The sequence below is a fragment of the Pseudomonas sp. NPDC087342 genome, from assembly GCF_044744265.1.
Taxonomy (GTDB): domain Bacteria; phylum Pseudomonadota; class Gammaproteobacteria; order Pseudomonadales; family Pseudomonadaceae; genus Aquipseudomonas; species Aquipseudomonas nunensis.
Genome location: NZ_JBIUXZ010000022.1, coordinates 43,988 through 91,251, shown reverse-complemented (window position 1 = coordinate 91,251; position 47,264 = coordinate 43,988). Strand labels below are relative to the sequence as shown.

54 protein-coding genes and 2 tRNA genes (1 of these 56 cut by a window edge) are annotated in these 47,264 nt (G+C 53.4%); 25 read left to right on the top strand and 31 right to left on the bottom strand.

Annotated elements, in window-relative coordinates:
- Window positions 1–1,793 (bottom strand): threonine--tRNA ligase (gene thrS, locus ACIOYV_RS27300; protein WP_401328704.1); only part of this gene is annotated, 1,793 nt, incomplete at its 3' end.
- Between the two features lie 373 nt (window positions 1,794–2,166).
- On the opposite strand from thrS, the gene ACIOYV_RS27295 reads away from it, so the two are divergent.
- Together ACIOYV_RS27295 and ACIOYV_RS27290 are read left to right on the top strand one after the other, a co-directional pair.
- Window positions 2,167–2,469, top strand: coding sequence for a hypothetical protein (locus ACIOYV_RS27295; RefSeq protein WP_054053054.1), 303 nt, complete (start codon window positions 2,167–2,169; stop codon window positions 2,467–2,469).
- 292 nt (window positions 2,470–2,761) lie between these two features.
- Window positions 2,762–2,974, top strand: coding sequence for a cold-shock protein (locus ACIOYV_RS27290; protein ID WP_401328702.1), 213 nt, complete (start codon window positions 2,762–2,764; stop codon window positions 2,972–2,974).
- A gap of 72 nt (window positions 2,975–3,046) precedes the next feature.
- On the opposite strand, the gene ACIOYV_RS27285 is transcribed toward ACIOYV_RS27290, so the two are convergent.
- Together ACIOYV_RS27285 and ACIOYV_RS27280 are read right to left on the bottom strand one after the other, a co-directional pair.
- The gene (locus ACIOYV_RS27285) at window positions 3,047–3,367 is read right to left on the bottom strand and encodes an I78 family peptidase inhibitor (RefSeq protein ID WP_054615463.1); all 321 of its coding nucleotides are present in this window, start codon (window positions 3,365–3,367) and stop codon (window positions 3,047–3,049) included.
- A 167-nt stretch (window positions 3,368–3,534) separates the two neighbouring features.
- Window positions 3,535–3,840 carry a hypothetical protein gene (locus tag ACIOYV_RS27280; RefSeq protein ID WP_401328698.1) on the bottom strand — a complete coding sequence of 102 codons (306 nt, stop codon included), beginning with the start codon at window positions 3,838–3,840 and terminating at the stop codon, window positions 3,535–3,537.
- Between the two features lie 132 nt (window positions 3,841–3,972).
- Here ACIOYV_RS27280 and ACIOYV_RS27275 point away from each other — a divergent pair, with 132 nt between their 5' ends.
- A complete protein-coding gene (locus tag ACIOYV_RS27275; protein WP_054053047.1) occupies window positions 3,973–4,185 on the top strand; it encodes a hypothetical protein in 213 nt (70 codons plus the stop codon).
- Window positions 4,186–4,218: 33 nt separating this feature from the next.
- Here the strand turns inward: ACIOYV_RS27275 and ACIOYV_RS27270 are convergent, their stop codons facing one another.
- The 8 genes from ACIOYV_RS27270 to ACIOYV_RS27235 all read right to left on the bottom strand — a co-directional run bounded on the left by ACIOYV_RS27270 (window position 4,219) and on the right by ACIOYV_RS27235 (window position 11,866).
- Window positions 4,219–5,247: a nucleoside hydrolase gene (locus tag ACIOYV_RS27270; protein WP_401328695.1), complete on the bottom strand. Its 1,029-nt coding sequence runs from the start codon at window positions 5,245–5,247 to the stop codon at window positions 4,219–4,221.
- Between the two features lie 44 nt (window positions 5,248–5,291).
- Complete coding sequence (gene rbsD, locus ACIOYV_RS27265; RefSeq protein ID WP_163909357.1) at window positions 5,292–5,696, bottom strand: D-ribose pyranase; 405 nt, start codon at window positions 5,694–5,696, stop codon at window positions 5,292–5,294.
- A complete protein-coding gene (rbsK, locus tag ACIOYV_RS27260) occupies window positions 5,693–6,610 on the bottom strand; it encodes a ribokinase (protein ID WP_401328693.1) in 918 nt (305 codons plus the stop codon). The genes rbsD and rbsK overlap by 4 nt, the downstream gene beginning before the upstream one ends.
- A gap of 36 nt (window positions 6,611–6,646) precedes the next feature.
- Window positions 6,647–7,666, bottom strand: a complete 1,020-nt coding sequence (locus tag ACIOYV_RS27255; RefSeq protein ID WP_401328690.1) for a LacI family DNA-binding transcriptional regulator — start codon at window positions 7,664–7,666, stop codon at window positions 6,647–6,649.
- A 3-nt stretch (window positions 7,667–7,669) separates the two neighbouring features.
- Window positions 7,670–8,647, bottom strand: a complete 978-nt coding sequence (locus ACIOYV_RS27250; RefSeq protein ID WP_401328687.1) for an ABC transporter permease — start codon at window positions 8,645–8,647, stop codon at window positions 7,670–7,672.
- Window positions 8,644–10,197: a sugar ABC transporter ATP-binding protein gene (locus ACIOYV_RS27245; RefSeq protein WP_163909354.1), complete on the bottom strand. Its 1,554-nt coding sequence runs from the start codon at window positions 10,195–10,197 to the stop codon at window positions 8,644–8,646. The genes ACIOYV_RS27250 and ACIOYV_RS27245 overlap by 4 nt, the downstream gene beginning before the upstream one ends.
- A 56-nt stretch (window positions 10,198–10,253) precedes the next feature.
- Window positions 10,254–11,207, bottom strand: a complete 954-nt coding sequence (locus ACIOYV_RS27240) for a sugar ABC transporter substrate-binding protein (RefSeq protein ID WP_265044522.1) — start codon at window positions 11,205–11,207, stop codon at window positions 10,254–10,256.
- Between the two features lie 197 nt (window positions 11,208–11,404).
- Entirely contained in the window at window positions 11,405–11,866 is a 462-nt protein-coding gene (locus ACIOYV_RS27235) for a hypothetical protein (protein WP_401328684.1), read from the bottom strand.
- A 342-nt stretch (window positions 11,867–12,208) separates the two neighbouring features.
- Here ACIOYV_RS27235 and ACIOYV_RS27230 point away from each other — a divergent pair, with 342 nt between their 5' ends.
- The 3 genes from ACIOYV_RS27230 (at window position 12,209) to ACIOYV_RS27220 (ending at window position 14,436) form a co-directional block, all read left to right on the top strand.
- A complete protein-coding gene (locus tag ACIOYV_RS27230) occupies window positions 12,209–13,297 on the top strand; it encodes an asparaginase (protein ID WP_054053030.1) in 1,089 nt (362 codons plus the stop codon).
- A 154-nt stretch (window positions 13,298–13,451) separates the two neighbouring features.
- Window positions 13,452–13,742, top strand: coding sequence for a DUF1654 domain-containing protein (locus ACIOYV_RS27225; protein WP_054615469.1), 291 nt, complete (start codon window positions 13,452–13,454; stop codon window positions 13,740–13,742).
- Window positions 13,743–13,746: 4 nt separating this feature from the next.
- Window positions 13,747–14,436, top strand: a complete 690-nt coding sequence (locus ACIOYV_RS27220; protein ID WP_401328680.1) for an endonuclease — start codon at window positions 13,747–13,749, stop codon at window positions 14,434–14,436.
- Between the two features lie 56 nt (window positions 14,437–14,492).
- Here the strand turns inward: ACIOYV_RS27220 and ACIOYV_RS27215 are convergent, their stop codons facing one another.
- Together ACIOYV_RS27215 and ACIOYV_RS27210 are read right to left on the bottom strand one after the other, a co-directional pair.
- The gene (locus ACIOYV_RS27215) at window positions 14,493–15,389 is read right to left on the bottom strand and encodes a siderophore-interacting protein (protein WP_401328677.1); all 897 of its coding nucleotides are present in this window, start codon (window positions 15,387–15,389) and stop codon (window positions 14,493–14,495) included.
- A gap of 102 nt (window positions 15,390–15,491) precedes the next feature.
- On the bottom strand, window positions 15,492–15,869 hold the full coding sequence (locus ACIOYV_RS27210) for a hypothetical protein (protein ID WP_054053023.1): 378 nt from the start codon (window positions 15,867–15,869) through the stop codon (window positions 15,492–15,494).
- Between the two features lie 249 nt (window positions 15,870–16,118).
- On the opposite strand from ACIOYV_RS27210, the gene csrA reads away from it, so the two are divergent.
- Window positions 16,119–16,310, top strand: coding sequence for a carbon storage regulator CsrA (gene csrA / locus ACIOYV_RS27205; protein WP_017337657.1), 192 nt, complete (start codon window positions 16,119–16,121; stop codon window positions 16,308–16,310).
- A gap of 186 nt (window positions 16,311–16,496) precedes the next feature.
- Here the strand turns inward: csrA and ACIOYV_RS27200 are convergent, their stop codons facing one another.
- Window positions 16,497–16,952, bottom strand: coding sequence for a DUF2214 family protein (locus tag ACIOYV_RS27200; RefSeq protein WP_401328673.1), 456 nt, complete (start codon window positions 16,950–16,952; stop codon window positions 16,497–16,499).
- Between the two features lie 157 nt (window positions 16,953–17,109).
- On the opposite strand from ACIOYV_RS27200, the gene ACIOYV_RS27195 reads away from it, so the two are divergent.
- From ACIOYV_RS27195 to ACIOYV_RS27160, 8 genes are all read left to right on the top strand, one after another.
- Window positions 17,110–17,820, top strand: coding sequence for an alpha/beta fold hydrolase (locus tag ACIOYV_RS27195; RefSeq protein WP_401328670.1), 711 nt, complete (start codon window positions 17,110–17,112; stop codon window positions 17,818–17,820).
- 121 nt (window positions 17,821–17,941) lie between these two features.
- On the top strand, window positions 17,942–18,712 hold the full coding sequence (locus tag ACIOYV_RS27190) for an alpha/beta hydrolase (RefSeq protein WP_401328667.1): 771 nt from the start codon (window positions 17,942–17,944) through the stop codon (window positions 18,710–18,712).
- 133 nt (window positions 18,713–18,845) lie between these two features.
- Window positions 18,846–19,103 carry a DUF2790 domain-containing protein gene (locus ACIOYV_RS27185; protein WP_265044510.1) on the top strand — a complete coding sequence of 86 codons (258 nt, stop codon included), beginning with the start codon at window positions 18,846–18,848 and terminating at the stop codon, window positions 19,101–19,103.
- Window positions 19,104–19,205: 102 nt separating this feature from the next.
- Window positions 19,206–19,877, top strand: a complete 672-nt coding sequence (locus tag ACIOYV_RS27180; protein ID WP_054053013.1) for a heavy metal response regulator transcription factor — start codon at window positions 19,206–19,208, stop codon at window positions 19,875–19,877.
- Window positions 19,874–21,277 carry a heavy metal sensor histidine kinase gene (locus ACIOYV_RS27175; RefSeq protein ID WP_401328662.1) on the top strand — a complete coding sequence of 468 codons (1,404 nt, stop codon included), beginning with the start codon at window positions 19,874–19,876 and terminating at the stop codon, window positions 21,275–21,277. The genes ACIOYV_RS27180 and ACIOYV_RS27175 overlap by 4 nt, the downstream gene beginning before the upstream one ends.
- A 162-nt stretch (window positions 21,278–21,439) precedes the next feature.
- Complete coding sequence (locus ACIOYV_RS27170) at window positions 21,440–23,149, top strand: acyltransferase family protein (RefSeq protein WP_401328659.1); 1,710 nt, start codon at window positions 21,440–21,442, stop codon at window positions 23,147–23,149.
- 246 nt (window positions 23,150–23,395) lie between these two features.
- On the top strand, window positions 23,396–24,517 hold the full coding sequence (locus ACIOYV_RS27165; protein ID WP_401328656.1) for an acyltransferase family protein: 1,122 nt from the start codon (window positions 23,396–23,398) through the stop codon (window positions 24,515–24,517).
- 202 nt (window positions 24,518–24,719) lie between these two features.
- Window positions 24,720–24,938, top strand: a complete 219-nt coding sequence (locus ACIOYV_RS27160; protein ID WP_054053006.1) for a hypothetical protein — start codon at window positions 24,720–24,722, stop codon at window positions 24,936–24,938.
- A gap of 92 nt (window positions 24,939–25,030) precedes the next feature.
- Here ACIOYV_RS27160 and ACIOYV_RS27155 read toward each other — a convergent pair whose 3' ends face one another.
- Window positions 25,031–25,402 carry a DUF6124 family protein gene (locus ACIOYV_RS27155; protein ID WP_401328653.1) on the bottom strand — a complete coding sequence of 124 codons (372 nt, stop codon included), beginning with the start codon at window positions 25,400–25,402 and terminating at the stop codon, window positions 25,031–25,033.
- Window positions 25,403–26,149: 747 nt separating this feature from the next.
- On the opposite strand from ACIOYV_RS27155, the gene ACIOYV_RS27150 reads away from it, so the two are divergent.
- From ACIOYV_RS27150 to ACIOYV_RS27135, 4 genes are all read left to right on the top strand, one after another.
- Window positions 26,150–26,647, top strand: a complete 498-nt coding sequence (locus ACIOYV_RS27150; RefSeq protein ID WP_401328650.1) for a PAAR domain-containing protein — start codon at window positions 26,150–26,152, stop codon at window positions 26,645–26,647.
- Between the two features lie 43 nt (window positions 26,648–26,690).
- A complete protein-coding gene (locus ACIOYV_RS27145) occupies window positions 26,691–27,302 on the top strand; it encodes a hypothetical protein (protein WP_401328647.1) in 612 nt (203 codons plus the stop codon).
- Window positions 27,299–27,643 carry a hypothetical protein gene (locus ACIOYV_RS27140; RefSeq protein WP_401328644.1) on the top strand — a complete coding sequence of 115 codons (345 nt, stop codon included), beginning with the start codon at window positions 27,299–27,301 and terminating at the stop codon, window positions 27,641–27,643. The genes ACIOYV_RS27145 and ACIOYV_RS27140 overlap by 4 nt, the downstream gene beginning before the upstream one ends.
- Before the next feature lie 232 nt (window positions 27,644–27,875).
- Window positions 27,876–28,235: a hypothetical protein gene (locus ACIOYV_RS27135; RefSeq protein WP_401328642.1), complete on the top strand. Its 360-nt coding sequence runs from the start codon at window positions 27,876–27,878 to the stop codon at window positions 28,233–28,235.
- Window positions 28,236–28,286: 51 nt separating this feature from the next.
- Here ACIOYV_RS27135 and ACIOYV_RS27130 read toward each other — a convergent pair whose 3' ends face one another.
- From ACIOYV_RS27130 to ACIOYV_RS27115, 4 genes are all read right to left on the bottom strand, one after another.
- Entirely contained in the window at window positions 28,287–28,472 is a 186-nt protein-coding gene (locus ACIOYV_RS27130) for a YceK/YidQ family lipoprotein (RefSeq protein WP_401328639.1), read from the bottom strand.
- Window positions 28,473–28,535: 63 nt separating this feature from the next.
- Window positions 28,536–28,772 (bottom strand): YceK/YidQ family lipoprotein, encoded by a 237-nt coding sequence (locus tag ACIOYV_RS27125; RefSeq protein ID WP_401328636.1) that lies wholly within the window; start codon window positions 28,770–28,772, stop codon window positions 28,536–28,538.
- 94 nt (window positions 28,773–28,866) lie between these two features.
- The gene (gene lepB / locus ACIOYV_RS27120; RefSeq protein ID WP_401328633.1) at window positions 28,867–29,652 is read right to left on the bottom strand and encodes a signal peptidase I; all 786 of its coding nucleotides are present in this window, start codon (window positions 29,650–29,652) and stop codon (window positions 28,867–28,869) included.
- Window positions 29,653–29,711: 59 nt separating this feature from the next.
- Complete coding sequence (locus tag ACIOYV_RS27115; RefSeq protein WP_054052996.1) at window positions 29,712–29,957, bottom strand: hypothetical protein; 246 nt, start codon at window positions 29,955–29,957, stop codon at window positions 29,712–29,714.
- A gap of 182 nt (window positions 29,958–30,139) precedes the next feature.
- Here ACIOYV_RS27115 and aac(6') point away from each other — a divergent pair, with 182 nt between their 5' ends.
- Window positions 30,140–30,592 carry an aminoglycoside 6'-N-acetyltransferase gene (gene aac(6'), locus ACIOYV_RS27110; protein WP_401328631.1) on the top strand — a complete coding sequence of 151 codons (453 nt, stop codon included), beginning with the start codon at window positions 30,140–30,142 and terminating at the stop codon, window positions 30,590–30,592.
- Between the two features lie 306 nt (window positions 30,593–30,898).
- Here the strand turns inward: aac(6') and ACIOYV_RS27105 are convergent, their stop codons facing one another.
- Both ACIOYV_RS27105 and ACIOYV_RS27100 read right to left on the bottom strand, forming a co-directional pair.
- On the bottom strand, window positions 30,899–31,300 hold the full coding sequence (locus tag ACIOYV_RS27105) for a hypothetical protein (RefSeq protein ID WP_401328627.1): 402 nt from the start codon (window positions 31,298–31,300) through the stop codon (window positions 30,899–30,901).
- A gap of 231 nt (window positions 31,301–31,531) precedes the next feature.
- On the bottom strand, window positions 31,532–32,122 hold the full coding sequence (locus tag ACIOYV_RS27100; RefSeq protein ID WP_401328624.1) for a type VI secretion system-associated protein TagO: 591 nt from the start codon (window positions 32,120–32,122) through the stop codon (window positions 31,532–31,534).
- A gap of 427 nt (window positions 32,123–32,549) precedes the next feature.
- On the opposite strand from ACIOYV_RS27100, the gene ACIOYV_RS27095 reads away from it, so the two are divergent.
- Together ACIOYV_RS27095 and ACIOYV_RS27090 are read left to right on the top strand one after the other, a co-directional pair.
- A complete protein-coding gene (locus tag ACIOYV_RS27095) occupies window positions 32,550–33,506 on the top strand; it encodes a tyrosine-type recombinase/integrase (RefSeq protein ID WP_401328621.1) in 957 nt (318 codons plus the stop codon).
- A gap of 411 nt (window positions 33,507–33,917) precedes the next feature.
- Window positions 33,918–34,886: a hypothetical protein gene (locus ACIOYV_RS27090; protein WP_401328618.1), complete on the top strand. Its 969-nt coding sequence runs from the start codon at window positions 33,918–33,920 to the stop codon at window positions 34,884–34,886.
- 482 nt (window positions 34,887–35,368) lie between these two features.
- Here ACIOYV_RS27090 and ACIOYV_RS27085 read toward each other — a convergent pair whose 3' ends face one another.
- Window positions 35,369–35,677, bottom strand: a complete 309-nt coding sequence (locus tag ACIOYV_RS27085; RefSeq protein WP_401328615.1) for a hypothetical protein — start codon at window positions 35,675–35,677, stop codon at window positions 35,369–35,371.
- A gap of 113 nt (window positions 35,678–35,790) precedes the next feature.
- On the opposite strand from ACIOYV_RS27085, the gene ACIOYV_RS27080 reads away from it, so the two are divergent.
- Window positions 35,791–36,012 carry a helix-turn-helix domain-containing protein gene (locus ACIOYV_RS27080; protein WP_082149858.1) on the top strand — a complete coding sequence of 74 codons (222 nt, stop codon included), beginning with the start codon at window positions 35,791–35,793 and terminating at the stop codon, window positions 36,010–36,012.
- 152 nt (window positions 36,013–36,164) lie between these two features.
- Here the strand turns inward: ACIOYV_RS27080 and ACIOYV_RS27075 are convergent, their stop codons facing one another.
- Entirely contained in the window at window positions 36,165–36,683 is a 519-nt protein-coding gene (locus ACIOYV_RS27075; protein WP_181818559.1) for an RIP homotypic interaction motif-containing protein, read from the bottom strand.
- Window positions 36,684–36,909: 226 nt separating this feature from the next.
- Between ACIOYV_RS27075 and ACIOYV_RS27070 the strand changes: the two genes are divergently transcribed.
- Window positions 36,910–37,302 carry a Rap1a/Tai family immunity protein gene (locus ACIOYV_RS27070; protein WP_147282654.1) on the top strand — a complete coding sequence of 131 codons (393 nt, stop codon included), beginning with the start codon at window positions 36,910–36,912 and terminating at the stop codon, window positions 37,300–37,302.
- Between the two features lie 204 nt (window positions 37,303–37,506).
- The gene (locus tag ACIOYV_RS27065) at window positions 37,507–38,133 is read left to right on the top strand and encodes a recombinase family protein (RefSeq protein WP_401328612.1); all 627 of its coding nucleotides are present in this window, start codon (window positions 37,507–37,509) and stop codon (window positions 38,131–38,133) included.
- 368 nt (window positions 38,134–38,501) lie between these two features.
- Here the strand turns inward: ACIOYV_RS27065 and ACIOYV_RS27060 are convergent, their stop codons facing one another.
- The 8 genes from ACIOYV_RS27060 to ACIOYV_RS27025 form a co-directional block, all read right to left on the bottom strand.
- Complete coding sequence (locus ACIOYV_RS27060; protein WP_401328610.1) at window positions 38,502–39,464, bottom strand: HNH endonuclease; 963 nt, start codon at window positions 39,462–39,464, stop codon at window positions 38,502–38,504.
- Between the two features lie 141 nt (window positions 39,465–39,605).
- Window positions 39,606–40,685 carry a hypothetical protein gene (locus ACIOYV_RS27055; protein WP_401328608.1) on the bottom strand — a complete coding sequence of 360 codons (1,080 nt, stop codon included), beginning with the start codon at window positions 40,683–40,685 and terminating at the stop codon, window positions 39,606–39,608.
- A gap of 1,243 nt (window positions 40,686–41,928) precedes the next feature.
- On the bottom strand, window positions 41,929–43,332 hold the full coding sequence (locus tag ACIOYV_RS27050; protein ID WP_401328606.1) for a hypothetical protein: 1,404 nt from the start codon (window positions 43,330–43,332) through the stop codon (window positions 41,929–41,931).
- A gap of 931 nt (window positions 43,333–44,263) precedes the next feature.
- On the bottom strand, window positions 44,264–44,533 hold the full coding sequence (locus tag ACIOYV_RS27045) for a hypothetical protein (RefSeq protein WP_401328604.1): 270 nt from the start codon (window positions 44,531–44,533) through the stop codon (window positions 44,264–44,266).
- A gap of 949 nt (window positions 44,534–45,482) precedes the next feature.
- Window positions 45,483–45,572 (bottom strand) — tRNA-Ser (locus ACIOYV_RS27040).
- Between the two features lie 57 nt (window positions 45,573–45,629).
- Window positions 45,630–46,622: a hypothetical protein gene (locus ACIOYV_RS27035; RefSeq protein ID WP_401328602.1), complete on the bottom strand. Its 993-nt coding sequence runs from the start codon at window positions 46,620–46,622 to the stop codon at window positions 45,630–45,632.
- Complete coding sequence (locus ACIOYV_RS27030; RefSeq protein WP_262949206.1) at window positions 46,619–46,978, bottom strand: nucleotide pyrophosphohydrolase; 360 nt, start codon at window positions 46,976–46,978, stop codon at window positions 46,619–46,621. Before ACIOYV_RS27030 ends, ACIOYV_RS27035 begins: the two co-directional genes overlap by 4 nt.
- A gap of 263 nt (window positions 46,979–47,241) precedes the next feature.
- Window positions 47,242–47,264, bottom strand: a tRNA-Val gene (locus ACIOYV_RS27025) (it continues 154 nt past the right edge of the window).

Below are 47,264 nucleotides of genomic sequence, written 5' to 3'. Positions count from 1 at the left end.
CGATCTCCGATAACCAAGAGATAAGGAACCTTGAGCAAAGTATGCTCGCGGATTTTAAAGCCGATCTTTTCATTTCTCAAGTCAGACTTGGCACGAAATCCGCTTTCGTTGAGAGTTTTTTCAACCTCAGCGGCGAAATCAGCCTGCTTGTCAGTGATATTCATGATCACTGCCTGGGTCGGAGCCAGCCACGCAGGGAACGCACCCTCGTAGTGCTCGATCAGGATTCCGACAAACCGTTCGAAGGAACCGAGGATCGCCCGGTGCAACATAACCGGGTGCTTGCGACTGTTGTCTTCGGAGACGTATTCGGCTCCCAGACGGACAGGCAGATTAAAATCGAGCTGCAGGGTACCACACTGCCAGACGCGACCGAGGCAATCTTTCAGCGAGAATTCGATCTTAGGACCGTAGAACGCACCTTCACCCGGCTGCAAATCGTACGGCAAGCCAGCACTATCAAGGGCTGCAGCCAAGGCTGCTTCGGCGCGATCCCACAATTCGTCGGAACCAACGCGTTTTTCCGGACGAGTGGACAGCTTCATCTCGACGTCTTTAAAGCCGAAGTCGGCATAAACGTCCATGGTCAGCTTGATGAACGCAGCAGATTCGGCCTGCATCTGCTCTTCAGTGCAGAAGATGTGGGCGTCGTCCTGAGTGAACGCACGTACACGCATGATGCCGTGCAAAGCACCCGATGGCTCGTTACGGTGGCAAGCACCGAATTCGGCCAGGCGCATCGGCAACTCGCGGTAGCTCTTCAGGCCTTGATTGAACACCTGCACGTGGCAAGGGCAGTTCATCGGCTTGATGGCGTAGTCGCGGTTTTCCGACTGAGTAGTAAACATGTTGTCGGCATAGTTGGCCCAGTGCCCGGATTTCTCCCACAGGCTGCGGTCAACGACTTGCGGAGTCTTGATCTCCAGATAGCCATTGTCGCGCTGAACCTTGCGCATGTATTGCTCGAGCACTTGGTACAGGGTCCAGCCGTTCGGGTGCCAGAACACCATGCCTGGCGACTCTTCCTGAGTATGGAACAGGCCCAGGCGCTTGCCGATCTTGCGGTGATCGCGCTTTTCAGCTTCTTCGATGCGCTGGATGTAAGCCGCCAGCTGCTTCTTGTCAGCCCAGGCAGTACCGTAAACGCGCTGCAATTGCTCGTTCTTGGCATCGCCACGCCAGTAGGCGCCGGACAACTTGGTCAACTTGAAGGATTTCAGGAAGCGTGTGTTCGGCACGTGCGGACCGCGGCACATGTCGACGTATTCTTCGTGATAGTACAGGCCCATGGCCTGCTCGTTCGGCATGTCCTCGACCAGGCGCAATTTGTAGTCTTCGCCACGGGCCTTGAACACTTCGATCACTTCGGCGCGCGGAGTGACTTTCTTGATCACGTCGTAATCTTTCTCGATCAGCTGCTGCATGCGCTGTTCGATGGCGGCCAGGTCGTCCGGAGTGAAAGGACGTTCGAAGGCGATGTCGTAATAGAAGCCTTCGTCGATGACCGGACCGATGACCATCTTGGCCGTCGGGTACAACTGCTTGACCGCGTGGCCAACCAGGTGGGCGCAAGAGTGGCGAATGATCTCCAGCCCCTCTTCATCCTTTGGCGTAATGATTTGCAGCGTGGAATCGCTGTCGATGATGTCGCTGGCGTCAACCAGCTTGCCATTGACCTTGCCGGCCACGGTGGCTTTGGCCAGGCCAGCACCAATGGATGCGGCGACCTCGGCTACGGAAACCGGGTGATCGAACGAACGTTGACTGCCGTCGGGAAGAGTAATAGTTGGCATGGCGCCTCCTCTCCTAGTGGTGACCCCTACCAAAGGTCACGTGGGTTGGGATGAGCCAGTACAAGATCCGATCCAGGCCATTCAATAACGAACGCCTGCCTTACAGCGGCAGGAGCCTTGCGGCCAACCGGAAAACCGAACCAGAGTGACTGGGATTCAAATCAGGGTTATTCGTGCCTCTGCCGCTACCGGGACCAATGATCACCGAAGCCCGCAAAAGCCCGAGCGAGGCATGCTAGCACAGATGAACGGTCGTCGCGGTAGAGAGGTTTTCTGCTGGGGCAAATCAGGCGATTTTATGCCAGAGTGATGAACTTGAACCCCGCTTTACCCCTCAGATAACAAGACATTGACCCACAAGGAGCATCCCAGCATGCGTCTGAATCGTTTGTTCGCTGTAGTAGCCCCCATCGTCCTGCTGCTGCCAATGGCGGCCCATGCCGAATGGCCAAAGGGTGAACGCGAGAAATACATGGCTCAGTGCACCCAGGCAGCCACCCCGCAAATCGGCGCTGCGGCAGCCAATGCTCACTGCGCTTGCGGTGCCGACGCGATCAAATCGTACCCGGCCAAGGACCTTCAAGCCCTGATGGACAACAAAGCTGATGAAGCTTTGCAACGTAAGGCGCTGACCCAGATTTCTTCCTGCAAAGCCGATAACAAGGCAAAAAAATAAGCCCTGACGAGCGCTTTCAAGGCTCATCCAGCCAGTGAAAAGCCCTCGAAAAGCGCTTTTTTGTACAATTTATGCAGGTTTTACAGCTTTTTTTATCGTCTTTACTTTCGGCTGAAAGCCTTTTAAATCGGGGCTTTCAGCCCGATCAAGCAGCAAAGAAAGCACGACTGTTTGGCAAACAACCCCTCCGGGGGGCTCCCAAACCGTACATTTCGACTATGATAGTCCCGTGTGCCCAGTTGGCCTGAGCAGCACAGTACTACTGAAAATATATGTTTCTTGGAGATACACCATGTCTAATCGCCAAACCGGCACCGTTAAATGGTTCAACGATGAAAAAGGCTTCGGCTTCATCACTCCTCACGGTGGCGGTGACGACCTGTTCGTACACTTCAAAGCTATCGAAAGCGACGGTTTCAAAAGCCTGAAAGAAGGCCAAACCGTTTCCTTCGTGGCTGAGAAAGGCCAAAAGGGTATGCAAGCTGCACAAGTTCGCCCAGAGTAAGTTTCTGGCGCACTAAAAAAACCCCGTCCATGTGACGGGGTTTTTTATGCGCGAAACAAAAGCTGCCAGCGATCAGCCGCAGTTGACGCGCGTGATCACCAGGTTGTCATCGGTGTTCAGGTTCAGGCGATCGGAGCGGTACTCCAGAGTCACCATGTCGCTGGGCTTGAGGATCCGGGCATTCTGCGCGCCTGCGCGAGTGCGGGCCTGTTCCAGCAGTTCTGGCGAGGCCTTTTTGCCGATGGTGAATTGCGCCGCTTCTGAATCACAGCGGCTGTGGCCGGTGTCGGTCACCACAGGGTCCTTTGCTGCCGACTCGGTGGAGGGAGTACTGCAACCGGCCAGCATGGCAACGGCCAACAAAGTACCCAATGACGCGAGCTTCCAAGGCATGAAGCCTCCTTCTTTCAATAGTTAAGCTGAGTTCGTGCGACCGCCAATCCGGCCTTTGGTTTCACAGGCAGCGCTATCGCCCTGCCCCTCTGTCTGGACAATCAGCGAGTTTGCCTGAGCGTCGCCGTGCCGTTCAGCACTCAATCGTGACTGAATATGAACAGCACTCAATAGATGTCGATGTAGTCGAACGGCGGCGTCGGCCAGTTCTCTTTAAGCGCATTGAAGATCTGCATGACCCAGACCTCATCACTGGCGGCGACCAATCCCACGTAGCCCGAGCCCTTGGCCCACGTCTCAAGACGAAACAGCAGCCCACTGATGTCGGTGCCGCCCACGACGCCCGACGAAATGTAAGCGATGCCGGCCTTGGTGACCCGCAACTGGGTGTGCTCATCGTCACTGGCGGAGGCCAGCAGTTGGCGCACAGCTTCAAGGGTCAAACCGTCAGGGGTATTCAAATCGATCTGCACAGCGCGGTCCTTGAAAATCCATCAAAGACCAAGTGTCGCATAGCCCTCCCCTCATGCCTAAGTCGGAGTGCCAAACATCGCGCAAAATGGTTAACTCGGTACTCAGACTTTTCCGACTTCACGAGCGCCATCATGACCACCCTAAGCATCGACGCCGACATCAAAGCCAAGTGGGCACAGGGCCACAGTTCTTACAGCCCTGGCAGCCCGGAAGAGCTGGCAATCATTGGAATCGATCTGTTGGTCAAGGAGTTGGGAACGCAAGCCGCGCAATCATTTATCGCCCAGGTATTCGAGAAATACCCGGCTGACTATCTCGGCGTGGTGGATTCAGGCAGGGAATAAAAACCCGCAGGCTGGCACCTGCGGGCATACGGCTTACTTCAGGCGAGCCAGACGCTGGGTCAGCAGGTCGAAGAAACCCTGAGCATCGCCATTCTCGACCCAGAACGCATTCTTCGGGGCTTTCAGGCCGTCATACCAATCGACGACAGTCTGGCCAAAGGTGATGCCTTCGCGGCTGTCGATCGCCACGTTGACCGAACGACCGGTGAACAGCTCCGGCTTCAGCAGGTAAGCGATAACAGTGGCGTCATGCACCGGACCGCCGGGAATGCCGTAGTGCTCCATATCGCCCTTGACGTATTCATTGAGAATATCGCCCACGATCTTGCCGGCATTGTTGTTGAGCGCGGCGATCTGCTTCAGGCGCGCGTCGCTGGTGAGGATCTTGTGGGTCACGTCCAGCGGCAGGTAAGTCAGCTTCACGCCGCTCTTGAGTACCACTTCCGCCGCCTGTGGGTCGGCGAACAGGTTGAACTCGGCCACCGGCGTGATGTTGCCGCCATTGAAGTGCGCACCGCCCATGATCACCACTTCCTTGATGCCCTGAACGATTTCAGGTTCCTGGATCAGCGCCAGGGCCAGGTTGGTCTGCGGACCGAGCATGGCGATGGTGATGCTGTGGGGCTTGGCGGCTTTCAAGGTATCGATCAGGTAATTGACCGCATTGCCCTCGGCCAGGCCTTTCTTCGGCTCGTGCACGGTGACACCCGACAGGCCTTCCTTGCCATGGATGTTCTCGGCATAGATCGGCGTGCGCATCAGCGGTTTCGGCGCGCCTGCGTAGACCGGCACGTCTTCGCGCCCTGCCCACTCACGAGCCAGCCGCGCATTACGCGAAGTCTTGTCCAGACGCACGTTGCCCGCCACGGTGGTCAGCGCGCGAATGTTCAGTTCTTCCGGCGAAGCCAGCGCAAACAGCAAGGCAACCACGTCATCGGCACCCGGGTCGGTGTCGATGATCAAGTCGATCTTTTCCGCCGCCTGGGCGCTTGTTGCAGTGATAAAAGACAAAAGCAGCAGACTCCGGAGCAGATGATGCAGTTTCTGAGCATAGCGGTGCATAGCGCACTCCTTGTGCGTGGGAAAGCAAAAAGGGATACAGCGAGTTAGAACGTCACCCCGGACACCAGCACGATGTTGCAGTACGGCGAACATTCGCCTGTACGAACAATCGCCCGCGCCTGTCGGCTGAGGACTTTGAATTGCTCATGGCTGAGCAGGTCACGGCGGCCCAGCGAGCCTTCGGCATTCAGCTCATCGAGTGTCGTCAGGGCCGTGGGTTGCTTGTCCAGGATCTCCTGGGCGAGCACATGGCTTTCGACCTGCATTTCACTGAGCAGCACTTTCAAGGTACTGACGAAATCCGGAATACCGTGGGTCAGGGCCAGGTCGATCAACTCGACGCCCGGCGGCACTGGCAGGCCGGCATCGCCAATCACCACCATGTCGCCATGGCCCAGGGATGCGATCAGCCGCGACAGCGCGACGTTGAGCAGAGGTGTCTTTTTCATGGTGTCTTAAAGGCCTGTACGTCGGACAAGGTAGGAATCGAAGGCTGGGCACCCGCACGGGTGACCGACAGCGCCGCGGCGACCTGACCGAAACGGATCGCTTCGGCTTCGGTTTTGCCGGACGCCAATGCCGCGGCGAAACCACCGACAAAGGTGTCACCCGCCGCCGTCGTATCCACCGCTTTCACGGTCGGCGCAGGGAAATGCTCGAAGCCGGTGCCGTTGGCAAACAGCGAGCCTTGGGCGCCAAGGGTAATGATGACTTTCGCGGCGCCCATGGCGATCAATCGGGTCGCGGCAGTTTCGGCGGTTTCCAGGGAGTCGACCGGCAAACCGCTCAGGGCCGACGCTTCGCTTTCGTTGGGGATCAGGTAGTCGATGGCTGAGTACCAATCCGCCGGCAGCGGACGGCTGGCCGGGGCGGGATTGAGGATCACGGTCTTGCCCAATTCACGACCGCGCTTGAGCGCATGACCGACCGTGGCATCCGGCACTTCCAGCTGACAGATAATCACGTCCGCCGCCTGCAACACCGCGTCGAAACGGTCGATCACTTCAGGCGTCAGCGCACCGTTGGCACCGGCAACAATCACGATCGCGTTCTGGCTGTTGTCATCGACCACGATCAATGCCACGCCACTGGCACCGTCGACAATGCTCACTGCCTGACAATCGATCTGTTCGGCCAACAGCGCCCCGCGCAATTCCTGGCCATAGGCATCGGTGCCGACGCAGCCGACCATCGACACCTCAGCCCCCAGACGCGCGGCAGCCACGGCCTGGTTCGCACCCTTGCCGCCGGAGACCGTGGCAAACGACTGGCCGATCAGCGTTTCACCGCCGCGAGGCAGTCGTGGCGCCCGGGTCACCAGGTCCATGTTCAGGCTGCCTATTACCACTACTTTTGCTGGCATACGTCACTACTCATTAATTCGGTTTCTGCTGTGCTTTCAGCGGAATTCGGAGAACACACCGGCCAGCGGCGCGGTTGACTCTCGCAAGACAATGCTGGGGGTCACGATCCGTTGATCGGTGGCCAGGCCCGGCGTGGCAATCCGGCGCAACAGCACTTCGGCGGCCATCTCTCCCAGTTGCAGGATCGACTGGCCGACAGTGGTCAGCGCCGGGTAGACATAACGACTCATCTGAATGTCGTCGAAGCCGATCACCGACAACTCGGTGGGCACGCGAATATTGCGCTCGGCAGCCGCTCGCAGCACACCGATGCCGATCATGTCGTTACCGGCGAAAATCGCACTGGGCGGGTTCTTTTCCAGCAGGATCGCGGCGGCACTGTAACCGCCGGTGCTGGTGAAGTCGCTTTCCAGCATGCGCTCGCGCGGCACTTCGACGCCCGCCTCTCGCAACGCCCGGCAGTAACCGGCCAGACGCATTTGCGCCACGCTGGTGTCTGCCGGCCCGCCGATGGTGGCGATGTCCCGATGCCCCAGCTCCAGCAGATGCCGGGTCGCCAGGTAGGCGCCGTATTCGTGATCGATGCGCACCAGGTCGGCATTCACACCATCCAGCCCACGGTCGACAATCACCATTGGCGTGCGCACGCCCGCCAAGCCTTCAGCGAGCACGGCATCACCACCGGCCGAGGCCACGATCAAGCCGTCGATGCGTTTTTCCAGCAGCACCCTTAAATAGCTGCGCTGCTTGTCCGGGTTGTCGTCGGAGTTACAGAGGATCACGCAATAGCCGTTACGCTCGCAGTAATCCTCGATACCCCTGGCCAGTTCGGCGAAGTAAGGGTTGAGGCTGTTAGGCACCAGCAAACCGATGGTCGCGGTGGTTTTCGCTTTCAACGAACGCGCGACGGCGCTGGGTACGTAGTCGAGGCTTTTGATCGCCGCTTCGACTTTCACCCGCACTTCTTCACTGACCGGCCGCGTCTTGTTCACCACGTGCGACACCGTGGTGTAGGAAATTCCTGCGAGTGCCGCCACATCCTTGATCGTTGCCATGAATCAGGTCCGCCGGCTTGCGCGCTGACTGCGATAAGTATCAAGCACCACCGCCACCACAATAACCGCACCAGTGATGATGCGCTTGGTCGGTTCGGTCGCACCGATCTGCGCCAGACCGGCCGCCAATACCGAGATGATCAACACACCGAAGAACGTACTGATCACCGAACCGCGCCCGCCCATCAGGCTGGTGCCACCGATCACCACGGCAGCAATCACTTGCAGCTCCAGGCCGGAACCGGCATTCGGGTCTGCGGCTTCCAGACGGGAAATCTGGAACAGCGCAGCGATGCCGGCCAACAGCCCCATCAGGCTGAATACCAGAATCTTGTAGGGTTTTGGATTGATCCCCGCCAGACGCACCGCTTCTTCGTTGGTGCCGATGCCGATCAGGTAGCGGCCGAACACCGTACGGGTCAGCACCGCCTGGGCGACGATGATGATTACGAAGGCAATGATGAACGACGGCGAAATGCCGAAGGCGATCGGGTTGGACAGCCAGGCGAACGCGTCACCGATGTAGGCCGTACGCGAGCCGGTCATCTGGTACGCCAGGCCACGGGCCATTTCCAGCACGCCGAGGGACACGATGAACGACGGAATGCGCCAGGCCACGGTGATCGAACCGGTGATGGTCCCGGCCATTGCCGCCACGGCCATGCCGAACAGGGCCGCCGGCAAAACGCTCCAACCCCAGCCGAGAATCGCTACGCTGACCGCCGAAGCCGCAAGCGCCAGCACCGAACCGACCGACAGGTCGATGCCGCCGATGATCAGCACGAAAGTCATGCCGACCGCCAACACCATCAAGTCAGGGATCTGGTTGGCCAGGGTACTGAAAGTGTCGTACGACAGGAAATGGCTGCTCAGCATCGAGAACAGCACGACCATCGCCAGCAAGGCACCGGCCAGGCCCAGATAGGTGCCGAGGCCGTAAAAATTGCCACTACGTTTACCGGCAGACGTTGCAGTTTTCATGGAAGATCCCTAGGCGCTGCTTCGTTGAGCAGCGCATCACGTTTTTGGTAGCCGGCGAAAGCGGCGGCAAGCAAATCATCCTGGGTCCAGCTGTCGCGCTCGAACGTGTCGATCAGGCGCCCCGCCGACAACACGCCGATCCGGTCGCAGATCAGCATCAGTTCACGCAAGTCACTGGACACCACCACCAGCGCTTTACCCTGGCGAGTCAGTTCGCCGAGCAAGGCATAGATATCGAACTTGGCGCCGACGTCGATGCCACGGGTCGGCTCATCGAACAACATCACCGAACAATCGCGTTCCAGCCAGCGGCCGATCACGACTTTCTGCTGGTTGCCGCCGGACAGCTCGGAGACCAATTGCGTCGGGCTGGAACTGCGGATCCGCATCGCGCTGATCTGACGTTGGGCCAGGGCCATCTCGTCACCGTTGTTGACGACGCCCGCGCTGGAAATCACCGGCATGTTGCCCAAGGCAATGTTGGCGCTGATCGACTGGGTCAGCAGCAGGCCTTCGCCCTTGCGGTCCTCGGTGATCAGGGCGATGCCGTGACCCACCGCGTCGGCCGGCGAACGAATGCTCACGACTTTGGCCGGAGAGCCCAGCGCAACCGTGCCGCTGTCTGGCGTGTCGGCGCCGAAGATCAGGCGCAGCAACTCGGTGCGCCCTGCCCCGATCAGCCCGGAAATGCCGAAGATCTCACCGGCGCGCACTTCGAAAGACACATCACGGACCTTGTCTGAACGGGTCAGCCCCGTGACCGTCAAGGCCGGCGCACCGATGTTGCGCGGCCCCATGTCCATGTGTTCGCCCAACTCGCGACCCACCATCAGGGTGACCAGTTGCTCACTGTTGTAATTGGCCATCGGCTCGACGCAGACCAGATTGCCGTCGCGCAATACCGCAATGCGCTGGGCCACTCGTGCCAGTTCTTCGAGGCGGTGGGAAATGTAGATGATCGACACGCCACGAGCTTGCAGACGAGTGATCTGTTCGAACAGCATCTCGACTTCCCGCGCCGTCAGCATCGCAGTCGGTTCGTCGAGGATCAGCACATGGCAGTCGCCGATCAGGTTGCGGGCGATCTCGACCATTTGCTGGTGACCGATGCCCAGTTCGCCGACCAGGGTGTCCGGGTCAATCGCGTCGAGGCCGACTTGGGCCATTGCTTCGATCGCTGCCTTGCGCAATTGCTTGCGGCTGATCCAGCCACCGCTGCTCGGCAGGTTATCGAGAAACAGGTTTTCCGCCACCGACAGGGTCGGCAACAGATTGAGTTCTTGCATGACCATGCGGATGCCCAGGTCTTCAGCCTGGGTACGGCTGCCGGGGCGATATTCCTGACCCTGGAATTGCATCTGGCCGGTGGTCGGTGTGACCAGGCCGCCGATGATCTTCGACAGGGTGCTTTTGCCGGCGCCATTCTCACCGGTCAGCGCCAGCACTTCACCGCGCATCAGCGTCAGGTCGATGCCGGTCAGAACCGGTTGGGCATAGGTCTTACCGATACCGCTGACCGAGAGGACAGCGTTCGGGGCGGAAACTGACATAAAAACTCTCCATGCGCTCGCCCGGACGGGCGAGCACCGTTGTGTCGCCAGAAGGACTACTTGGTAACCAGCTCTACCGGAGTTTCGATCACGCCGTTGGTACCGCTGTCGACTTTCTCGCCTTTGATGATTTTCAGCGCAGTCTCGATCCCGAACACGGCTTGCTTGGCAGCAAACTGGTCAGCGGTGGCCAGGACACGGCCATCCTTGAGCATCGGCTTGATGGCGTTGATGTTGTCGTAACCGACCACTTGCACCTTGCCTGCCTTGCCGGCGGCACGGACCGCGGAAACAGCGCCGACGGCCATGCTGTCGTTACCGGCCAGCAGGGCTTTGACGTCCGGGTATTCGCTGAGGATCGACGCGGCAACCTTGTTGCCTTTGTCGATTTCCCAATCACCGGACTGCAAGGAAACCACCTTGATCTGCGCCGCTTCCATCGCGTCTTTGAAACCCGCGGTGCGCTGCTGGGCGTTGGTGGTGGTGGACACGCCTTCGATGATGCCGACTTCGTCACCGGCCTTCAGTTGCTTGGCCAGGTACTCACCCACCAGACGCGCGCCTTTGCGGTTGTCCGGACCTACGAACGGTACGGTGATGTTTTTGCTTTTGACGACGGCCGGATCAAGTTGGTTGTCGATGTTGATCACGGTGATACCGGCATCGACGGCTTTCTTGATCACCGGCACCATGGCTTTGGAGTCAGCCGGCGCGATGACCAGTGCATTGACCTTGGCCAAAATCATTTGCTCGACGATGCGGGTCTGGCCAGCGGTGTCCGTTTCGTCCTTGATGCCGTTGGAGATCAGGTCGAAATCGGCGGAATGGTCTTTCTGATAGGCCTTGGCGCCGTCTTCCATGGTCAGGAAGAATTCGTTGGCCAGGGATTTCATGACCAGCGCTACTTTAGGTTTTTCAGTATCGGCGAACGCCGAAGAGAGGGGCAACGCGGCGGATGCGGCAGCCAGCATAGCGACAGCGAGAAGACGTCCAGCGAATGGCAGCTTCATGGGTTCACTCCGATCTTATGATTATTGTGAGCAACGCTTGCGCTGGCGTAGGCTACAGGGTGTCCTTCGATGGATCGAGCCATCGAGAACGCCGCGCAAACGTTTGCGTAGACCGAACTATGCGAACCCTGCCGAGATTTGTCAACGAGCAGAATCGACCATTTTGTGCACTGCCTGGCAAAAGCCAGGCATAAGCCTCAGGCCGTGGTATTGACCACCGACCCGGTGCTGGAACCCTTGGCCATTTCCTTGACCAATGCCCCGGACACTTCCAGCAGCGCGCCGTTGGTCTCGGCAATCTGCCCTTGAATCGCCATGACCGCTGTCGACTTGGCTTCCGGCGTCGGATAAGACGCTGCTTGGGCTGCGGCCAGTTGTTGCTGTTGCTCACGCAGTTGCTGTTGCAGCTCTTGCATGCGCTTGAGCAGGATTTTCACTGCGGCGCTCTGGTTACTCTTTCCTTCAGATGCAGCCTCGGTATCCGTGCTTTTATCCAGCCCCACCGGGCCAGTCTTGACGACTTTGCCGTCGTCTTCTTGAGTGCCCAACGCTTTGGCGGCCTCTGCCTGCGTGGCATCGTTCAGCGCGCGGATCGTGGCAGCGGATTTGCCGCCAATGGTCACGCCTGCGGCGTTCGGAAGACCGACTGATAACGACATGTGAACTCCTGAAAAAAGATTCCTTTGAAGACCATCGACCTGTGCGGGGTTTTCTTTAGCCCTGATTTGAAATTCGGCAAGGTAACTAATCAACAAGGATCGTAGGCCCTTTCGGAGAACCGAACGCAAATACTCAACGTATTCGGAAACCCGGACAAAAGGTTGTTTAACTTCATTACGGTCGACATAAATACTGATATAAATCATGAGCTTAAAGTTTTCTCTCATTCAAAGTATGGCTGGTACAGATCCTGCTCTTTCTTGTGCACCCCAGGCGTTCAGATCTGCCGGGGGCGTATCTAGATGAACTGCATCAGCACCGTCACTACTAGAGAGAAAATAATGAAATCTGCATTCAACACCTTTATTCCGGGCGCTTTGGCCCTCCTGCTGCTCCTGCCCACCGCCCTTCAGGCGAAAGAAGCTGAAACCCAACAGAAACTGGCGAACGTGGTGATCCTGGCCACTGGCGGCACCATCGCCGGCGCTGGCGCCAGTGCGGCCAACAGCGCTACTTATCAGGCTGCCAAAGTCGGTATCGAACAATTGATCGCTGGCGTGCCGGAACTCAGCCAACTGGCTAACGTGCGTGGCGAACAAGTCATGCAGATCGCGTCCGAAAGCATCACCAACGACAACCTGTTACAGCTGGGTCGCCGCGTCGCGGAATTGGCCGACGACAAAGCCGTCGATGGCATTGTCATCACCCACGGCACCGACACCCTGGAAGAAACCGCCTACTTCCTGAACCTGGTGGAAAAAACCGACAAGCCGATCATCGTCGTCGGTTCCATGCGCCCGGGTACCGCGATGTCCGCCGACGGCATGCTGAACCTGTACAACGCCGTGGCCGTGGCCAGCAGCAAAGAGGCACGCGGCAAAGGTGTGCTGGTGACCATGAACGATGAAATCCAGTCCGGTCGCGATGTCAGCAAAATGATCAACATCAAGACCGAGGCCTTCAAAAGTGCCTGGGGCCCGCTGGGCATGGTGGTTGAAGGCAAATCCTACTGGTTCCGCCTGCCGGCCAAGCGCCATACCATGGACTCGGAATTCGACATCAAAACCATCAAGAGCCTGCCTGACGTAGAAATCGCCTATTCCTACGGCAACGTCAGCGACACTGCCTACAAAGCCCTGGCGCAATCGGGCGCCAAAGCGATCATCCACGCCGGCACCGGCAACGGTTCGGTGTCTTCCCGCGTGGTGCCAACCTTGCAAGCCCTGCGCAAGGATGGCGTGCAAATCATCCGTTCGTCCCACGTCAACGCCGGTGGTTTCGTGCTGCGTAACGCCGAACAACCTGACGACAAATACGACTGGGTCGTGGCACATGACCTGAACCCACAGAAGGCGCGCATCCTGGCCATGGTCGCGCTGACCAAGACCAACGACAGCAAAGAGCTGCAACGGATGTTCTGGGAGTACTGATCCGCCCTCGCCCGACCGGTTCCGGTCGGGCACCGCTTGCGCCACTTGCCTATTCTGGTGAGTGGCATCTCCTACAAAAGAACGCCAACCGTCTTACACCAAACGGAAAAAAACACTGTCAGAGGATTTACTTGAATTTTAAGCAGTTGCGAAAATGCTTACAGTTAAATACTGTATGCCCGTACAGCTTAATAAGGATAATTCCGTGGCCACTACCGCTGCCTCTCCCGGCTCCTTTGAACGCATGGGTCTGCGCGTTCAAAAAATCATCAACTCCCCTACCGCGCAAAAATCCAAAGCCGCGCTGATTTTCCGTCTGCCGGATGAACCGGTGGACGAATGGGAACAGCTGCTCGAAGAAATCGACGAAAACGATAACGTCACCCTCGCCTATCGCGACGATGGCGGTGTGCAGATTTTCTGGGTTGTGCCGAAGGAAGATTGAGTCAATGAGTGTCCGCTGTTTTGCGTTGCTGTTTCTGTTCATTGCCATGGGCGCCCAGGCCGGCGCCCCGCGCACCTTCAACGAAGCCAAGAAAGTCGCGTGGAAGCTCTACGCACCGCAATCCACCGAGTTTTATTGCGGCTGCAAATACACCGGCAACAAGGTCGACCTCGCTGCCTGTGGTTATGTGCCGCGCAAAAGCGCCAAGCGTGCCGCCCGCATCGAGTGGGAGCACATTGTCCCGGCCTGGCAGATCGGCCATCAGCGCCAATGCTGGCAGTCGGGCGGGCGCAAAAACTGCACACGCTACGACCCGACCTATCAGAAGGCCGAGGCCGACTTGCACAACCTGGTGCCGAGCATCGGTGAGGTCAACGGTGACCGCAGCAACTTCAGTTTTGGCTGGCTACCGGTGCAATCGGGTCAATACGGTTCGTGCCTGACCCAAGTCGACTTCAAGGCCAAGAAGGTCATGCCCCGCCCGTCGATTCGCGGGATGATCGCCCGGACCTACTTCTACATGAGCAAGCAGTACGGATTGAAACTGTCCAGACAGGATCGCCAACTGTATGAAGCCTGGAACAAGACTTATCCGGTGCAAACCTGGGAGCGCCAGCGCAATCAGAGCGTGGCGTGCGTGATGGGACGCGGCAATGAATTTGTCGGCCCGGTGGACATGAAAGCCTGCGGTTGAACAACCGCTGAAAACACAAAGGCCTCGGGCATTAAAACCCGAGGCCTTTGTTCGCTCTAACCGCCGACTTTGTTGTAGCGCCAGTAGCCCATCAGGTTGAGCGACTCCCGGGGAATGCCGCGCTCCTTGATCAGGTACTTGCGCAGGCTCATCACCGCGACCGTCTCTCCGGCGATCCAGCCGTAGAAACCATCACTGGCCGACGCGGAGGTTTCCCAGAGGATCTCCTCGTTCACATTCACTTCCGCCAGTTCCACGGATTCTTTCGAAACGTAGGACGGCAGGTTCGCCCGCTGGACCGCCTCGACCATCAACGACCCTGCGCTGGCGTGGTCGCGAACCAGCCACTCCACCGAAAGCCCCGGCCAATCTGGAACCGGCAACGCATCTTCCAGGCTGTCGACTTCAAAAAAAGCCTGGGTCAGCGGCGGCTCGTCAAGGACGGACAACTCGTCGAGGATCCCGAGCGCCGCCGGCAACGCCGTGGCATCGGCGACCAGCAACAATTGCTTGAGCGCTTGCGGCGGCTTCCATTCGAAACCGCCTGCATCCTGGGCCGTGAAGTGCCGATCCGGCGCGGTGATCTGAATCGAGGCGCCCGGCACCGATCGAATCGCCCAACGGGAAGCCGGACCGGTTTCACCGTGCAACACAAAGTCGATGTCCACTTCGCCTTGATCGGCGCGCAGATGGCGGATGGTGTAAGTGCGCATCGCCGGACGCTGGGCTACCGGCATTGAACGGTAACGCGCATACCAGCCATCTTCATGGGACAGCCGGGCCGGCGATCCATCTTCGGCGGGGAAGAACAGTTTTACCCGCTGATCCGGCGCCCAGGTGGCCATATCGGTGACCATCGGCCCGGCCAGGGTGACGCGCATCATGTGCGGGCTCAGGGTCTGCTTGCGCTGCAAGACCGCGTCGAAGATTTTGTAAGGATTGGCGGAGGCCATGGGGAGCTCCTTCTGGGAATCGACAGTGACTACGTATAAATACGAGTCACCGCGGCCACCCTTTAGGACTCCCCGCTGAACGGCGTCTGAACCGTTACGCGATTACTGAGCCGCCGGACGCTCGATGATCAACGATTCGATGTTCATCTTTTTCGCGCGGGTCAGCGCTGCGTTCAAGTCAGCCTGTCTGGCTTCAGCCTCGGCTTTGGAAGCGAACGGACCGAGCAGGATCCGGTCCTTGCCGTTTTCCCGGACCACATTGGAAACGAAGCTGTGCTCGATCAACCAGCCGCTTAAGTCGCTGACGGCCTGGGTTGTTTCGCCCCGCACCTCGAGATCCCATTGCGGACCCGTTGCAACAGCGGGCGCTGTTGCCGGTGCGGAAACAGTCGCAGAAGGCGTCTTTTGAGCGCTCGCATCCTTTCCTTCACCGCATCCCGCCAACGCCAATACTGCGATTACCAAGGCCATTTTGCGCACAACGTTTCCCTCTGAATGCTGAAAGCGCGGATTTTAGCATTCATGAATACTTCCCGAGTGCCGCAAAATGGGCACAAAACAACGAGAATCATGGATGCGGCCTCTGTATAGTTACGCCTTGGGAATTAATGCAGCATCTGCGCGTCAGAAAGAGGCACCCAAACCGTGAGACTTCGCACTAATCTATAACTACACCGACCTCTGCACTGTCTGAATCAGGTGCCCTACAAAGCAATCAAGGAGAAGACCATGCTGATACTCACCCGCAAAGTCGGTGAAAGCATAAACATTGGTGATGACATCACTATCACCATCCTGGGCGTAAGCGGCCAGCAAGTCCGAATTGGCATCAACGCCCCGAAAGACGTTGCCGTGCATCGCGAAGAGATCTATCAGCGCATTCAGGCCGGGCTGACCGCTCCAGACAAGCCGCAACCCTGAATCCTGCTGCAGTCAGTAGCCAGCCCGTTCGCTTCAGCGCAATGGCTGGCTAAAGATTCATGCACATTGTTTCGCCCCGCCCTGCCCCACCGTTCATCCCCCTCGTGATGTGAAGCCGATACTACCGGCTTCGGCGACGCCTTGGCTGTCAGACAATTCGCTTTAACCCCGACGAATAGGTCACCGCTAGCCGAAGGTCACAGCCCGTGCCATGCCAGTGGCCGCGATGACCATGAGCATCATCAACAGCGCTTCTATATGGCTGATCCGTGCGAACAACTTCGCCCGCCCCAGATCCACCGAAGCGCCACGCCCCAAGGCGATCCGCCACTTGATCAGGGTGATCATCGGCGCCAGCTCCAGCAGCAGGATGATCACGAACAACGTCATCTTGAGATGAAACAGCGGCTGATGAAGGTAGTAGTCGGTGCCTTTTTCGTACCCGCCGAAGGCCCGTATCAGCCCCGTGATCAGCAAAATCCCCGCAGAGATCCCCCACACGTTGTCGGCGACCAGCACGCTACGAACCGGCGCCGTGCCTGCAGCCAGGCGGCTTAATGCCGTGCCCCGAGTCAGCACACCCCAAAGGCCCATGGCAAACGCCAAGAGATGGATCGCCGCGAGAAACCAGTGAGACAGCATAGGGATGCTCCTGACAGGGAAATGGAAAAGGGCTTGTCAGTAGTAGCCCAAAACCTGCCAATCTGCCTGCCAGTGACCTACAGAAAAAGAGGTCGATTCTGACCCGCATGCTGTGAGTCAAATGCGCCAGAATAGGCACTCACCAAGGATGGAACACATGGACCGATCAAAGCTGCCGACGCTTGTCTTGCTACCGGGAATGGATGGAACAGGCGAACTGTTCAAGCCTTTCGTGTCGGCGTTGCAGCACGCTTGCAACATCGTCGTAGTGACTTACCCCTGCGATGTCCCGCTGAGTTACGGAGAGCTGGAAACCATTGCCAGACAGTCGCTGCCCACCGACCGAGCATTCGTATTGCTGGGCGAATCATTCTCCGGACCGATAGCAATCGCGCTGACGGCTTTGCGCCTGCCGCAACAGGTCGGACTGGTACTGTGCTGCACGTTTGTTCGAAACCCTCGGCCGTTGCTCAGTCCTCTGCGCTTTATAGCCAACATCCTGCCAATTGGAGCCGTGCCCGCCACATGGCTCAGCCCGCTGTTACTCGGTCAATTTGCTACCGCTGCATTGCGCACAGCCCTGAGTCGAGCGATCAATCGGGTCAGCCCCACTGTGATGCGCTCGCGACTGCGGTCGGTGCTCGATGTCGATGTGTCGGCGCAACTTGCCCAAGTGAACGTGCCGACGGCTTACCTGCGGGCCACCGAAGATCGCCTGGTTCCACACGCCGCCTCCATGCGGATCTCTCAACTGAAGCCACAGATGCAGATGATCGACGTCAACGCTCCGCACTGCCTCCTTCAAGCGGCACCCGATGAGGCCGCACGCCTGATCATTGAATTTTTACGAGCCGCTGACACCTCGTAACGCATTACAACTTTGTCATTGAGTTGTCAGCGTAGGTCGCACCCTCGATTCATACAGTGTCGTCGTCAGCCACCCAATCCGGGGGGCTCGCCTTCCACCGATGATGACAAAGGTCGACACCATGAAACCAATGAACAAACTCTGCCTGATCGCCGCCAGCCTGATGATGCTCGGCACCGGCTCCGCCATGGCCGGCAACATTGCGCCCGTGAAGGCCGACAACGTCGTGCTGGTGCACGGTTCCTGGGCCGATGGTTCGAGTTGGTCCGAGGTGATCACGCGGTTGCAAGCCGCCGGTTTGCACGTCACCGCTGTGCAGAACCCGCTGACCTCCGTGGCCAACGACGTCGCCGCCACCCAACGCGTACTCGACCAACAAGACGGCCCGACCGTTCTGGTCGGCCACTCCTACGCGGGCACCGTGGTCAGTGAAGCCGGGGTGGATCCGAAAGTCAGTTCCCTGGTCTACGTCGCCGCCCGCGCCCCGGATGCCGGCGAAGATTTCGTCGCCCTCTCCGGCAAGTACCCGACCATGCCCGTGCGCGCCGGCACCGAAGAGCACGACGGTTACGTCAGCTTGAAACAGGATGCCTTCCTCAAGTACTTCGCCAGCGATGTTCCGCACGACAAGGCCATGGAGCTGTTCGCCGTGCAGCAACCGATCGCCAAAACCCTGTTTGGCGAGCGCACCACCGCCGCTGCCTGGCACACCAAACCGTCGTGGTACGCGGTGTCCAGCCTCGACCAGACCACCAACCCGGACCTGGAACGCTTCCTCGCCAAGCGCATGGGCGCGACCACCATCGAACTGCCGTCGAGCCATTTGTCGCTGGTCTCGCACTCGAAAGAAATCGCCGACCTGATCCTCGAAGCCTCCGGCCGCCAGCCGTAATCCCGGGCTGAATTGCATTACAACTTTGTCATTCAACTGTTGGTCGGCTGTTCGGATCGCCTCGTTAACCTGAGCTCACTGCCCAGTCACTCAACCGGCAGCCACCGCCATCCAGATTAGAGAGAGACACATCATGAAAATGTTAATCCTCGGTTTCGCCGCCCTCCTCGCCACCGGTTCGGCTTTTGCCGACACTCAGCCACAAGCGTCGGTGATTCATGACAAGACAGGTTTCTTCGTCCACATGGACGTCGCGAAAGTGCTGTCCAGCACCGACATCTCACAACAGTGCGGCATTATTCCTGCGCGGCTGGACTACCTGGACCACAGCGGTCAAGAGCACGTGCTGGATTACCAGGTCGAAGGCTCCGGCTGCATCAATGACAATTGAGTATGTTGCGCCCACGATGTGTGGCCCGAGTCACCCGCAGATGATCGGGCTACACTGGCTCACGCCCTCCACGGCACAATGATTTCTTTACGGACATCGACCATGAACATCCTAGTCGTTGAAGACGAGCCCAAGGCAGGCAACTACCTGCTCAACGGTCTGCAGGAACTCGGCTACTCGGTCAGCCTGGCGCGCAATGGCGTGGACGGCTTGCACCTGGCCCTGGAAACCTCGTTCGACGTCATCGTGCTCGATGTGATGATGCCGAAAATGGACGGCTGGGAAGTGCTGCGGCGCTTGCGTAAGGAAGCTGATACACCGGTGCTGTTTCTCAGCGCGCGCGACGACATCGCCGACCGCATCAAGGGCCTGGAACTGGGCGCCGACGATTACCTGATCAAACCGTTCTCCTTCGCCGAACTGGTGGCGCGCCTGCGCACCCTGACCCGACGCGGCCCGTCCCGGGAAGAAGAACAGCTGCAAGTGGCCGACCTGCAAATCGACGTGCTTAAACGCCGTATCACCCGCGACGGCGTGCGGATCACCCTGACCAACAAAGAATTCGCCCTGCTGCACTTGTTCGCCACCCACCAAGGCCAAGTGTTGTCGCGCTCGCTGATTGCCTCGCGGGTGTGGGACATGAATTTCGACAGCGACACCAATGTAGTGGACGTCGCGGTGCGGCGTTTACGCTTGAAAGTCGACGACCCGTTCCAGCTGAAACTGATCCACAGCGTGCGCGGTATCGGCTATCGCTTCGACACGCAACCATGAACAACAAGCCTCATTCCCTAACCCTTCGCCTGGCATTGCTGTTTGCGTTGCTGGCCTTTGCTTCAGTCATCACGCTGGGCGTGTGTTTGTATCGCGAGTTGGAACGCGAGTTGATCCGGCGGGACGATGCCGCGCTGATCACTCGAGTCGACCAACTGCGCACCTTTCTGAATGACAGCAACACCCTGGACCTGATCAAGAGCAAACCGGCCTTGTTCCAGAACATGCTCGGCAACCGCGAATCGGTGCTGGTGATCGGCGCGGCCGGACAAAAACCGTTGCTGGTGGTCAATCCCGGCAGGCTCGACTTGCCGAACTTGTCGCCCGTGACCATGGACCATCCGCTGGTCCTGGCCGACGTACAGCACTTTTCCGGCGTGGACGGCGTGCCCTTCGCGGCGCTGGCGGCGACCATCGACTCCGGCGACTTGGGCAGCCTGCAAGTCGTGGCCGGGCGGTTGATGACTGAACGCACCAGCGTGTTGGCCAACTACCGGATACGCGTTTACCTGCTGGCCGGTGTCGCCGCCCTATTGCTCGCGGTCTGCGGCTATTTGCTGCTCTATCGCGGGCTGCTGCCGTTGCGGCGCCTGGCCAAACACGCCCACGGCATTGGCGTCGGCAACCTCACCGAACGCCTCGACAACCACGGCGCACCGCTGGAAGTGCAGCCGATGATCGATGCCTTCAACGGCGTCCTCGACCGCCTCGCCAAAGGCTTCGTCCAGCTCGGCCAGGTCTCCACCGACATGGCTCACGAACTGCGCACCCCGATCAATAACTTGCTCGGCGAAACCCAAGTCGCCCTCCAGCAAAACCGCAGCGTCGAAGCCTACCAACAACTCCTCGCCTCCAACGTCGAAGAACTCGAACGCCTCGCGCGCATGCTCGACAACATGCTGTTCCTCGCCCGAACCGACCCCGCCAGCGCCCTGCGCCAACGCCAGGAGCTGGACGCCGCAGACGAAATGGAACGCATGGCGGATTACTTTGAAGGGTTGGCGGCGGATGTCGGGATCAGCATCAACGCCCATGGCAGCGGCGTGATCTGGGCCGAACCGATGTTGCTGCGGCGGGCGTTGGCCAACCTGTGTTCGAACGCCATCAAATATGGCGCGCCGGATTCGGAGCTCGAGGTAAGTGCAACGCCCTCCTCTGACGGGATCAGCCTGCGAGTCAGTAACCAGGGCGCGACCATTGAGCCAGAGCATCTGCCGAAACTGTTTGACCGGTTTTATCGGGTGGATGAGTCGCGGGAGCGGTCGGCGCAATCGAACGGGTTGGGTTTGTCGATTGTCGCGACGATCATGCAGTTGCATAGCGGAGGGTATGGCGTCACCAGCGAGAATGGGGTGACGTGTTTTGAGTTGTTTTTTCCAGGGAGAAACCGAAGCGAATAAATCGACTGCCTCTCCCCTCTCCTACCATTTGTCAACTGCTGGGTACAAAGGCGTTACAAACGCACACTATTCAATTCCAAATTGCCATCCCTTTCGCTAAGATGCGCGGCCCAACGTAAATCAATACAAAACATTACTTTACGGATAGCCGAGCCAGAAAGAATGGATAACAAAAAAAAACTGGACGCCCTGACTTCCCTCAGGTTTTTTGCTGCTGCGCTCATCGTAGCTTTCCACACAGGCGCTATTCTTGGCATCGGTGATATTTCAAAAGTCATACCTGCCTCACAAGCAGTGTCATTCTTCTTTGTACTCAGTGGTTATATTTTAGCCTACGCTTATCCCGACTTATCCAAACCGGGAAGTGTTCGCAAGTTCTATGTTGCACGGGTGGCCAGGGTATGGCCCCTGCACATAGCAACCATGTTTATATGGATTCTTCTGATCTACAAATTGAACCCGGCACCCCTGCTTTGGGAACACGGTATTTACCGAACGATTGCAACTATATTCATGGTGCAATCCTGGGTTCCAATAGAACTCTGGGCCACTTCGATCAACGGGGTCTCCTGGAGCATATCAACGGAAATTTTCTTCTATCTATTATTTCCTCTTATTGCCCGAAGTTTTACAAGCAGATGGAAGCAGATACTGGCAGTTGAATTAATTATTATTTCCGCAATATTGCTGATCAGTAATTCATTCCCTAACAAAGATTCCTACGGCATCAGTGCAAGCGGCTTGATGTACTTCTTCCCGCCAACACGACTGCTCGAGTTCACGGTTGGGATAGGCATGTTCCACCTGACACAAAGCTTTAAAATATCAGATAACGCACTGAGCAAATCACAATGGACCGCAGTGGAAGTCTCTGCTCTATTGCTGACCTACGTCACCATGATGGCGACCAAAAGTCATGCCATAGGTAGTTTATTTGGCCAAAGCGTTTCCTATTATGTGAGCACTGCGGGCTCATTCCCGGCGTTCGCCGTACTGATTGGCATTTTTTCGTTCGGCAAGGGCCACATCTCGAGCATCCTCAAAACGAGGCCGCTGGTATTCCTCGGCGAGTTAAGCTTTGCGCTGTACCTGGTCCACTACGCCGTTGTTGTATATTTCAAGCAATACACCAATCCACTGTCCTACGACTGGATTTCGTACTGCTTGATCTGGGCAATATCGATTTCGGGCGCATGGATTCTTTCAAGCACCGTAGAAGGTCCGTTCAGAAAAATCTTAATCAATGTATTGGCTGACTCGCCGGTGATGGCAAAGAAGAGAAAAGCCTTTGTCTACAGGACCTTTCAAGCCGCACTGGCTGCGTCCGTCATTGGTTTTGGATTCTACGCCACGCCAAAAGTCCTGGACTACGCCTACCCTCCAGTTGCGATATTCTCTACACCAGCAAACCTGGACGTGGCGAAGTACAGCAACGGAGTTTCCATTACACGCTTTGAGATCCTTGTGCGAAGAGATAAGTCTCTGTACGCAAAAATACAGTTCAAGGCCATCGAAGCGGGCGAGTTTAACTCTACCGTAGCCATTCATCTCAACGACAAAGATGGAAAGATCCTGTTCAACGCAGGGGCTATTGTCTTGAACAGTCAATTCAAAACAGCAGATCACCTTCAAACGGAAGCCTCGATAGAGCTTTCGCCAAACCAGTATTTTTCCACGTCCTCCATCGGTATTGCCGTATTTGACGACCCACAAGTGCTCTACTCCGTGGAGTCACCTAACTACGATTGGGGTCGTACGAGAGCGATAATTTTTGCTCAGCCTAAAGCCACTGAAACTACCTTGCCAATCGCAAAGCCCGTTCCCTCTGACGCTTCAACCAGCGCATTGACAAAACCCTCCAGCGCTACTTAAGCGCCAAGATGATCTCAAGAACAACGGGAGGGTTGGATTAGATGAGGGCGTCGGCGAGTACCTACGGGTACCGATGCTGTGCCGTCACTGCTCAAAAACCGTAGACAGTACGGCACGAAGGCCTCGTCGATCACCGACCTTTTCGGCGCTCCTCTCGACTCTTCAAGCAAAAAATAACCGCTTAATGGCTGCGTTGAGTAAAATGCCCGCCGCTAGCAATCCTTTATTTCCAGGCGGCCCGAACTTATGAATTCGCAGAAGCCATCATCGACAAACTCGAATATAAATTCTGAGCGCGCAATGCACCTTGATGGGATAAGAGGGATCGCCGCACTGGCTGTGGCTATTTTTCATTTTTTTCGATCATTCGATAACTCTCTGATCAGCAGTGCAGAGACGGTAAACCATACATTTTTAAGCACGTTATGGAATGGCCATTTCGCAGTCGCTTTATTTTTTGTTTTGAGTGGCTTTCTTTTCTTTGAAAAATTCTACCGTACGACTATCGTCGCCGCCCTTACAGCCGTTGTAAAACGATACTTCAGATTATGTGTCCCAATTCTCTTTATATGCCTGACTGCGTATGTACTGCATGCATCCGGTCTATTTTTCAACAAGGAAGCCGGCACTGCGAATGGATCAGATTGGCTAGTTCGATGGTACACATTCCCGCCAGACATATACCTCGCGATAACCGAATCACTCTGGAAAGACTTTTTCTATTTTGATCCTACATTGACTTACAACTCCAATCTATGGACGATATCCTATGAGCTACTCGCTGTTTTTCTAGTCATAGCGATTGGTCTTTTGTGCAGACACCTAAATTTCTTATCGCAAATAATACTGTTACTCGCCGCCGCAGCGCTTAGCTTTGGCACTCACTATTTTGAGTTTATTCTCGGATCTCTATTAGCCTTAACCTATCTAAAGCTTAAAACACAACTATCTTTTTTTGTCGCCACCCTGACAGGGCTAATAGCGCTTTCCATCGCACCCCTGACACTTCCACCACAGATGGCAAGTCTTGCAACCGACTTATTTTACCCTTTGGCCGCCGTCCTATTTATCGGATCGGTCAATGCCAACAAGACACTGAGAAAAATATTCTCCAATAAAGTATTTTTGAAGCTCGGCGAAATTTCATTTGGCTTGTACCTAACTCATTTCGTGGTATTGAGCAGTGCTGCATCGGCCGTCTTCATAAGGACCGACTCAATCACACAGACATTCATCGCATACGTAGCAGTCACCGCCGTCGCTTCGATCATCTTTACATACGCAGTAGACAAACCATGGATGAAGTTTCTAAACGGCGCTTTTGGTAAAAAGAAAATCTCATCAACCACCGCAATACCATTCCAATGAGACTGCAACCCATCATTATTATCTGAGCCAAAACCAGGTTAGTCGGATACCACGAAGATATTGACGACTTGGTGGTGCTGTGAAAATAAATCTGTCACCTACCTGCAGACATTACTGGCCAGCAGCCACCTATCTCCCTATCATGCCGCCCACTGGCCCTTGCGTAAGGGGTCAGAGGACAATCATTCAAAAGGGAATAGACGTGAAAGAGTTCGTAATTGGCGTAAACAACGTAGTTCTGTATGTCGCGCTGGCCGTTATCTGGATCGCCGCAGTGGTCATGATCTTCGTTCAGGGCTTCTGGTCCGGCGCAGGCGTTTTCATTACCGGCACCCTGACCTGGTGCATCATCTCCGGCTTCTGGTTTGTGCAGTCGGCGACTTATGAAGAACTGAAAAAGTTGAACGCCAAACAAGGCTGACACTTGTTGGCTGGACCTACCGCAAAGGTCCGATATTGCTTCATGCAACAAGTGTAACGAGGGGGCAATCCCCTCGTTACAGTGCCTGGCGACTACCCGGGCTTGTGGTTATCCAGCACTCGATTCACCGCCAACTCACCCAACCTGATTACCTGCTGCAACACCAGCATCCTCTTGCGCTGTGGGCCGTCCATTGTGCTGGCGATTTCATTCGCTATCTCAGTGGCAGACCCCAACGATTCGCAGGCCTGTACGAGCAATGTTTCGTCATTCGCCGCTGGGTTGATGATGAAGGTGTCGTTGCTGGGGCTGTGGGGCGGTATCTGCGTTTTCGTCGCCCCGGGGTTCAGGTAGAAGTTGAGTGCGCGGTCGGCTGCCTCTTTTAGTTTCTTGGGGTCAAGATCAAGAGAGGCGTCGTAGGGTACTGGATTGGTGTTCGGGGGATTGGGCGTTACTTTGAACATGTCTTAGTTCGCTCTAATAAGGCTGCATCCACTTCGCGACTAAACGAAAGGGAGGCAGCTGTGCACAGGTTAGTCGACCGACGAGCTAAGAAATCGGCGCACTCGAGAGTGCCCTGCGCACAGCTACCATCAAGTGCAGGATGGAACCCCTGACTGATTGACACTTATGCGACTTAGCAACGACAGGCGACTAAACCCGACCACTGATGGGCAGTGGCAGGTAAACGATAGAGGCCGGGCGCAAGAGGCACAAGCCGGCGGATTCTGGCGTACGCGTAGGCAACGGCGCAAGGGTTTGTAGCCTTTAGGACGTAACACTGAGTGTCTTTAAACAAACAGCTCGCGACGGTTAAACAAGCCTCTAAAAACCAAAAAACCGACTGAACGTCCGCGTCGAGAATCGCGACAGGCGCAGCGCCTATCCGCGTCCTCGATGCCTGCTTTTGGAGAGCCAAACCCACCGCCAACATCGCCTAACTCGGTGAACCATAAACCGTCAACTCAAAACCTGTAACAATTGTTGACCAAGACTTCGACTTAGTAGGATCATCCGCAAGCGAATTTACACGGACAGTTAAATTTGATGCGTTCTTCACCCATGGACGGGCCTTCCCCAGCGAATGCGCGCGCCGCACCACGCCTCTCCCATACCGTCCGAACATTTCATAACGCCTGCATGGATAGCTCGCATCGTCGAATTCAACGACAGCCTGCCAGCGCCCATTTGAACCTTGAAAAGGACTTCCCATGAGTGGCAAACCCGCTGCCCGATTAACAGATCCCACCAACTGCCCCCTTCCGGGACACGGAACAAATCCGATTGCCAGCGGTTCCCCCAATGTGAACTTTGATGGCTTGGCCGCCGCCCGAATGACCGATAAATCCGCCTGCGGCAGCCCCATCACCGGCGCCGTCAGCGCCACGGTTTTCATCAACGGGCTGAACGCGGCAATGCTAGACAGCACCGGCGCCCACGGCAATGTGGTCATCGGCGGATCCGGCACCGTCATCATTGGCGACACCGTCGTCACCGCGCCGTTTAGTGGGCTGATGCCAATGCCTGTTTACTTCAGCGACAAGTTTCAACTGGTCGACGAAGACTCCGGCGAACCCATGCCCGATCACGTCTACGCCATCCAGCGCGCCGACGGCAGCGTCGAACATGGCGTCAGCGATGCGATGGGCTATACCCATGCGGTGAATTCGCACTTACCGGAAAGCGTCACATTGTTTTTTTTGGACTAAGGCATGTCCGAAAACATTAATATCCATTTGGACGAACATCACAATGACTGATCTGGTGAGTGTAAATGGCAAAAAAATGTCTGCCCGTCACACAAAAACGGTGACGCCGGTTAAAGACACCTCGCCAAAAACTGCGGCGCTGCCATCCAAGCAAAAGAAAAGACGCGAAGAAAATGAAGAGTATTTGAAGAATAAGAATGTGAAGGCGTTTTTAGATACCCTTGCAAAAGCCGAGGGTGGCGACTACCACGCCAAATTTGGTTTCGGATGGGCGCGTGGCAATTGGGCTTTTACTGATGAGTCGACGCATCCGGGGGCCGGTCATGGCGGAACGATCACCGCGTCCGGCAGGTATCAAATTACAAAACCCACATGGAAACTACAGTGTATTGAAGCAATGGGTTTATCTGACTTTACACCCCATACTCAGGACCTGACTGCCGTTGAGATTCTTCGCATTGTTCATGCAATAGATCCACTCGTAGAGGGTGATATCGAAACTGCAACACGCAAAGCCGCTGGGCGATGGGAGGCGTTGCCATTGGGCCCAGGCCAAGCCAACCGTCCACTGAACGGACATCCTTCCGGCCAACTGTATATGCCGTATGACGAAGTTGTAATCACCTACAAAAAATTTGGCGGCACTACAAAATGAAACCACATCATATTATTTGCATCTTCCTGTGTTCCGTAAGCTTTTTTGCTAACGCAACGGGTGTACCAATCACAAAGGGAATGCCTTTTTTAAATGCACGAATAGCGCTGATAAAACACGGTTGGAAACCCTATATAACAAACGAGACAGAACTGATTGGCACTGAAGTCTTACTTAAAAGAAGAGGTGTTGTAGAAATAGAACGATGCACCGAAGGAGTTCAATACTGCGAGTTCAACTACAAGAAAAACAAGGAATGCCTTGTCGTTTCGACTACAGGTGAAGAGATAAAAGACTTAGTCATAAATAACTGGGGCTTCAAATGCCCAGAAAAATATTGAAAATAAATCAGTCCCCTTTCCCCGTAAAATGCAAGCTTTGATTCTCGCGCTCGTCGCACTTTATTGCGTTGGAAACAGCGCAGTTTTTGCGGATGGCTCGCAAGCCGCGAACGACATACGCGGGCCGGCCGGCATAGCCGTCGACGAGCCATTGGTTCAGGCTAGGACCAAGCAGGGGCGGCATGGAATAGCGACCGACGATCATGAGCGAAAAATTTGGTGGCGCCACGAAATGAAACCAAACAATATTGCTTTCATCATTTTTTGTGGCGTTAGCGTTTTTGCAAACGCAACGAACGTACCCATTGATAAAGGAATGCCATTTTTAAGCGCAAGAAAAGCATTGATTAAACATGGCTGGACGCCAAATTTAACGGACTACATTGATCCCAGCGGAACCATGAGATTACTGAGAGACATAGGAGTCAATGAAGTCGAAAGATGCACCGAGGGACTCCCATATTGCGAGTTTAATTATAAAAATAACAACGTATGCCTTGGTATCACCACTACTGGCGAAGAAGTGAAAGACTTGATAATCGAGGCATGGGATTTCAATTGTCCCGAGCCATATTTTGGGCAAAAAGGGTGACGGATCTATTTAGAAAATTTACCTTTAGATAGATCCGTCACCTTTTGTTTGCTACCGGCAAAAAGGCAGTGACACGGTGTCAGCCACAAAAGTGAATGGAAGGTCGAGCAGTACAAGCGGACCGAAGAACTGAGCCCAAACATACTCACCGTCTACCCCGCCGTAGCATTGATAGGAACCTGGCCCCGTCACCGCGCTCAACCAGGAACAACCGCCCAACTGCGAAACAGCCAACATCAAAATAAGCTTCCGTAGCACGTAATGTCCTTATTACCGTTCCATGTCTGTGGCATCGACGCCTCAGAGATTGCAGGTGTATTGATATTCGAAAGGGAAAAACACCGTATCGACCACCAATGAAAACGGCGCGTCGAGCAGTAAAAAAGGGATCAGTTTTCCGTGGGATTCGCCGACTAACCACCAGTCGAAACGAACACCCATATAGGGACAAGGATGGTAGTAATCCATCCGCGTAGCGACCGCCGCGCAGCCACTCAAACACGTGAGCATGGCCAGTAAAATCACTTTCCAAAACACGTAACGTCCTTATTACTTCCATGTACTGAACTGCGTAGACGCTAACGCAAGCAGTTAGTCACCGATTCCGAGTTCATCAGTGACTGGATGCCACCTACCAGATCGCTGTTCCGGTTTTCCTACCGTCAACCGAGTAAATGATTTCGGTAGTTTTGCAGAGGACATTAGCCAGCGCTATTGGCCCATCGGTTCGACTGTCGCGACTATTGTCGCGGTTATCTCCCAACACGAAGACATACCCACGCGCAATCTGTGTTCGCTCAAAGCTTTGCGAGTAGCTTTTCTCTCTTGGTGACCCCGAATGAAACGGCCCAAAGTTTTCTCCGTTAAGCAGCACGTCGCCGTCGACAATCTCAATGCTGTTTCCCTCGGTGGCGGCGATACGCTTGACCTCAACGTTTCCCTCACGCTCGTAAGCCACGACATCGCCCAGAGAGTAATCACTACGCCTGCTATCACAAACAAACGCATCGCCCGTCATCAGTGTCGGCGCCATACCATTCCCCTGAATGCGATAACCTTCAAACCCGAGCAATCGAGAGCGCGCGCTGGGTTGAATCAGCAACCAAAGACCGACTGCCATCGCGGCAAGGAAGAAAAAATGCTCTCGCTTGCTGTGCACTTTGATACGCCTACGCGCAAACCAGGCACCGGCAAAGGCTGATACGCACTTCGTCACGATGATCATCGCGACCAATACAAATACACCACGCCGGCTGGTAAACAGCCCAGACCATCCTCCTATAAGTAAGCAGCTCCATAGCGCGGCAATGAGCGCTGCGGCAAGTCGAGGTCGACCTGCATAGAACAGACCCCAGCCACTAACGACAGCGCCCAGAAGAAACGCCACCGAAGGTTTGCCAGGGTTAACAGCTTGCATAGATACATCCATGAATGGTGCAGTGGGCCGCAAGCGTAGCGAAGGTGCTGTCGACCTGCTTATGGCTTGGAAGCATGACCCTGAAACAGCTTGGTATAGGCGAAATACCCACCCGCAATTTCAGCGACGGCCAGCACCCCATACACCGCGCCAAACATGAACGATGAGGCGATGAAACCTATCGCCACGATGCCAACAAAAATCTGGATGATTTTTAGTGTCTTTTCTTCCAGAGAGAATTTCCCATGCAGAAACAGACCTGCGGCAAGACCAATCAGAACGCCCACAATGATTCGTGCAAACATCACCCAACTCCTTTTGCTGAAAGGTGGGAAGCTTACTCCAGAAAGGATAATCGCACCCCCTCCAGAGGGATTCGGCTGCACTCAACCGCCCCACTACCCTTGAACTACAAGCTGATCTTACAAACCTGACCGAGGATGACCTATGCTCCTCGGCAGCTCCCCCCCCTTCGAGTGTTCCCTCAATGATCAAACGCTGCACTTTGCTCGACCATAACGGTTGGCTGCCCCTGCGTGTCGCACTGTGGCCTGACTCCGCCCCGAACAATGACCATGACAAACAAACCCTACTGAGCACGCCAGAACGCTATCTGGTATTGATCTTCATTAATGAAGAAAGCAATGCGCTAGGGTTTGCCGAAGCGTCTATCCGAACGGATTACGTTAACGGTAGCAACTCCTCGCCTGTGGCCTTCCTCGAAGGTCTGTACGTCCAGCCTGCCAGTCGGGGCGAAGGCATAGCGCGGCAACTCGTGGCGTGCATTCAACAGTGGGCCGAAGAAATGGGCTGCACCGAACTGGCTTCGGATGCACTGCTGGATAACCAGGGAAGCCACGCCATGCATAAGGCCTTGGGCTTCGCAGAGACTGAACGGGTGGTTTACTTTTTGAAGCCTTTGGGGGTTATCAAGGCGTAGTAGTTACCGATGAGCCGCAAGGCGAACAAGCCGGTGGATTCTGGCGTACGCGTTGGTAAAGGCTTAAGGTTTTATAGCCTTTAGGACGTAATACTGAGTGTCGTTATACAGGCGATGCACAACGATTAAACACGCTCCAGAAAGCCTAGGGAACATGCAACAATTTTTGGTTGGTATTCGCGAAAGGAGTAGAGATATCGGTCAGCGCACGCTTGCCATTCATCGTCAGCAAACCATTCGGAAACGCCACGCTGACTCCAATGCAATTAAGCCTCGCGCCCCCGAAGATTGCGCGCTATCACGATTTTAATGGCCGCTGTAGTCCACGTATGGCGCCAGGAACAAACCATTCATGTCGTTACTAATTCGAAACCGACTCTCTCCGTTCGGTTTGAGGTTTGCACTAATTGTTTTGATTGCTACACCCATGCAAAGCCCTGAATCGGCAAGCCCGATACCTAAGTTCGCAGCGCCAGGCTCGGAGTAAAAACTGGCACGTTCTCCAGGTCCGATCTTGGCAGCTCGCCGCCCCTCGATATAAAAAACCACATCACAACCAGAACCCAGTACGCCACCATCCCTGACCACGGTAATACGAGAGGATGTATTCGCCGTCTTACTCTGAAATGCATACAGCTCGTCGCCAGGTACTGGCTTGGCATCGCGCACAGAGATTTGCGATGTTGAACACCCCGCCAGCAACGCCAAAGCGACTATTCCTGCCAAACTCCGCATGGCTCTTCCCGCCCCGAAAGGGCCGACAGCCCCTACTGACACTAACGCTTGCGCTATCCCTGCTTTCATATCGAATCTCGTGATTAATGATCAGCGAATGCTACCAACACTCTTGGCCTACAAGGCGAAAAGGTGACGTACTTATTCAAGGGTGGCCCTATGAAAAATACTTCCGCCACCTTTCTGACCCAGAGATCTCGGACATCACTTCCACTTACATGCCAGCTGCAAGGGCGCAATAGCTTGCCGCAGGCCAGAAACAGGAAAGGTCACCGTTACCGGTGATTCGTTATAGGGCGTGATACGGACAACCAACTGCTGAGCGTCAAATAGCTGCTTGACGACGGGAATAGCATATTGACCGCCCCATTGACCAAGAGCCTTGTTGTCCGTAGAGGATGAAAAGCTATACGTTCGGGCTTTTTGATTATCGACCCGGTAGGTCACTTGTCCGTACTCCTCCGAATCAGCCAGAAAATTCCCGGCCAAGACGAAATACAACGACGTTGCACCTTCGGCACAGCGAATATAAAAGTCAGCTGTATCGCCTCCACCGTACTGGTTCGCCACGACCTCTTTGGAGGTTGAGTGCAATACGATAGTTTTACTGTCATCAATTTTTGAGAATGTCTCGCTAACTTCCCAGCTAGAAGCCTGCTCTACAGTGGAGACCGGGCGGTACTTCATGTCGTAGCATGCAAGACGTTTGCTATCTTCGTCGATACCGGTGCAATCATCAGCGGCGTAACCGGTCGACCAGATTGAAGCTAGTAAGATTGCCGATAGGATTCTCATTGATATCCCTTTCAAAATTTCCGCCCCAGCAGAGCGCAAAGATCATCCCCTACCCACTAGTGTTGCATACTTTGCGGGCCCTTCTCCGAAGGTAGCATGTCGCCGGAGTTCCCTCCCCAAGTCCTGAGACATACGTCACCGCTTAAATGCCAACCAGCGGAGAGATGAACTAGGGTTTCGGCGTTCACATTGCCCTGCGCGAACGAACCCGATATTTTCTGAACGCCCTGAAGAAATCCAAGACAACAAAAAAGGGCCCACCTTTCGGTGAGCCCTTCTAGACCGCCCAGCAGAGCGGATTTTGTTTGGTAGGCGCGATTGGACTCGAACCAACGACCCCCACCATGTCAATGTCTGCTTGAGCAAGCTGCAAGCCTTGGTGCTCAAGGGTTTCACAGAACGCCCATTCACATCATGAGGCGTCAAAATGGCCACTTTCCGCTCACTTCCGTCTGGCAACTGGAATGCTCAGGTACGGATAAAGGGCAAACCTCCTCAATCAAAAACCTTCAGCACCAAAGCTGAAGCAACGTCATGGGCGAACCAGCTCGAAGCCGTGACGATGGAGCGCAAGCATCACACTATATATACGCTGGGCATGATTTATTGCGAAACCATGCTCAAAGGGAAAGGCAGCTACCAGCATGCACTGAAAATTGTGGAGCATCTGGGCAGGCATTTCACGCAGCCAATTCACGAAATCACTCCGCAGATGATCAACGACTTCAAAATCATGCGATTGAAGAAGGTGAAGCCGTCAACATGCAGGACGCAGCTCTCATTTATGTCCCGCTTCTACAGGTTTGCCAAACGCGGGCTCCTGATCGACATCCACAACCCAGTGAGCGATATCGCACTTCCAAAGCCAGACAGGTCATCTGACAAAGTCATTCGTGCGAGCGAGCTTGAGCGACTTCTCGCAAAACTCTCACCAGCTATGAAGCTGATTGTCGAACTGGCATACGAGACTGCCATGAGGAGGTCTGAAATCCTGAAATTAACGAAAGACTGCCTGCACCTCAAGGAACGAATTGCCGACGTGGTCGACGGGAAGAATGGTACACGATCAGTTCCCCTCACCCGCCGTGCCGTTGAGATTCTTGAGCTTGCCCAACTGATGGCCACCTTGGAACGCCACCCACATGGCATGATTTTCACCGTAACCCCACATGCCGTGTCGCAGGCTGTGCGACTAGCGCGTGTGAAGGCTGGACTCGATAGCAGCGTCAGACTACACCAACTCAGGCACACCCGAATCACCAACGTAGCGAAGCAGGGGTTCAACAACGCACAGATCATGATCGTCTCGGGTCACAGAGATACTCGATCTGTAGCCAGATACTCACACCTGAATGTCAGGGACGTGTTGCACCTGATCGACTGATCGAGCAAACGGGCAGCCATGATGCACTCGGGATTGGCTGCCTTGAAAACCCCGTTAAAACCTTACAAAACTCGGCTAAAAGGCTCCCTACTTTCGCCACGCTTCAATCCCCATGTCAGTTTGATCCAGTGTTTACTGGGCTTAACGAGCCCCCGAACCAAGCAAAGGGCGTATTGCGCTTCGGAAATCGGTTTCATCAAAGATTTGCACACCGATGGGCGAGAAATCGATTGAGTCTGATAGTGCAAGCCCAATCTCCTAGATCAACAAGTTCACGCCGTGTCAACTTTTTGGATTGACAGGGGATGGCGGGTTGTGTAATATCCTTCACCTGTCTCGAATGACAGACCGACACCTCGAAGAGCCTCACTCGAACACTTTTACAACAGTGTTTCAGATTGAGGCTTTTTTGTGGCCGTCATTAACAACCAAACCCAACCCGGCGACTACGCCGAAGGATTTGCCTATCGCAATGAACTAACCACAGGAGAAAAATCCATGTCGCACCCCTTCGTTTTAAATTTGGTTTCCACCGCCCACGCCGCAAATGATGATGCCTCCTCCACGGCGCCAGTCGTTCCTGATCCTCGTAAAGAGAAAGTTCTCGCGCTCCATATAGCTGGTGTGTCTCGGCGAAAGATTATTGAAGCAACAGGTGAAACCGAGTATTACGTCCGTCAAGCCATTAAGGGCGTGCCTGTAGTTGAGAAGCTCCCAGCATCCCCCTTCGAGCGTGCAGTTGGCCGGTGTTATCCGATAGCGATTCGTCGCACTGGAATCAAGGATTACCAGTTTCGATCCGTGATGAACGAATGCTACGGTGTTGAATGGGATGCTGAAAAAGGTAAGTACAAAGGGCGATGCACCGCCGACCAACTCAAACGAGTGAGAGAACGGATTCGTGAACGTGCGGCAGCAGAAGGACTTTCGGCCATTTTCATTATGGATTGGATCGATACAGACGAACCAGTCAAGTCGAGTACGGTAATCACGCAATGCGCTTCGAATCTGCAAGATGCCATTCAAGAGGCTGTAGATGAGTTCATGAAGGTATCTGGAATACAGCATGTCGAAGAAGGAGTTGATCTTGCACTTGCCAGGAGAAAGCAAAAGTTTGCAGCGCGTCAGTATATCCTCAAGCTGGCAGTCAAAGGGCTTTCTAAGGAGCCTGTTGCACGGCTACAGGAGCGCACCTTGGATCAGGTCAACCAGCTCGCAGGCACTCCAGATGCCCCCGCTGTGAGCGTTTCAGTGGTCAAGCTCCATCACCCTGAGCCAAAAGGGAATGATGCGTTCTTGGATTACTGCGAAGGACAAGGTTGGTTGCACCCTGATCATTATCCAGAAGTTGAGCTCGCCATTTCAGCAGCAGGATACTGACAGAAAGAATCACCCACTCACGCCCACCATATATATACAGTGGGTGGGCGGGTGGATGCCCCCCACGATATTTCCCAGACGGTAACGTCTGAGTGGGATAACCGGCTTGATAAACAAAAGTCGTATCGTCCCGATTCGGAATCAGTGCACCAGATAATCATAATGTATCAACACACATCCACGCTCTTGATCTGGTCCACTGAAGGTGGGTTTATGACTTCAGCGTTGCTGATGGAGTACTACCGAATACGTCCGCATTCACTTCTGCACCAACAGACAAGAGCAAGATCAAAATCACAAGCGAAGAGCTGGATTTGTGTGATTTTGTTTGTTACTGAAGTACATTCGGAGGAATGTCGGCGGTCACGCCGGAGCTGAGCACACTTGAAAACTGACGTTTTCAGTGCAAAGACTTTGGTGCGAACACACTCAGCAGAGCTGGGAAGGTATCTGCTCAAAGCTTAGCTGTACTTGTGCAACAACTATCGAAGGTAAAAGTACAGAAATACCACCACCAGAATCACAAAGATCACTCGACCTTGAAACACATCAGAGTTCAATTGATCATTCTGTATTTGTTTGTAAGTGTCGGTATCACTCAAGCCTTGCGTCTTGTAGTGCACGATCTGATTGATTTGTTTGTCCAGCTTCTTGTTGTGTGCGTCATTGCTCCGCATGGTGATGCCCCACACGATCAACCATAGACCTCCGGTTAGAACGGTCATGATGATGTGCAGGATGTGATTGGTTTTCTTCTTCTGGGTGGTCAGTAGAAACAGTTTCTCGTTCATTGGTCATCCCTGTCAGGTGCTCGCTGGGTGAGCGACAAGAATACCAATGTATCATTTGGTGTGTCATCAATTGGTGTGTTCACGATTGGAGCACGTCCGACCATCATTCGGGCATGCAGCCAAATCAGAATCTGAGAAAGGGCTTCGGCCAACGAATCCGAGAATTACGCACCAGTCAGGGCTTCAGTCAGGAAGCTTTCGCTGATCGGTGCGGGTTCGTTCGAACTTACATGTCCCGAATTGAGACTGGCACCGCCAACCCCAGCCTAGACGCGGCAAAGGTGCTTGCTGATGGACTGGGAATGACCTTGTCAGAGCTGCTACAAGGGCTTTGATGGTGGCTACCCTGATGTGAGGCCCGCTTTCAATGGGTCTAGGGCAAGCTCGATTCGGTGAGGACGTTTCCCGCTGTGAATTTAGACTGGAATCGCCCGCTTTCGTCAGAAACGAGCAGTCCCTCTTGCGGCTCAACTTAACCTGGTAGCCATTAGCTCAAGAGGCCCAGTGCGATGGGAAGCCCAGCGCCAACAGCAGAAGACACCAGCGGGTGGGCAAGGAAAGCATTCAGTCTGCTTTTTGCCTCCTCTCGTTCTTCCCTTGGTGCATCTGCCTTGTCGATTGATGCGAGGATCTCTTTCAAGGCAACTTGCAGGTTTTGTACGTTGTGGTCGCCAATCTGGATACCCGTAGAGCCGTGGATATTGATGTGATTGGTTGTCGTGCTCTGGCTTGGCTTCGGTATGGCTGTGTCCTTGCTGATCTCAACAACGTAGCAGGCGGGCATCTCATCGAAGCTTTGGTGATAGTCAACCACCTCGACTGTGTAGACTTCTTCTCTTCCGGGTACTGAGCGTAGGAGCTTATCGCCTTCGCAAATATCCAATTCACTGTAGAATAAAGTAAGTTTTGGACGGCTGAACATGCATCTGTATGGGCCGGTGCGGGAGCCGTTACGCTCAATGTGAATAATGTCTTTACCGGCTTCGGGTGATAACAGGTCGTCCATTCGTGAAACTCCTTTGGCTAGAAGGCGCCAGCCTTCCTCTGCTTTCAGTGGGGTTGCCAGCATTCGGTTTACAAGCTTGTAGCGCGTACAGTGTATTCAATGCCTGCATTCAAGGGTTATCAGCGGTCACAGCATTGCTGAGTCAACGTAAAAGCTTGTGCTTTCGGCGTGACCACCTTTACCTCTTCAGCCTTCTACACTATCGATCTCACAAAGGAATGTCTCATTGAAAGCAAGGTTCTCGGTTGTTCCCATGTTGTTCGCCTGCTGCTGGGGTAGCCCGGCAGTGGCCGACGGGTCAAAGCTTCTTCAGCAGTGCCAACAGACCTTAATCATTTTTGACGATGGGAAGGCGAAAAGCACGAGTGATGCCGCACAGTGTTTGGGTAGATTAAGGGGTACGGTCGATGGGCTAGACCTTGCCCGCGCTACGTATTCCAGTCTGGAAAAGAAGCAGTTGCCCGCGCTGTATTGTCCACCGGAGCAGGGCGTAACAAACGATCAGTCTGTGCGCATCGTAGTCAAGTATCTGAAAGATCATCCAGAGAGTCTTCACATGGCGGAATCAACTCTCGTCATTCTGGCAATGGTCGATGCATTCCCATGCGACAGAAAATGAGATGTGAAATAACACCTTAGGCTTATCACTCCTACCGGGCAAAGTTGCGTTGCCGTATTCAGTACCCTTCGGCGCTATCAAAGAAGTAGACCTATCCGGTAGTGCGACAGACGCCAGCAAATCACTATCAATAAACTATTTTTCAAAGTCATATGATTATGTTATCGTTTGCCTATCAAATGGAAAGACAAAGGATAGCCGGCCATGAACGCCCACTTGTACCTCCGTGCATCGACCAAAGACCAAGACGCTAACCGTGCAAAAGTTGCTCTGAAATCGTTCGCTACCGAGAAGGGTTTGAGCATCGTTGGCGTGTATGCCGAAAACATCAGTGGCACTAAGCTCAACCGCCCTGAGCTGCTCGCCTTGCTCGACACTGCTGAAAGTGGAGACGTGCTATTGGTCGAGTCGGTAGACCGCCTCAGTCGTCTCTCGCTGGCTGACTGGGACACTCTCAAGGCCACCATCAAGGCTAAAGGGTTGCGTCTGGTTGTTGCTGATTTACCTACCAGTCATATGCTGGTTGAAGCCAAAGGAATCACAGGGCAAGTCATGGATGTTATCAACAACATGCTGATTGATTTGATGGCGACTATGGCAAGGCTGGATCAAGAGAAGCGCGTGGAACGCATCAAACAGGGCTTGGAGAATAAGAAGGCTGCTGACCCTGATTGGAAGCCATCTGGAAAGGGAAGGAACGCTGCTAAGTGGGAAGAGGTTCGGTCGCTGATGCGAAAGCATCCAACTATGTCAGCTGACATGATCGCCAAGTTGGCTGATTGCGGTGTCGCCACAGTGTATCGGATCAAGAGAGAATCGAAGGCGGTGTAAGGGGCCACCCTGCATCTGTTAAGTTGCTCAGCAGAGGGATCTAGCAAAACGTTATTTTAAGATTACGGCGCCTGTCATTTGCCCCCCTCGCTTCAGGCTAAACGCCTCTGACAAAACCGCCAGATTATTTTTTCCATCCTGCCAACCTAACAACTATCGAAGCGCACCGGAAATTTCGACGGGGCCGGGATTTTGGTGGAAAATAGTCGAATCACAGGCCATCCGCCGTTTTATCTTAAACATTATGCTCTTTGCGGGCATGGCGATTTCACCGAGATGATTCGTCCACTTCGCCATCTATACTTGGGGTAACTCCCAAAACGTCATCAGCCAATAGTAAACTAAACACCAAACAGAGCACGAGTTGGCTACACTACCACTCCAATACAGGCAATCTGCACTCCATCAAGATCGGGGTAATGCTCTAGAGCGCTTTCTACCAATTGCACACATCCATCATCCGAGACTCGGAGAAGCCCTGCATCGTAGAGCGCATGCAAGTCCTTACGTAGCAATAAACCATCATGGATAGAGTTATGCCCATTACGCCACTCACAACCATGCCGGTGGGCCGCATCTAATGCCTGAACTATAGAGCACCCGCTGATCACGCAACGTCCGTTATAAGCAATAAACAACTTTCGTCTAAACGATGCTTGCTCTGGACGGGCCTCAACATTACAAAATTTTGCCGCACGGGCCTCTAACAACTCGGACTCTATCAAGCCCAAAGCGCTTTGGGCACTCCCTAACTCAGAAGTTCTCGACACAGGTAAAAGACTTTGGATAAAATTCTCAGCCCACCTGTCAACTGAACCATACTTACTTACTATATTAGCAAGCTTCAGAGGATCAGAAAGTTTAGTTGAACTCTGAGGACTACCATTATAAAAACTTCCAGACGGGTCTATCAACCTAGAAAACCCATCGAAACTCAGATCAATTGGCATTGGTTTTTCGAGAAAGTAAGGCAAAAAACTTTCGGAATCCCAAAACGCTCTAGATACATGTGAAAAATACTCGGAATCAACTTTTCCGCTAACCCTTGCTACCCAATGGTAAGCATTCTTCCAGTTTTTTCGCTTGCCATCCGTATTGGTAGTACAAAAGAAGCAGATATCCCCTATTGCAATATCCGCAATTTTCTTACGATCCCCCCCCTTCGGAGTATCAGGAAAGCCCCAAGCATAAAGATCACCAAGCGGAAGACGAACCCCAGCAGGTATCAGTGCTCGCCGGACAGCTGAAATCGGCGAACTTAAGGTTCTGCTATAATTATCAATGGCAGACTTATCTACCAACCCACCGGCTGCAATTATCCAAACCGCCACAACACTCCCCCACATCGACATTCAACAAATTGACAGATACCTGTTCAACTTTAGGGCCGGCCATTCACCTATATTCCCACCACTCAACCCCGTTAATAAGAACTTGAGGATGGCAATAGTCTTCTACCACTTAATCAACTACTACTTAAACTCCTGTGCATATATAACAACTGTCTCACTAGCATCTATAATGGATGCATCGGTATACATCTCAACCAGTTCCTCCTGAGTAAGCAATCTTGATCCAATTTTACCTCGGTTGAACATTTCCTCGAATAAATCCCCGGGCAAAGAAGCTGTGCGGATATTATCGTACTCTAACTTCTCACCATCCCGAGCACCCTTGCTTTTGCATTCTTCAATCATGCATATTGGTAAATGCTCTCCACTGGAAATGAATTTTTGATCAGAAGATTGTAATTTGTCTGTTGGACGCAGAAAGCTCGAACAATGAGGGAAGCGGTAGTGGGCTGGAAAACTATTTTCCTTGCACAATCCGCGCTTACACCCAAAAGCTTCCATCTTATTAATCTGGGCCTTCATTCTGTCGTCAGAAAGATACAGCGCTTTCTTATCCCATATCTTATATTGAACCATTACCACGCTAGTCAGATCCGTTTTAGGGTCGTGTCTTTCATATATTATATCCGCCCCTGTAATATGCTCAGGTCGATCAGGGTGTAGTACTCGCAGGCGCAGATAGTTTCCATCGGGAAGCATAAAGTCTTTTTTGCCAAGCCCGTTCCCGAGCACAGGCATATTCCTTTCAACATTATATGCATCCCGAAATATTAATTTATTTTCCGAATGAGACGCAGGAGAAATTTCTTCCTTGGCCTTTTTAAGTAAATTGAGACGCTTTTTAATTTGATCTGTTTGCTCTTTTTTATGGCTATCTCTTTTTGCCACCTCTAGCAATCGAGACAACTTTTCTATTTCAGCCTCCAACAACATTATCGGCGTGATTTTTGTATCTGATTCTATTGACTCTAGTTCGGCTCGTTGCCTGTACTCACGTGCGGTTTCACTCTCGCGCTGTCTCCTGAGCAGACTGTTCTCAGGCCCCAGCAACTCCGGATAAAGCTCACCACCAAAATCAAGAGAGTTGTCGTATGTTCCTTTTGCCATGTCGCCTTTTGTGGCGATTTTAATCATCCCCCTTATTGCGTTAAGGGTAACCCACTCTTGATTGATACGTTCTTCATTCTGTTGAAGTTCCACTTTCAATCACTCCCTACTTGCCACTACAATTTTTACCGAAGATTGCTGCCTAAGTCATTAAGCCACATCATTTTACTTATCCCAGCCACACACCGACCAAAACCCCAACAGCCACACTCTAACCAACGACAAATATCATACAAAGTAGTGCCCATTAAGATCCGGATCACGATATATATTTGCTATAAGATCAGAGCGACGACACCGCATCTCCATATATATATGATCAAGACTTTCGACATCTATGTTCCAAACGCCTTGAAACTGATCGTACTTTGGCACACCTAAAACATATAGAAAAAATTGTTCTGACGGACGCCTACTCACTCCTTTAGCCACCTTCAAAATTTTCTCTAACAGCATCTTATAATACGATGGCGCTTGCTTAATAGAATCTGAGACGGCGGACTCCAAGAGCCTGACAACAACATGAGATCCCTTATGCGGCAATGAGAAACCTCTTCCAAATTTAAAGTAGGTATACTTCTCACAGGCATCGACATTTGTTGCCAATCCACAATATACAAACCTTCTATAGATATTAGGGGATTGGTTATCTATCGGGACGAAGGAAGATCTAATTGTGCCAGAATTGCCGTCAATGACCAGCCCTCGACCAAGGGACCACCCTCCATTTAAAAGAGTTTCAATCGAGTAGCACTTCGGATTAGCGACCCCCGAACTTCCTTCTGATCGTCCCCGAGCAACGTAACGAAGATTTACGATATTATCAGTAGGAAAGTTGTGCACACGGGCAGGAACACCGAAATATCCCTTGCGACGCTTGGTTTCAAACACAATCTCTGTAGCATCAGTTATAGAAGCTCTTTCTCGCCTAGCCTTTCCTGACAGGGTAAAAGTGGGAGCTACATACTTTGGCTCGAATGAGCATCCCGGAAAATGCCGCTCAGACCCACGAGCCGTCTTGAAATAATGGTCAACCTTGTAAGTTGATCGTCCTAAATTCGCACAAACATACCTCGCTCTACAAGCAGAGTCCAAACACGCGAAATCGTCCTTTCGCGTTATTACTTGCTGGCGGTAGAGTTCGACTGCCTCTTTGGCACTAACCTCTCTCTTGAGACTGATGCAGTACGCCCTATCCAACTAGCTCACCCCCAAAATTTCAATACCGGCAGCTTACAACGCCGTAAAAGACTGTGCACCGACATATCATTGAGCCGACGCGGCAGGGCGTTTCGCTTGATGCTCTCGTAAAAAGTTCCTAACTGAGAATCCACCTCTACAACTTGCTTGCACTCGGCTTCAACTGACCATCTATATACACGAGTGATATATTTGATCCAGTAACAGCCAAATGAACCTCATTCATATTGTCAATCTGCTTTTGACTCATCCCAAGATCAAGTATCAAGTAAATTGCCTTGCGAGACTTCTCCGACTTCATGTACTCCGGAAGTTGACGCACAATACCATTTCTTATATGAGAATTGTCTGATTTTTTTATTTCTACAAGAATACTGTTTTCGTTATTTGATCCAAATTTAAAATCAACCGGACCTCGCCCTGAATTTGACTCTCTGGCTATCATAATTTTATTAGCCTCACAGTAAGCTTCCGCAATACCGTAAAAAGCTAACTGAATCGCGGTTTCGTTTTTAACCTTTGCTTTACTGTCGTAGAACAGGGTGTTTAATCCATTATTCTCAACCAGCTGCTTAAATTTCTCACATATCACCATTACAAGATCAAAAACCTCGTCAAGTGTAGGGTGAGCACTAAGTGAAAGAGCAATGGGATTCTCAGATACAGCCTCTACGCTGCGTCTATACCAAGTGTACTCCCCCTTCTTATCCTCATCAAAATCATATGGTTTAACATCTTTGGAAGAGTACTGATCTACGAGATCATCAATCAAGTCCGGATACTTCAGCACCAATTTTTTTAGCTCTTCCTTTTTCATATTGGCGAGTGAGCGCCAACTATTCCCCACTAGAGAGTTTAAGGACTCTCTAATCTCTGCACTGCTGATACCAATTTCATCCGATCCACTCCATTCGAATGCTGAAGGCAAGTCCCTTAGCAGCTCCTTCGGCACAAGCAAAATAGGCTCTTTTGTAAACGGATTTTTCGGAAGCCCAATCCGCTTATCAAGAGGGCCATCCCAGTCTTTTGGCAGTATCTTCTTATAAATATTTCGCGAGTAATTGACTATATCTTCTTGAATAACGTTTGCCGTCATATCACTAATACGATCCGGACCAAAGTTATCTTCAAACAAGCCCACCAACTCAAAAAGCTCTGGATCACTTTTTCCCGCATCAATGATCAACTTTGCAGTATCGAGGATTCTATCTCGCAGCCCTTTCCCTATCCCACTCCCGGCAGTACCACCCGTAGAGTAACCGATGCAAAGACCGCGAACCTCATGCCAACTCATTCTGGTGGCGGCAGAATTCCAGAATGGATCATGCTTATGCTTACTAGTTTGAAGTAGCTTTCCAATTGCTAAAAATCTTGTCTGCAAATCGGCATAGCTGGAGGCAAATTCTGGTGTCTTGCAGTGCTTCAATAAAAGGGGGTCAATAAAAAGACGCGTATCGTGATCGAGAATAGGATCAAATACTCCGAGTGATTCCATCGTGCTGTTAGGAATTTCGAGGTATTTAGATAAAGAGGTTGGCATGACAATCCCTGTGCATTGGCGTATTGGGCAAAATGCCATGATGCGTGGGTACTTTCAAGCGCCGCTTGCCGCAGCCCGCACTCCTCTGCACTGGAGAAAATGAAGAATGGGGAAGCAGCAGGCAATCCGAGACGAACCCAATACCGAGATCGAGGCTCCAAAAGCACTTGGGACAAGGAGGGTAGCTAGATCGAATGCCCAGCATGGTGCACCACTTCGGTGTACCTAAACGATGTCACACTTCGAGATTATTGACTGATAGATCCTTGTAGAACCAAGGACTTAGAGATAATAGGTAACCCCGCCAGCCACACCTCGACAGACAATTTCACCGCCGCAGCTGTAGCCTGTCTCATATCCAAATTCATCCCCCCCGTTACGAAGCCAACAGAGCCTCAAAGCCTCCCAACTTATTTTCATATTTGTCGAGTTGCCGTTTTGGCCTCCTCGTGTAGTGTTAAGCACCTAGGCCACGCCGACCGCTTTCAGAATGCCCCGCCTCTTCCTGCAAAGCCCCCCCAAAATTTGGGCGGCTGGGTAATTAGCACAGGAACGCTCTGCCTTATATTCAGCCGCGAATCACTGAAACGTTATCGAAGTGCTATCCAAAAATTTACGAGATTTGGAAATTCACTCCGGAATCGCATCACTCTGGGTCACCACTAAACCCGACCACAAAGTAAGCTCGCACGGCCCCACCCATCCACTTACATACAATCGGGAACCTCTCAGTGCGAACGGAAGGTCGTCCTTGAGACGGGTGCCAGTGGAGCTTACCCTTTGTCGCCCTCACCGTGCCGCCCACCGACATAAGTCATTCGGCTCACTTCGCGCTCCCGGTAGGCGGCATAAATCACTTAACGGCCAGCAGCTGACGGAGCGCCCGCTTTCACACGGGCGTCCTGAACGTCGACCGCAGATAAGACTGCCCTTAGAGGTTACTCTTCAGCCAGCTAGAACCAGCAGGATCAAAGCCGCTCCAAGCTCCCTCACCACTCAATCTGACCACGAGAAGCTCGTCGTTTGCATCGATATGAGGACTAAGGTAATCGCGGATTGCACTGGTGTTGCTTTCAGACTTCACAACCCAAGTGGAATCGAGGTAATGCCACCAAGCACCAATCTTTTTGATAGCCTCGATGAGGTTGTTGTAGTTTTGAACCGGCCGGTTCAAGTCGTAACCGATAAGGAAGGTAGCCATGCGTCAAATCTCCGAAGCATTCTGAAAAGACATAGAAAGCGTTTGGGCCAAACCACGCAGCAGTCTGAGTGGTCGGACCATCTTGCTACTGGTCAGTGAGGTAAGGATCGAAGGTGCTGGCATACGTCTTCCCACTTCCCTAAACGGAAGCGGCGATAGCGGTGAACGAGAACACATTTGGAGCTGGCATATATGGCCATGATGGTCTTACCTGTATAGGCGAAGGATTGAATTCGCACGCATCCAGAAACGACCACCAATCAGGAACCATTTGACAGCACATGCCGCAATTGGCTTAATAGGCGCCTTCTCAGATTCATGCGCTACAAATGCATGCTTCGGGGTGCGGGTATTCACGATCTGTCGCCAAACTTCGCGTGATACCCGCAGACATATTCCAAAGCCAACCTCCTTAAATGGGGGTTGTTTGCGTCTGCGTCTTTATAATACTGGCACGCGATTTGAATAGCAAGCTGTGAGCGTGCTGAAGACACTCTAAATCGAAATCCTCATGCTTCCCTGCATTTCACAACAGGATCATTGTGACGGTCACAGGAGGCCTTACAGGCCTTATATGGCTCATATGCATCACGCTGATTCGCTTCAGCCCAGCCAAGCCCACCCTTTTTACCTGCACAACGAATCACGGCTGGAATATCCGACCAACAGAACCTATGCATGCCTGAGGCATTTCTAACAGCCAACGGGAACCGCATAACAGAAAGGGAAAGTGAGCGTTTGGTGTGGCGAGTCGAGATATTTGCCACAAGGCACATGCAGGCGAGCTAACTCAAGGAGCTTGAGCCGCATAGCTTTCGCCTATCAGAAATCAAGGGCATAGCGTGGGATTTAATGCGTAGCGAGGAGGAATCCGAGTAGTACAACTGAGTAGTACAACCCAAAAAGAAAAACCCCCGTAACTCATTGAATTACAGGGGTTTTCTGGATATGGCGGAGAGATAGGGATTCGAATCCTAGGTACCGGCGAAGGTATAACGGATTTCGAATCCGTCTCATTCGACCACTCTGGCATCTCTCCAACGGCGCGGACGATGGGAAATACCACAGAAACCTTGAGTAAGTTACGGTTATGTAGCTAGGTTTCAAGTAGCTCCAAAGCTTCTGCTGGCTCGAAGCCATGCGTATCTCTGTGCCATTGAAAGTACTTCTTCGTTTTCTGGCTCCAAGCAGGTACGACATTACCCAACACACCATCAATGTAACTCGATATAGCCGCAGGGGCTTCGAGGGATGGATGCCTAACAACCGCCCCGTTCTTTACCGAAATGTATCCGAACTCAAAAAGCGGGTCACATCCCATACGGCACATAGGGGCTGCAATATTTTCGATATCCAGCTTTTCCTTTCTGTCGCAGGAAGCCCGTTTTTTGATGTGTGCAGCAACCAGCATGTTGCGGGGATAGTCGTTTAAGCAGATGCAGCATGTACCAGTGGCCAAGCCTTTAAAGAGGTGTTTCACGATGAAGCGGTGCTCGTTTCTAGTCGGTCTCGTAGCAGAACCATCCGTCTCCATCTGGAGACTAATTTCAACGCGAGCCTCTTCGAGACTTATAGGCTCATCAGCAAGCTCGTATAGTAGCTTCTCGTAGCGATCAATAATCGCTGCACTGTCTGCTTCGGAGAAGCGATTGAAAGACATACGAGGCTGGCTTTCGGTGCAGAGCAGGATGTCAGGATATGGAATAGACACATGGCGTACATCCGAAACGAAGTAAACGTTCTCCCAAGTGATCCCCTCACTGACGTCTTTAAAACCCCACAGATGAAGAGCAAGGGCTCGATTACGGGTGCGATGAGTAAACCTCGACGCAACTGTAACCACTCCTTTGACGTTGAAGATGACCACGTCGTTTGGAGCCATTCTCAGCCAAGCAGCTTCGGTATTGCTGGGCGATAGCCCCCAGATATACAGCTTGCCCGAGGGATTCTCTGCTCGCAGTATCGCACCAAGCGCAGGATCAAGAAGGTGCACGATATCGTCAAGAAAGATGGGGTTGAGTATGGTGTTCTGAAGGTTCTGCCTCGCAACGGGATCAGAGCAAGGCTGGTACACAACTGCGACAGTCATTTCTCTCTCCTTGAGTACTTCACAGCATTGCCCTTGGACTTATCAACGGGATACTTCTCTGCATTTAGCTTGATTTTGGCTTGGGCCGCCGCTGCAACGTCGATCTGTAGCCTATCTCCCAGTCTGAGCAGGTAAAGCAGAACATCGGCCATCTCTTCTTCAACGGCCTTTACTGCCTCATCGCTAAGGACAGCACGCTCACTCTGTTCAGCAGTGAGCCACTGAAAGAGCTCTGTAAGCTCCCCCACCTCACCGGACAATGCCATCACTAGATTCTTGGGGGTATGGAACTGATCCCATTCCCTCTCGTTAGCAAACGCAGCCAGATCGGACTGCAGTTGTTTCAGTACGTCCATGCCGATTCCATGCACCATGATCAAGATAGCGTGGACGCTAACGACTCCGACAAAGCCTGTCTAGCCGCCAACACATCACACGCTCGCTCACCAAGACCAAAATGTAGAAGAATCACAGTCAGAACAGGTCTTGTAGGTGTTCACATTGCTCGGTGTGAACGAAGCCTATATTTTGTGAACGTTCTGCAAGAAATCCAAGACAACAAAAAAGGGCCCACCTTTCGGTGAGCCCTTCTAGACCGCCCAGCAGAGCGGATTTTGTTTGGTAGGCGCGATTGGACTCGAA

What these genes read in the sequence shown, in the direction of transcription:
- ACIOYV_RS27155 (WP_401328653.1), bottom strand. Translation starts at nt 25,402, where the DNA reads ATGTTCAAAGTAACGCCCAATCCCCCGAACACCAATCCAGTACCCTAC.
- ACIOYV_RS27185 (WP_265044510.1), top strand. Translation starts at nt 18,846, where the DNA reads ATGAAAATGTTAATCCTCGGTTTCGCCGCCCTCCTCGCCACCGGTTCG.
- ACIOYV_RS27150 (WP_401328650.1), top strand. Translation starts at nt 26,150, where the DNA reads ATGAGTGGCAAACCCGCTGCCCGATTAACAGATCCCACCAACTGCCCC.
- ACIOYV_RS27200 (WP_401328673.1), bottom strand. Translation starts at nt 16,952, where the DNA reads ATGCTGTCTCACTGGTTTCTCGCGGCGATCCATCTCTTGGCGTTTGCC.
- ACIOYV_RS27250 (WP_401328687.1), bottom strand. Translation starts at nt 8,647, where the DNA reads ATGAAAACTGCAACGTCTGCCGGTAAACGTAGTGGCAATTTTTACGGC.
- ACIOYV_RS27170 (WP_401328659.1), top strand. Translation starts at nt 21,440, where the DNA reads ATGGATAACAAAAAAAAACTGGACGCCCTGACTTCCCTCAGGTTTTTT.
- ACIOYV_RS27225 (WP_054615469.1), top strand. Translation starts at nt 13,452, where the DNA reads ATGCTTACAGTTAAATACTGTATGCCCGTACAGCTTAATAAGGATAAT.
- ACIOYV_RS27295 (WP_054053054.1), top strand. Translation starts at nt 2,167, where the DNA reads ATGCGTCTGAATCGTTTGTTCGCTGTAGTAGCCCCCATCGTCCTGCTG.
- ACIOYV_RS27215 (WP_401328677.1), bottom strand. Translation starts at nt 15,389, where the DNA reads ATGGCCTCCGCCAATCCTTACAAAATCTTCGACGCGGTCTTGCAGCGC.
- ACIOYV_RS27175 (WP_401328662.1), top strand. Translation starts at nt 19,874, where the DNA reads ATGAACAACAAGCCTCATTCCCTAACCCTTCGCCTGGCATTGCTGTTT.
- ACIOYV_RS27275 (WP_054053047.1), top strand. Translation starts at nt 3,973, where the DNA reads ATGACCACCCTAAGCATCGACGCCGACATCAAAGCCAAGTGGGCACAG.
- ACIOYV_RS27080 (WP_082149858.1), top strand. Translation starts at nt 35,791, where the DNA reads ATGCAGCCAAATCAGAATCTGAGAAAGGGCTTCGGCCAACGAATCCGA.
- ACIOYV_RS27240 (WP_265044522.1), bottom strand. Translation starts at nt 11,207, where the DNA reads ATGAAGCTGCCATTCGCTGGACGTCTTCTCGCTGTCGCTATGCTGGCT.
- ACIOYV_RS27270 (WP_401328695.1), bottom strand. Translation starts at nt 5,247, where the DNA reads ATGCACCGCTATGCTCAGAAACTGCATCATCTGCTCCGGAGTCTGCTG.
- ACIOYV_RS27245 (WP_163909354.1), bottom strand. Translation starts at nt 10,197, where the DNA reads ATGTCAGTTTCCGCCCCGAACGCTGTCCTCTCGGTCAGCGGTATCGGT.
- ACIOYV_RS27140 (WP_401328644.1), top strand. Translation starts at nt 27,299, where the DNA reads ATGAAACCACATCATATTATTTGCATCTTCCTGTGTTCCGTAAGCTTT.
- ACIOYV_RS27075 (WP_181818559.1), bottom strand. Translation starts at nt 36,683, where the DNA reads ATGGACGACCTGTTATCACCCGAAGCCGGTAAAGACATTATTCACATT.
- ACIOYV_RS27190 (WP_401328667.1), top strand. Translation starts at nt 17,942, where the DNA reads ATGAAACCAATGAACAAACTCTGCCTGATCGCCGCCAGCCTGATGATG.
- ACIOYV_RS27065 (WP_401328612.1), top strand. Translation starts at nt 37,507, where the DNA reads ATGAACGCCCACTTGTACCTCCGTGCATCGACCAAAGACCAAGACGCT.
- ACIOYV_RS27130 (WP_401328639.1), bottom strand. Translation starts at nt 28,472, where the DNA reads ATGTTGGCTGTTTCGCAGTTGGGCGGTTGTTCCTGGTTGAGCGCGGTG.
- ACIOYV_RS27220 (WP_401328680.1), top strand. Translation starts at nt 13,747, where the DNA reads ATGAGTGTCCGCTGTTTTGCGTTGCTGTTTCTGTTCATTGCCATGGGC.
- ACIOYV_RS27100 (WP_401328624.1), bottom strand. Translation starts at nt 32,122, where the DNA reads ATGAGAATCCTATCGGCAATCTTACTAGCTTCAATCTGGTCGACCGGT.
- ACIOYV_RS27115 (WP_054052996.1), bottom strand. Translation starts at nt 29,957, where the DNA reads ATGTTTGCACGAATCATTGTGGGCGTTCTGATTGGTCTTGCCGCAGGT.
- ACIOYV_RS27235 (WP_401328684.1), bottom strand. Translation starts at nt 11,866, where the DNA reads ATGTCGTTATCAGTCGGTCTTCCGAACGCCGCAGGCGTGACCATTGGC.
- rbsK (WP_401328693.1), bottom strand. Translation starts at nt 6,610, where the DNA reads ATGCCAGCAAAAGTAGTGGTAATAGGCAGCCTGAACATGGACCTGGTG.
- ACIOYV_RS27030 (WP_262949206.1), bottom strand. Translation starts at nt 46,978, where the DNA reads ATGGACGTACTGAAACAACTGCAGTCCGATCTGGCTGCGTTTGCTAAC.
- csrA (WP_017337657.1), top strand. Translation starts at nt 16,119, where the DNA reads ATGCTGATACTCACCCGCAAAGTCGGTGAAAGCATAAACATTGGTGAT.
- ACIOYV_RS27290 (WP_401328702.1), top strand. Translation starts at nt 2,762, where the DNA reads ATGTCTAATCGCCAAACCGGCACCGTTAAATGGTTCAACGATGAAAAA.
- ACIOYV_RS27285 (WP_054615463.1), bottom strand. Translation starts at nt 3,367, where the DNA reads ATGCCTTGGAAGCTCGCGTCATTGGGTACTTTGTTGGCCGTTGCCATG.
- ACIOYV_RS27085 (WP_401328615.1), bottom strand. Translation starts at nt 35,677, where the DNA reads ATGAACGAGAAACTGTTTCTACTGACCACCCAGAAGAAGAAAACCAAT.
- ACIOYV_RS27165 (WP_401328656.1), top strand. Translation starts at nt 23,396, where the DNA reads ATGAATTCGCAGAAGCCATCATCGACAAACTCGAATATAAATTCTGAG.
- ACIOYV_RS27045 (WP_401328604.1), bottom strand. Translation starts at nt 44,533, where the DNA reads ATGGCTACCTTCCTTATCGGTTACGACTTGAACCGGCCGGTTCAAAAC.
- ACIOYV_RS27180 (WP_054053013.1), top strand. Translation starts at nt 19,206, where the DNA reads ATGAACATCCTAGTCGTTGAAGACGAGCCCAAGGCAGGCAACTACCTG.
- rbsD (WP_163909357.1), bottom strand. Translation starts at nt 5,696, where the DNA reads ATGAAAAAGACACCTCTGCTCAACGTCGCGCTGTCGCGGCTGATCGCA.
- ACIOYV_RS27035 (WP_401328602.1), bottom strand. Translation starts at nt 46,622, where the DNA reads ATGACTGTCGCAGTTGTGTACCAGCCTTGCTCTGATCCCGTTGCGAGG.
- ACIOYV_RS27095 (WP_401328621.1), top strand. Translation starts at nt 32,550, where the DNA reads ATGGCCACTTTCCGCTCACTTCCGTCTGGCAACTGGAATGCTCAGGTA.
- ACIOYV_RS27145 (WP_401328647.1), top strand. Translation starts at nt 26,691, where the DNA reads ATGACTGATCTGGTGAGTGTAAATGGCAAAAAAATGTCTGCCCGTCAC.
- ACIOYV_RS27255 (WP_401328690.1), bottom strand. Translation starts at nt 7,666, where the DNA reads ATGGCAACGATCAAGGATGTGGCGGCACTCGCAGGAATTTCCTACACC.
- ACIOYV_RS27050 (WP_401328606.1), bottom strand. Translation starts at nt 43,332, where the DNA reads ATGCCAACCTCTTTATCTAAATACCTCGAAATTCCTAACAGCACGATG.
- ACIOYV_RS27195 (WP_401328670.1), top strand. Translation starts at nt 17,110, where the DNA reads ATGGACCGATCAAAGCTGCCGACGCTTGTCTTGCTACCGGGAATGGAT.
- ACIOYV_RS27135 (WP_401328642.1), top strand. Translation starts at nt 27,876, where the DNA reads ATGAAACCAAACAATATTGCTTTCATCATTTTTTGTGGCGTTAGCGTT.
- lepB (WP_401328633.1), bottom strand. Translation starts at nt 29,652, where the DNA reads ATGCAAGCTGTTAACCCTGGCAAACCTTCGGTGGCGTTTCTTCTGGGC.
- ACIOYV_RS27230 (WP_054053030.1), top strand. Translation starts at nt 12,209, where the DNA reads ATGAAATCTGCATTCAACACCTTTATTCCGGGCGCTTTGGCCCTCCTG.